This is a genomic window from Labrenzia sp. THAF82 (assembly GCF_009363435.1).
Lineage (GTDB): Bacteria > Pseudomonadota > Alphaproteobacteria > Rhizobiales > Stappiaceae > Roseibium > Roseibium porphyridii.
In genome coordinates this window covers 4,534,870-4,592,540 of sequence record NZ_CP045354.1, presented here as the reverse complement: position 1 = coordinate 4,592,540, position 57,671 = coordinate 4,534,870, and the positions used below count along the sequence as shown (strand labels likewise).

The window sequence follows — 57,671 nt, the reverse complement described above, 5'->3', positions numbered from 1 at the left end:
TCGCCGCATTGATGGGGTTTGAAGGCCTGCCTGAGTTCGAGAAAGTCTTGCTCGATCATCTGCGCAAGGTGCAGCATCACTATGCTGAACTCTTCGAAGACGAGCCCGGCTTGTCGTCAGAGCTGGGCAATCTGGTCTTCACCGGTGATGATCATGATCCCGATACGCTGGATACCCTGGCGAGGCTCGGCTTTCAGCAGCCGTCCGAGGCCGCCAACATTGTCAAATCCTGGCACTTCGGCCGCTATCCCTGCACACGGTCGACCAAGGCCCGTGAGCGCTTGACCGAAATGCATCCCTCACTGATCGGAGCGCTCGCGGCAACGGACAACGCGGATTCGGCGCTAAGAGCATTCGACAGTTTCCTGTCCAAACTCCCCGCCGGCGTGCAATTGTTTTCGCTTTTGAGATCGAACCCGCAGTTGCTGTCGTTGCTTGCAACGACCATGGGAGCTGCCCCGCGCATGGCCGAAACGGTTTCAAAGCGCGTGCATGTTCTGGATGCGGTCCTTGATCCGGCCTTCTTCGGTGCCATGCCAAGCGTACAGGAGTTTCGCGTCGGTCTTGATCGTACGCTTGCACAGTCTCGCTTTTACGAAGAAGCCTTGGACAGGGCGCGCATCTTTACTCAGGAACAGCAGTTTCTGATCGGCTTGAGGTTGATCTCAGACACGCTTTCCGCCGACCGGGTCGGGTTTGCTTTGGCCAGACTGGCCGAAGTTGTTGTCGACCGCATCCTGCGGCAGGTGATTTCTCATGTCGGTGAGAACCACGGCAGTGTTCCAGGGGGAGAAGTCGCGGTTCTTGCCATGGGTAAACTTGGCGGACGTGAGATGACCGCTGCCTCGGATCTCGATCTGATCTTGCTCTATGAAGCTCCGGAGGATGTCAAAGAGTCCGACGGACGACGGCCATTGGCGATTTCACAATACTACACCCGCCTGACGCAAAGGCTTGTCACCGCTCTGTCTGCGCCCACAGCAGAAGGCTCTCTTTATGAGGTTGACTTCAGGTTGCGTCCATCCGGCAACGCTGGCCCATTGGCAACAAATCTGGGCGGCTTCATCGCCTACCAGGAAAAGGAAGCGTGGACCTGGGAGCATATGGCTTTGACCCGAGCCAGAGTGATTGCGTCGTCGTCACCGGAGTTCAGAGCCAGGATTATCGGGAACATCTGCGAGACGCTGACCAAACCACGGGATCTTGCGCAACTTGCCAATGACGTGCGGGCCATGCGGGCGCGCATTGAAAAGGAAAAGGGAACTAAAGATGTCTGGGACCTGAAACAGGTCGCCGGTGGCTTGGTCGATATCGAATTCATTGCTCAATTCCTGCAACTGGCCAATGCCCAAAAGAGCAAAGAGATCCTGGCGCAGGGAACAGAAGAGGCGCTGGAAAAACTGCGGGACGCTGGCTTTCTGGCACTCGGCGATGCGGAGTTGTTGCTGGAGGCGCTGCGGCTCTATCACAGACTTACGCAGATCCTTCGGCTTGTGCTGTCCGGCAAGTTTGTGCCTTCGGAGGCTCCAGGTGGCGTGCTTGACCTGCTTGTTCAGGCGTCCTCGAGCCCGACATTTGTGCGACTGGAGGCGGAGCTGGCGGAACTGCAAAGTAAAGTTCGTTCAGTGTTCGTGCGATTGATTGGAAAAGTCGAGATCGAGGAATGATCGGTCTGCGCGGCGCGACTAGGCGGCTTCTGCCTCGGCAATTGGAAGCGTGAAGCTGACGGTCGTACCCTTTTTGACCTCAGATTCAATTGTCAACTTGCCGCCATGAAGTTCAACGAGTGAACGCGCGATGGCCAGTCCAAGGCCGGAGCCCTGGTGGGTCTTGGTGAACTGGTTTTCAACCTGCACGAACGGTTGCGCGAGACGTTCTATGTCGCGCTCGGATATGCCTATGCCCGTGTCTGTCACCTCGAAGCGCAGCTTGTCGCCGCGCGGGATGGCCCGCAGTGTGACTGTGCCGTTGTCCGGTGTGAATTTCACTGCATTGGCAAGCAGGTTCAGGAGGATCTGCTTCAGCGCCCGTTTGTCTGCCAGCACCTGGTAGTTGTCCGAAACGTCCTCGACCACGGTGATGTTCTTTTCGGTCGCCGCGCCAGTAACGATCCGACCCGCATCTGCCGCCGCTGCTGTCGCGCTGACAATTTCGGTTTCGATGGACATGCGCCCGGCCTCGATTTTGGACATGTCGAGGACGTCGTTGATCACATTGAGCAGGTAAGTTCCGGAGGAATAGATGTCCTTGCAATAGTCATTGTAACGATCAGTGCCGAGAGGTCCGAACATTTCTTGCGTCATGATATCGGAGAAGCCGATGATCGCATTGAGCGGTGTGCGCAGCTCATGCGAAATATTTGCAAGAAACTCTGATTTGGCCTGGTTGGCAGCTTCAGCCCGTGTCTTTTCTTCCTGGTATTTGTCGGCCATTTCCACGAGCTGGCGTGCCTGGATTTCAAGTGTCTGACGGGATTTCTGCAGATCGGAAACCGTGGCCTTCAACCGTTTCTCCGACTCCATCAGTTTTTCTTCGTGCTTTTTCAGCGCGGTAATGTCGGTGCCGACGGAAACGAAGCCACCGTCTTTGGTGCGGCGCTCGGAGATCTGCAGCCAGCGGCCGTCTTCCAGTTGAGCCTCATAGGAGCCTTCAGGCGCTCCACCACGCTGTGTCACGGTGATCGGCTTCGGTGCGACTTCCGAATTGGATGCGGCCTCCATGACAGCCTGATAGGGCGTTCCCGCCTTGATGACCGCGCTCGGCAGGCTGTGCAGTGACTGATAGTTGGAGTTGCAGATGACCAATTCGTTTTTGGCATTCCAGAGAACAAAAGCCTCCGAAATGGTCTCGATCGCGTCACGCAAACGCAGGTCAGCCATTCGGCTTTGCTCCGCTAGCTCATGCTGTTCGGTGATGTCGATGCAAATACCGATGAGATGCGGTTCTGCGCGGCCAGGTTCTGACTGGATCTCACCGCGAGCGCGAAGCCAGATCCAGCTTCCGTCTGAATGCCGCATGCGAAAAGTCTCGTCGACCAGTGTTTCGCCGCTTTCAAGCAGGTGTTCTGCAAGGCCGAGAAGGTCGATATCATCCGGGTGCGTGATGTCTGCGACATCTGCAAAGCTCAGAATATCGTCTTTCGGCTCTCGCCCGAGCAACTCGTAGAGCGAAGACGACCAGAACATCCGGCCTCTGGAAAGGTCCCAGTCAAAGAGACCGCAGCGACCGTGGGTGAGGGCGGTATCAATGCGTCCTCTTGTGGTCGCATACATTTCGTCGGCAGTTTCCGCGCGTGTTGCCTGACTGAAGAAGCCGTAGATCACGGCCAGAAGAACCAGGGACGTTCCGACGAACAGGGTTACGTTGGCCGAAAGATCGTTGCGCCAGCTCGAATAGATGTCCGTTTCCGGCTGAATAACGGCGATCATGCCAAGACGACCGGACAAATGATGGACTGTCGCGAAAACTTGCTCTTCCTGGTCGAGGCCGCCGATGTCTGCGGGAATGGACAGTACACCGGCCCGTGCGCCAAAGACTGTCAGTGGCTGTGACGGGCCGAGCAAGTCGGTGATCGGCCGGCTCTCAAGACCAGGTTGAATGGGCGCAGTTGCAACGACAGTGCCTGATTTGTCGGCGACAATGTAGATGCGTCCCTGGCTGGTTGCTCCAGCTGGCAGACTGTCTGCGAGAATGCGCTTGAGCGTTGTCCTGTAGCCGGTTTCGGGCAGGGTTGTTTCTGATGCTTCGAGACTGTTTGAAACGACAGTCGCCATCAGGCTGAGGGTTGTCTGCGCCGAGCGCTGCGTGTCTGTATATCCGTTTGCCAGTTCACCGGCTCGGAATATCGCAAGGACGATGATGAAGATGATGGCGAGGCCCGGAATAAGACGGCGCATCAGGCTGTCTGATCTCGCCAGACCTGAGGAGAGGGCAGTGAGCAGAGAGCGGAGAGACAAGCTGGTGTCGCTTGTTCTTGTTTCTCCGTTTGACTCCTTATCGCCGCGCCGCGCAGATGCGTCGCCAGCCAATGCTCGCGCCATAGGAAGTGTGCCTCAAAAACCGCCGTCTCGGGGTCGACCCCGAATCACTTCCATTTGAATCAAAACATGAGTTTTTGTCCAGACCTTACCAAGAAGAAAATGGTTAACGCGGCGCCGCTTTACCGGCTGTTGCGTTAACCTTTTCCAGTATTTCACACTATTGCAGTGTTCTGTCGACGATATCGCGACTGTCTCTTGACAGATTTTCGAATGTTGAAACCCTCAAGAGGGCAGTTTCAGCAAGGGCAGAACGTTGTGGGTCTAGTGCGCGCCACGAACGAAAACTGGTCAAAAGCCTGGAAGCAACCTGTGGATTCCGGCGATCGATCTCCAATACTGATTCGGCAACAAGCTCAAATCCAGCACCGTCACCTCGTGCAAACTGTGTCGGATTTCCTGTTGCAAAGGATTGCAGCAAAGATCGCACCCGGTTCGGGTTGCCGGCATCATAGAGCGGGTGGGTCTTGAGTGCGCGAACCTTTGCCAGAGTTTCTGCTCCAGGGGCTGTCGCCTGCGTCATGAACCATTTGTCCATGGCCAGCGAATTGCTTTCATGCCGCTTGAAATAAGCGGCGAGAGCTTCTTCTTCCTTGGCAAGGTGGTCATGGACAAGCAGTGTCAGTGCGGAGATCCTGTCGGTCATATTGTCCGCTGCGGCAAAACGTTCCCAGATCGTTTCAGCAGCCCCTGCCAGTTCAGAGACGGCGATAAAGGAAAGCGCTCGATTGGCGAGTGCGCGCTTGCCGGCGCTTGCAGCATCAGGAGAAAAGGGGCCGTTTGGCATGGCAGACTTGGCAATCGACTGAAATTCAGCCCCGTGAGCGCCTGCAATGGCCTTTCGCAGTTGCTGGCGCGCCTCGTAAACGGCATCAGGATCAACGTTCTTGCCGATCTCCTGCGCCATATCGGCTTCACTCGGCAGGACTAGAGCCTGAGCGCGCAATGCTTCATCCAGCGATGCATCGGTCAGAACATTGCCGATCACGGCAATTGTATCCGAGGACGGTGCTGCGCGGTTTCCCTGCCTCGTTTCACCGGTCAGTCGCACGAGATCTTTCATCAACAGGGTTTGAACGGCCTGCCACCTGTTGAAGGGATCGCTGTCTTTGGCGGCGAGGAACACCAGTTCGTCTTGTGACAGGCTTTGATTGAGCCTGACTGGCGCGGAAAACCCTCTGAGCAGTGACAGGACGGGACGGGATGCAATATTGTCGAAGGTGATCTTCTGATGAGCCTTGTTGAGTATGAGTACGTCGCCTTGCAGGCGTGTCCCCTCGGGAGCCCCGGTATCGAGGTCATTTCCATTTGCACCAATGAGCCCGAAACGCAGCGGAATTACTGCCGGTTTGCTGTTTTTCTGACCAGGTACAGGAGGAATTTCCTGGGAGAGCGATACAGTGAATGTCTTGGAACCCTCATCGTAGTCGGTCTCGGCTGTCACAACCGGTGTGCCAGCCTGTTCATACCAACGCGAAAACTGATCGAGATTGGTTGACGCTGCTTCGGAAAAACATGCCAGGAAGGCCTCGATTGTCGTGGCGTCGCCGTCATGTCGCTCAAAATAAAGATCAAGTCCTGCCTTGAAGGCATTATCGCCAATCAGAGTTTTTAGCATTCGGACAACTTCAGCACCCTTTTCATAAACTGTGGCGGTGTAGAAGTTGTTGATTTCATGATAAGTTCTTGGCCGGACCGGATGTGCAAGCGGGCCTGCGTCTTCAGGAAACTGGTGGGATTTGAGCAATCTGACATCTGCGATCCGCTTCACGGCGCGGGAGCGCATATCGGAAGAAAACTCCTGGTCGCGGAAAACCGTCAAGCCTTCCTTCAGGCACAACTGGAACCAGTCTCGGCAGGTGATGCGATTGCCGGTCCAGTTGTGAAAGTATTCATGTGCGATCACGGCTTCTATGTTGGCGAAATCCTGATCGGTTGCTGTCTCCGGATCGGCGAGAACATATTTGTCGTTGAAGATATTAAGGCCCTTGTTCTCCATCGCTCCCATGTTGAAGTCCGAAACGGCGACAATGTTGAAGACGTCCAGATCATATTCGAGCCCAAAGACCTCTTCGTCCCAACGCATGGAACGTATCAAGGAGTCCATAGCCCAGGCGCATCGATCTTCTTTGCCGTGTTCAACATAAATGTTGAGCGCAATTTCATTGCCGGATTGCGTGGAGAAACGGGCAGGAACCCGGGCAAGGTCACCGGCAACAAGCGCAAATAAATACGCCGGTTTGGGATGCGGATCGTGCCAGACTGCAAAATGCCGCCCGCTGTCACCAAGGAGACCTTCTTCGATAAGGTTGCCATTGGCCAAGAGAACCGGACAGGCGTCTTTTTCAGCCTCCAGTCGAGTTGTGTAGACGGATAGGACGTCGGGCCGATCGAGGAAATAAGTGATACGGCGGAACCCTTCCGCTTCGCATTGCGTGCAATAGGTCCCGGACGAACGGTACAGCCCCATGAGTTTGGTATTGGCATCCGGGTCAAGGCGGGTAACAAGCTCAAGTTCAAACGGCTCCGCCGGGGGCGTGAATAGCTCCAAACGATCCGGTGCAGCGTTGAATTCGTCTTGGCCAGGCACGCGCCCGTCAATCGTCAGGGACACCAGTGCCAAATCGTCGCCGTCAAGTTCCAGCGGGGTTCCAGGGTGTGTCCCGTCTTGCCGCGTTATGGACAGTACCGCCCTTACGATGGTTTCGCTTGGCGCAAGTTCGACGCGAAGATCTACCGTCCCAATGCGATAAGCAGGCGGTTGATAGTCTTCCAGCCGGATGGCGGGCGCCGTTTCAGAACGCATCTGGATCTCCTGAGTGACAATGGCCAAGCGTTGGCAGCGGATTGGGTTCCCGCGTTAACATGATCGCGGAACATGGCAAAGTCTAGATTCCATGGCGCGCTGTCGATCCCCAATTCCAGCACCCGGTGACAGCAATTTAAGCACAGGTTTTGACGCGGCTCCGGCCTTTGTCTATGTGAGGGGCAACGTCACTTGAAGGGACATTTTGAATGAGCCGTCTGGACAGCTTTATCCGCCGCATGACCTCGCAGAAAATCTTGCTCGAGTATCTGGTCGAAAAGGTCAATCAGGTCGATGGACCGGTCCTGGAGCTGGGGTTGGGAAACGGCCGGACCTATGACCATCTTCGGGAAATCTACCCAGAAAAGGAAATTTTCGTATTTGATTTTGCCATGAATTGCCATCCGAGCTGCGCGCCGGATGCGGACCATATGATCCTCGGTGATATACGCGACACACTGGCATTTTGCGAACCTCGTGTTGGTGCAAAGGCCTCGTTTGCCCATATTGACATCGGTTCTGCCGATCCGACCAATGACCTTGCCATCGTTCACTGGCTCGCGCCTCTTTTGAACGAACGCATGGCAGTTGGCGGTTTCGTCCTGACGGCATTGAAACTGGAGCTTTCGAATTTCGAAACGCTCGACAAACCGGAAGGCATTCATCCCGGCCGGTATCACATCTACCGTAAAGTTTCGGAAACCTGATCATTCCTGACCGTTCAAGGATATCAAGACTATGAGCGCCCCACTGGAAGGCATCAAGGTTGTTGAACTTGCCCGAATTCTGGCTGGTCCCTGGACGGGTCAGACGCTGGCAGATCTTGGCGCTGATGTTATCAAGGTCGAAAGTCCGCAAGGCGATGACACCAGAGGGTGGGGGCCACCATTTGTGGATGGCGATGCAGATGAGCGCAGTGACGCTGCTTATTTCCACGCCTGTAACAGGGGGAAACGCTCAATCACCGTCGATTTCCGGACCGAGGAAGGACAGGACATTGTTCGGCGTCTTGTCGCCGAGGCCGATATTCTGATCGAAAACTTCAAGGTTGGTGGCCTGGAGAAATACGGCCTCGACTATGACAGCCTTAGCAAGGTCAATCCGAAACTGATCTACTGTTCGATCACCGGGTTCGGTCAGGACGGGCCGTACGCTCACCGCGCTGGATATGATTTCATGATCCAGGGCATGGGCGGCATTATGGATCTGACAGGCGACCCTGACGGCGACCCTCAAAAAATCGGTGTTGCCTTTGCCGATATCTTCACGGGTCTTTACGGTGTCGTGGGAGTTTTGGCTGCCCTCAGACGTCGTGATCAGACCGGCGAGGGTGAGTGGATCGACATGGCTTTGCTGGATGCCCAGGTCGGAGTGCTCGCCAATCAAGCGCTGAACTACTTTGTGTCCGGCAACACGCCAAAACGCCTTGGCAATGCGCATCCCAACATCGTTCCCTACCAGGTGTTCCCTGTCGCCGATGGTCACCTGATCATCGCCGTCGGCAACGATGGTCAATTTGTAAGACTGTGTGACGTTTTGGGGTGCCCTGAACTGCCGAAGCGCGCCGAATTTGCTTCCAACGCTGCGCGCGTTGCCGCTCGCGATGAATTGGTGCCTCTCCTGACGGAGGCAATGGCCGGATACCGCCGAGACGACCTTCTGAGCGCGCTGGAAAAGGAAGGCGTTCCTGCCGGCCCGATCAATTCCGTTGAAGATGTCTTTAACGATGAACAGGTTCGGCACCGGGGCATGAAAGTTGATCTTCCCGCATCGCAGTCAGCGACAGGAAACGTTTCTTCAGTACGTACGCCGATTAGCTTCAAGAATGGAAATCTCGTTCTTGAAAAGGCGGCTCCTGTGCTCGGAGAACACACAGAAGAAATCCTTGAGGAGCTCGGTCTGCAATCCGACTCCTGAAAATTGGAGAATTGCGTGAAAGATACAGAGTATCTGAAGGTCAAGGGCACCAAGGTTCTGGCCAATGAATGGGGCACGCTGACCCAGTTCAAGGTTGACTATCGCCGCAAGGACGGAAGATGGCAGGAGCAGATCCGTGAAGCCTATGATCGAGGCCACGGCGTAGCCTGTCTTCTGCACGACCCGGAAACGGATTGTGTGCTGCTGACGAGACAATTCCGGCTGCCGGTCTGGTTGAGCGGCTCAGACCCGTTTTTGATCGAAGCACCCGCCGGGTTGCTTGAAGGAGCGCAGCCGGAAGAACGCATGCGTCTGGAGCTGATCGAAGAAACCGGATTTGAGGTTTCCGAACTCAATCACCTTTTCGATGCCTATATGAGCCCAGGGTCCGTCACCGAGTATCTGGCATTTTTCACTGGCACTTACCATTTGAAGAATAAGGTGGCCGTCGGCGGAGGCGCGGAAGACGAAGGGGAGGACATCGAGGTTGTTCATGTTCCCCTGCGTGACGCACTTGGCATGATGCGGTCGGGCGAGATCAGGGATGCGAAGACAATTATTTTGCTGCAGGAACTTGCACTTCGGCAGTTTTCTGTGAGCAAAGGCTGAGCTGGGGACAGCTTCGATAACACTGTTACATCTCTTAAATTGACGGCTCTTTTCAGGCTAGTAAGCTGCCAGATGCAAATCGAGGATCATGGCCAATGGCAAAAACAGCACGGAATGACCGGCGTTTGAAGCTGCGCTTGGCCACCGTCGTTGGACTTGGCTTTGGGGCATTTGTCGCAATCGCCATCGGCCTTGTGCTTGGTCTTTCCGTCGCCGCCAACTTCAAGAACACGTTCTCGCTTTTGAACGACAAGGCGATTTTGAGCACGCAGGCGCTTGAGCAACAGTTGCGCACGCATTTCGGCTCGGTACAAAGTGCGGTTGTTGGACTAAAACCCTATTTCGACGACGGCACTCTCGGCTTTGAAAACCCTGAGCGTACGCTCGAAGACCTGAAAATAGCGCTCAACTCCAACAACGATATTACGACACTTGCGGTAACGGATCCCTCAGGCAAACGCATGGGGATCTATCGCGCTCCAAATGGAAAAATGTGGCGTATCGAGAGCGATGTTCCGCCGCCCGGCATGACATCGAGGGCCTTGCCAAAACTTGATGCCGACAGCCCGCCGAGCTGGGGTCCGCTGGTGGAGCATGAAGTCGGCCTTTTTGCAAATGTCTCGGTTCCGATCGTGCAAGATGGCAAGGTCAAGGGCCTGTTGACGGCCGCCAGTTCCATGGAAGACCTAACTCATATCGTGGCCTCTCAGGACGAGGGCAGGGACAATACGGTTTTCATTCTGGATGGCGACAACCGGGTCATCATGCACTCAGATACCGGTGACTTGCAGACCGGCAGCGAAATCAAGGCGAAGCTGCCCAGTGCGCTCACAACTGCCGGGGATCCTGTGCTGGCGGGAATGTCGGACGAGGAAAAGCTGACCGAGTTCGAAAAGGCAGCGGACCTAGGTATCGAGGTTTCGTTTGTTCAGGTTGGAGACGCCGAATTCATCCTGATGAAGGCCGCGCTTTCCGGTTTCAGCCAAAAGCCATTTACAATCGGCCAGTATTTTCTAGGGGCGACGGTCTCGCGTGAAGTCGAGCGTTTGGCCGGTTCCATGTTTGTCGGATTTGGAGCGCTGGTCATCTCGGTCCTGATTGCCTTCTGGATCGGACGCAGGGTTGCACGGCCTTTGCGGACACTGGCCGTTCAGTCGGAACGTGTCGGAACACTGTCCTTGAACGAAGTCGAACCGTTGCCGCGTAGCCGGGTTGCTGAGCTTGACCAGGTTGCCCTTGCCTTCAACACCATGGTTGAAGGCCTCAAGGCGATGAACACCTATGTTCCGCGTTCATTGTTCATCAAGCTGATGCGCCTTGGAGGCGGTGAAGCTGCCGAAGCAAGAGAAGCGGAACTGACGATCCTGTTTACCGATATCGTTGGCTTCACTGCGCTTTCCGAACACATGAGTGCCGAGGAAACCGCGGGCCTCCTGAACGATCATTTCGCAATTCTTGTGGAGGCGGTTGAAGGAGAGGGTGGAACCGTCGACAAGTTTCTCGGTGACGGCATGCTGGCGTTTTGGGGCGCGCCCGATGCGCGACACGATCACGCCGAAGCTGCCGTCAGAACGGCGCGCCGGATTGCTTCGGCGTTGCGTGAGGCCAATGCCAGGGCAAAAGAGAACGGAAAGCCTGAGATGTGCCTGCGAATTGGCATCCACACAGGACCGGCCGTTGTCGGCAACGTGGGAGCCCTTGACCGGTGGAACTATACCGTTGTCGGTGACACGGTGAATGCAGCCGAGCGATTGCAGACCCTCGGCAAGGAAGTTCCGGGGCACCCGGACGTCACAATCCTGGCAAGCGCGGATACGATTGCAAGGCTGCCGGAAGAAGGAAATCAGCGGGCTGTTGGCGAGCACCACCTGCGTGGACGCAGCGGTCTGATGGAAGTTTACTGGCTCGATCCGTTCCCGGTTGGCACGGTTCAGGCCAAAAACCTTCCCGTCAGTGCGGCGGAATAGAGCCTGTTTCCGGCCACTTGGCAGGCCAAGATCATGAACCGCAATAAAAAATTTTGAGAATGTGACGAACGTCACAGTCGTTTATCACTGATTTCTGCATTGCTATCGACCGGCGAATTTGGTTGTCTTTCTGTTGCAATAAGGGCTTAGTAAGCCTCTCGCAGACAATCCTTGCCGGGGAGGAAAAGCGCAGTGAATGTTCTCTCGATTGAGGGACTGACGGTAGATTTTAATACAGCAGAAGGCCGCGTGCGTGCTGTCGATGATGTGTCGTTTGTCGTTCCCGAAAACCGGACTGTCGCGCTGGTAGGGGAATCGGGGTCCGGCAAGACCGTTATTTCGCAGACAATCATGGGGCTGTTGCCTCAGGCAGCGGAGATCTCGTCCGGCAAGGTAATTCTGGCAGATCCGACAGGCGAAGAACCACCCGTGGACATCGCGGCGCTGGAACGCAAGGGGCCGCAAATGCGGCATCTGCGCGGAAATCGTGTTGCGATTATTTTTCAAGAACCGATGACATCACTCTCGCCGCTCCACACGATCGGAGACCAGATCGGCGAAGCCGCCCTGTTGCACAGAAATGTTTCCAGGGCAGAGGCAAGTGAACTGACCAAGACCATGCTCAGTCTCGTCAAGTTTCCCGACCCTGAGAGAGCGCTCGAAACATATCCCTTTGAGTTGTCCGGTGGCTTGCGCCAACGCGCCATGATCGCGATGGCGATGATCTGCCGGCCCGCATTGTTGATCGCCGATGAGCCGACAACGGCTCTCGATGTTACGATCCAGGCGGAAATTCTGAAGTTGATCCGCGAAGTTCAATCGGAACTACGCATGTCCGTTCTGATGATCACCCACGATTTCGGTGTTGTTGCCAATATGGCTGACGAGATCGCAGTGATTTATCATGGGCGGATCATGGAGAAAGGTACTGCACAGCAGCTTTTTTCCGATCCGAAGCACGACTACCTGAAAGCGCTTTTGAACGCGGTTCCAAGCTTTCACATGGACAAGGATGAACGGCTGGTGCCGATCCGGCCCATTGTTCTGAAATCGGAAGAGCTGACGAGCAACAGGCCCCACTGCGACGTGGCGCCAGGCGAGCCACTGGTTGAAATGCGGAATGTGACCAAGCAGTTCACGCTGCGCAAGGGGTCATTCTTCGGGGCCAAGGCCAAGACCCTGACCGCTCTGGACGATATCAGCCTGACCATTCGCCGCGGAGAATGCCTTGGTCTGGTCGGCGAATCCGGATCAGGCAAGACAACAGCCGCAAAGGCCATATTGAGGGCCATAGGTATCGAGGGCGGTCAGGTTCTCTACAACCGCGGCAAAGGACTGGAAGACGTTGCCAATCTGAGTGGCGCGGATTTGATGGATTACCGTCGCCGGGTTCAATTGATATTCCAGGATCCGTTTTCCTCGCTCAACCCGCGCATGACCATCAACGACACGCTGATGGAGCCCTTGGAAGTGCATGGCGTCGGTGCGCCGAAGGAGCGCGCGGAGCGCGCGCGCAATCTCATGAACCTTGTCGGTCTCGATCCGCGGTTCCTGAGACGGTATCCGCATTCCTTTTCCGGAGGTCAAAGGCAGCGCATCGGCATTGCCAGAGCGCTGACGCTCAACCCGGAATTCATCTTGTGTGATGAGCCGACGTCGGCACTGGATGTTTCTGTTCAGGCGCAAATCCTCAATTTGCTTCAGGACCTGAAGCGAGATCTCAATCTCACTTACCTTTTTGTCAGTCACAACCTTGCCGTTGTCGATTATGTTGCCGACAGGATCGCAGTCATGTGCCGCGGCCGTTTGGTTGAAATTGGTGAGACCCGAACTGTGGTTGGCAACCCGCTTCATCCTTATACAAAAGCGCTCTTGTCCGCGGTACCGGAACCGGACCTGTCAGCGCCACTTGATTTTGCCGCCCTGGATGCGAACAACGCATCAGAGCCGCAACTTTGGCCGGAACCATTCCGCCTTGTAGACGGTCAGGAACCGTTGCTTGTGGAAATGGAACCGGATCACTTTGTCTGCGCACCTGGCCTAAAGAACACCGGGGCGCAAGAGGGGACAGCTGCATAATGCTTATGAACACCGTAAGGGCCGGTCTGTTTGTGACCGCTGCCATGTTCGCGGGGCCTTTGGCCGCGCTGGAACTGAAGGAAACGCCAGGGCTCGACCCGGCACTTCCACCTGTGGCCGAAAGGCTTCCATCCGAACCGCTTGTCGTGGATCTCGAATCCAAGGGCCGCACGGTCGGCAAACACGGCGGTGCTATCGACACACTTATTGGACGCGCCAAGGATGTGCGTCTGATCAATGTCTGGGGTTACGCACGCCTCGTTGGCTACAACGACAAGCTGGAGCTGCTGCCCGACATTCTTGAAGATGTTGAAGTGGAAGATGGACGTATTTTCACGTTTCACACCCGTGAAGGCCACAAATGGTCCGATGGACATCCTTTTGGAGCCGAAGACTTCCGTTACTATTTTGAGGACATTGTCAGCAATGAAAAGTTGACGCCCTCCGGTTTGCCGCCGTTTCTTGTTGTGAACGGCAAAGGTCCGAAGTTCGAGGTGGTGGACGAGACCACCGTTCGTTTCACGTGGGATGAGCCCAATCCGCTGTTCCTGCCGGAACTTGCTAAAGCCCGGCCTCCGTTTATCTATCGCCCGGCGCATTATCTGAAACAGTTTCATGAGAAATACGGCGATCCGGACTTCATCACCAAGGAAGCTGCCAAGGTAAAAGCGCGCAACTGGGCACCGCTTCATGCCAAAAGAGACGACATGTACAACGCCCGGAATGTCGCGCTTCCAAGCCTTCAGCCCTGGGTGCGCATGCGCGACGACAGCGATCTTCGGTTCATTCTGGAACGCAATCCATATTACCATCGGGTCGACAGCACCGGACAACAGTTGCCTTATGTCGACAACGTCATCATGACGGTGGCTGACGGCAAACTGATCCCGGCGAAAACGCAAGCCGGCGAGAGTGACCTGCAGGCCAGAAACTTGAGCTTCTCAGATATCACCGTCCTGAAAAAGGGTGAGAAGCAGAACGACTACGTGACGGCGCTGTGGTCCAATACCAAGGGCTCCGAAATTTCCATTCTTCCGAACTTCACAGTGAAGGATCCCGAGTGGCGCGCGCTGTTCCGTGACAATCGCTTTCGCCACGCATTGTCGCTCGGCATCGACCGCAATCTGATCAATCGTGTTCTGTTCTTCGGTCTTGGTACGCCAGGCAACGACACGATCCTTTCGGCAAGCCCGCTTTACAAGCCTGAGTACACGACCAAATGGGCTGAATATGACCCGGACAAGGCCAATGAGCTGCTGGATGAAATTGGTCTGACGAAACGCGACGACGAAGGTACGCGCCTTCTGCCGGATGGCAGGCCGATCGAAATCATCGTGGAGACAGCAGGCGAAGCCCAGGTGCAGGACGATGCATTGGAACTGGTGGGTGAGATGTGGGGTGAACTCGGCATCAAACTGTTCGCCAAACCGAGCCAGCGCGACAACCTGCGTGAACGGGCAATCACCGGTCAGCTGGTCATGTCGGTCTGGTGGGGTCTTGAGAACGGTATTCCAACTTCAGAAATGCCACCGGAAGACCTTGCGCCGGTTCATGGAGATGTTTTGTCGTGGCACGCCTGGGGTGACTACTACGAGACTCAGGGAGAGGGTGGCGAAAAGCCGGATTGGGCGCCTGCCGAGCGTTTGATGGAACTCTACAAGTCCTGGCTCGTCTCCAAGACACCCGAAGAGCGCACAAAGATCTGGGATGAGATGCTCCAGATCCATGCCAACGAGACAATCCGCATTGGTCTTGTCTCCGGCGTTCGCCAGCCAGTTGCGATCAAGAATGTGGAAAATGTCCCGCTTGAAGGCATCTATGGCTGGGATCCGGGCGCGCATTTTGGAATTCATCGTATGGATGAGTTCTATCTGACGAACTGAACCAGCACCTGAAAGGGATTTCCGGGACTCATACGGAGGAAATATGGCTGACCGGCTGGAGATTACCGCAGACCTTATCGACTATGTTTGCCAGCACGGGACCCGGGAATCCGCATCACTTAAAAGACTTCGCCACCACACTCAAATCCTGCCGGACGCCGATATGCGTGTCCCGCAGGAGCAGGGCCAGTTGTTGTATTTCCTGATCAAGGCCTTGAACGCCAAAAGGGTTATGGAGCTTGGTGTGTTCACCGGCTACTCCACACTATGGATGGCCTCTGCTCTGCCTGATGATGGCCGCGTTGTCGCCATCGACAAGCGCAACAATTGGCAGGAGCTGGCAGAAACCCATTGGCAGGAAGCCGGTGTTCGCCACAAGATCGATTTTCGGATCGGACGGGCGCAAGGGGTCATGCAGGACATGCTCAACGAAGGTGAAGGAAGTTCATTCGATCTGATTTTCGTCGACGCCGACAAGAAGAGTTATACCGCCTATTACGAGCTTGCCTTGAAACTGCTCAGAACCGGCGGGATTATGGTGTTCGACAACATGCTTCGTCTCGGTGACGTCATCGATCCGGAAATCAAGGATCCGGCAGTCGATGACATTCGCGCCTTGAATGCGCGATTGCGGGATGACGACCGGGTGGTGATTTCAATGTTGCCGTTTTCAGACGGCCTGACGCTTGCGCTGAAGGCGGCCTGATGCTGGGGTAATAGTTCATGTTGTCGCTGGTGCAGCGACGGCTCTTATTCAGACGCAGTTGGGGCTTAGGGGGAATAAGTGCTCTACTATATAATACGTCGGATATTGATGATGATCCCGACTTTGCTGGTGATCAGCTTTCTGACGTTTTTCATCATCGAACTTCCGACCGGAGACTATATTTCCAACCAGATTGCAGCTCTGAAGGCTTCAGGGGAGAGTTCGTCTGTTGCGAAGCTGGAGTTCCTGCGCAAGGAATTTTCGCTTGATCGGCCATTTTTCGAAAGATACCTGATCTGGGTCGGTCTGTGGCCCGGACCTCATGGGCTTGATGGGCTCATTCAAGGCAATTGGGGCTGGTCTTTCGAGTTCGACAAGCCGGTTGACCAGGTAATCGGGCCGACCTTGCCGCTCACGGTGGTTCTGAATTTTGCAACGATCCTATTTGTCTATGTGGTTGCTTTTCCGATCGGCATCTATTCCGCTACACGGCAGTATTCCTGGGGCGACTATGGCATCACCTTTGTCGGCTATATCGGATTGGCCACGCCGAATTTCCTGCTTGCCTTGATCCTTCTCTATTTCTTCAATCGCTGGTTCGGCCTCTCGGTGGGCGGACTTATGGCGCCGGAGTATATCGATCAGCCGTGGAGTTTTGATAAGGCGATGTCGGTGTTGGCGCATTTGATTGTGCCGACGATTGTGATCGGAACCTCTGGGACGGCGGCCATGATCCGTCGTCTTCGAGCCAACCTGCTGGATGAGCTTCACAAACAATATGTCACCACCGGCAGGGCAAAGGGGTTGAAGGAGAATCAGCTTCTGGTGAAATATCCGCTTCGAATGGCGATCAATCCGTTCATTGCCGATATCGGCAACCTGATCCCGTCGATGGTGTCGGGCTCGGTGATTGTGTCCGTCGTGATGAGCCTTCCAACGGTCGGACCCGTTCTGGTTTCGGCACTTCAGTCGCAGGATCAGTTCCTTTCAGGGTTCATATTGCTTTTCGTAGCTGTTCTGACCCTGATTGGCATGTTGATTTCAGACCTGCTGCTTGCGGTTCTCGATCCGCGCATCCGTCTTGGCGGGAGGGCATCGTCATGAGCTCGGATGCGAACAATGGAACGCCGGTTCGGGACGTTGAACACTACGTCGATCCAACTCCTTTCAACCCCGCTGTCGCGGAGGAAATGACGCCTGAACAAGAGCGTTTCTATCAGGCTTCGCAGTGGAAGATCATGTGGTGGAAGTTCAAACGCCACAAGGTTGCGGTCTGGTCAGGTGTCATCCTGATCCTGTTCTACCTGACGGTACCTTTTGCTGAACTGATTGCACCTTATGACGCGAATACCCGCGACAGCTTGCATCTTTATGCGCCTCCCCAACCCATCCACCTCTTCCACGAAGGATCCTTTGTCGGGCCCTTTGTCTATGGGATGACGTCCGAGATCGACATGGAGACCTTGCAATGGGTGTTCAAGGACGACACGACGCAAGTGCAGAAGCTGCGGTTCTTCTGCAGTGGGGACGACTACGAATTCTGGGGCCTGTTCGACGCGTCTTTCCATCTGGTCTGTCCGGCTGAAGGCGGCACGATGTTCCTGTTGGGAACGGACCGTCTGGGCCGGGATCAATTCTCCGGTCTTGTCTATGGCGCACGTCTGTCCCTGACTGTCGGTCTTATCGGTGTTGCCATTTCAATCGTTCTCGGCCTCTTCTTCGGCGGCATCGCCGGCTATTTCGGTGGTTTGGCCGACAGTGTGATCCAACGCGCTATCGAGATCATTCGATCCTTGCCTGAGTTGCCGCTCTGGATGGCGCTTTCCGCAGCGTTGCCTGTTACCTGGAGCCCGGTCTGGATCTATTTCGGCCTCACGATCATCCTGGGGCTGCTGGATTGGCCCGGGCTTGCCAGAGCCGTCAGGTCAAAGCTTCTGTCTCTGCGTGAGGAAGAATATGCCAAGGCTGCGGTGTTGATGGGGGCAAAGCCGAAACGGGTCATCACCCGGCATCTGTTGCCCGGTTTCACCAGCCACATCATTGCGTCTGCTTCGTTGTCGATTCCATCGATGATCCTGGGGGAAACAGCGTTGTCGTTCCTCAACCTCGGCCTCAGGCGTCCGGCGATTTCCTGGGGTGTCTTGTTGAATGAGGCACAGAACATTTCGGTGGTAACGGTTTATCCCTGGCTGATGGCTCCGGTAATCCCCATCATCATCGTTGTGCTGGCGTTCAATTTCCTTGGTGATGGTTTGCGTGACGCAGCAGATCCCTATAAGTGATGCAGCACAAATTCTGAAAAGACATGACGGGCCGTTCTGGCCCGTCTTTAGTGTTAGGAAGCGATCCATGTCGAAAAACGCCACAACTGCCGAAGGTTGGGATGAAGAATATGAAGCAGGCCGTTGGGCCTTCTTGCGTTCACTGCCGGAAAGCGGACGCTATGGCATTATCGGCATGTGGCTCAGCCTGACCGGAACCATGGACGAGGTGCTCGACATTGGTTGCGGTGAAGGCCTGCTCTACGAACGCCTGCAGCCCATGGGTATCAAGCGTTATGTGGGCATGGATCTGTCTCCAGCTTCCCTGGAAATCGCCGATGTGGATCCGGCAATTGCATCCTTGCGCGCCGGCGACATGCACACATTCGAACCGAAGGACGGAGAATCCTTTTCTGCCATCGTTTTCAATGAAGTGCTGCATTTTGCTGACGATCCCGCAGCACTTGTTGCCCGCTATGTGCCGTTCCTGAAAAAGGACGGCGTGATCGCGCTTTCCATGTATTCCCCGAAACGTCCTGAGTCGGGGGCTAACAAGCTGATCAACCGGCTCTGGGAAGCGACGGACAATGAGGCGAACTGGGAAGTTCTGGATGACTACCGCCTTGTCTCGGACAAGAAGGGCGTGACCTGGCGCATGCGTCTTGTGAAGCCGGTGAGTTGAGTTTGATGCTGGCCGCTTTTTTGTCGCTGCCCAACAAAGTCGGATGTAATGCCCAGATGGCTTAATAGTCGGAAATCGCCGAAGGTGTAGCAAAGGCCGACGGAGACAACCAGCCCTGAAATCAGGGCTGGCTCAAACATCAATCCGGCAGCATGATGATGGTCGATTTACCACCCTTGTTGCGCAGTGCATGGACCTCGGCGAGCTCCGGATCCGCGTGCCATGCTTGAGCTGCCTTCGTATCCGGAAACGAGAGCAGTGCAGTGATATTCGGAGCGTCTATGGCAGCTTCCAGCACCAACGGCTCTGGATCAGCAGCAACCACGCTTCCCCCATGTTTGGCAAGCGCATCGGCGGCTTTTTCGCGGTAGGCGCTGAGAGTTTCCTTGTCTGTGACGGTAATCATGGCAAGTGCCTGTATGGTCATCTCAAAACTCCTTTTGAAGAGATGGCGCAACACTGCATCAAGTTTTCATGCGAAAAAATATTCAAATTCGGAATGCTGGTGTGCAAAAATGCACGGCATGGACAACTGGGATGATTTGAAGTTTGTGCTCGCCATTGCGAACGCTGGCAATGTGACCAAGGCGGCAAGGGCGCTCGGGGTAACTCACTCCACTGTGTCTCGCAGATTGTCGGCACTGGAAGACCGCCTCGGGACGAGACTGTTCGACCGCCTGCCGGATGGGTTCAAGCCAACCGTTGCCGGCGAAGAAGCTGTTTCGGCAGCACGGCGCGTTGAAACGGAAGTGTTTGCGCTCGACACTAGGATCACCGCACAGGACACGGATCTTGAAGGCCCCCTTCGTGTCACCGCGGCACAGTTGCTTTTTCAGGTTCAGGTCGCAGAGATCATGCAGAAGTTCTCAGAGCGGCATCCGCGCATTGAACTTGAAATGATTGCGGCCAACGAAAAGCTCAGCCTGCATCGGCGCGAAGCGGATGTCGCAATCCGCGTGACCAACAATCCTGATGAAAATCTGTTCGGCAGGCAGGCGACGGGTCAAAACCGAACGTTCTATATGTCGAAGGAATTTGCGCGCCGCAATCGTGAGGCCATGGATGTTAGTCATGACAATGCGGACTTGCCATGTGTTGTCTTCAAATGGTGGGGGCGCAACGTTCCAAAAGAGATCCGGGCACGCTATCCCAAAGCCTATGTCAGTCTGGTGTCGGACGACATGATCGCCATGCTGGCAGCCATTAAAGCTGGAATGGGCATTGGTCGGTTGCCTTGCTTCTTGGGCGATCCCGATCCTGAGTTGGTCAGGGTGCCAGGCATGGAGCCGAGCCGGTATCTCGATATTTGGGTCCTGACTCATCCCGATCTTAAAAACGTCACCAGGATACGGACCTTTCTGCGGTTCGCAGCCGATTCATTCAAGGCGAGTAGCGATCTTTACCTCGGGCGAACCTGACCGGTCAGATCCAGCGTCGAACCCGGGCTTTGTAGGAAAGATAGTCCTTTCCGAACTTGCTCTTGAGGTGATCTTCCTCCGGCTTGATTTGAAACTCCGTCAGATACCAAATGAAGAGAGGGACGACAGCAGCAACGGTCAACGTTCCGTAGTAGGCCGCCAGCGACAAAAGAAGCAGAACATCAGCAACATACATCGGGTTTCGGCTGAACCGATAGAGCCCGTTCGTCACAAGGACATTGACCTTGTCCGGTGTTGTTGGATTGAAGGTTGTCTTTGCCATTATGAATCGAAAAAGCGCGTGACATCCGATTGCAAGACCGGATGCCAGCAGCACGATCGCGAGCGATATCTGACCAGGAAACGCCAGGCTAAAGCTCGGTATATGACGGTCGCCCAAATAAAGCAGGCCGAGGCCAATCAACACGACTACGGGTGGTGGCACCTTCAGATGCATGATGCCGTCAGCGATCAAGTTCGATCGGTTGGCCATGAGGCGTCGCCCGTGCCGCTTGGTCCCAGGCTTCCTTTAGGTGGGAAAGCTGGTCCGCTGCCGCCACGCCTTTTTTGGCCAACAGTTTTTCAAATGCATTCAGCCAATGATCGTAGTACCCCTTCGTATCGCCTGAGCCGTTACCTTCACCGGCAAGTTCAGCGCCAAGTGTGTCTGCCCACTCGCTCCACGAAAAGACGCCTGCTTCGTGGGCCTGGAGCGTCATGGCAAAGACACGCGCTTCCCAGGGAGCTGAAAAGACCGGCCCCCCATCTTCGCCAAGAGGAAGGTGCGGTGCTGAGCTCTTCTGATCAGGCCGGGTCAAGGTATGGCTCCCAAAGGTCAATTCGAAGCGTCAGCGTTGGATCGCTGTCTTCGCCCCAGATATCCGGCCCGCGAAAGACCACGCCGTAGAGCCAGCAAGGCTGTTCACCCTTCCCATGTGCATTTGCATCCGGAAAGACATGAACGCCGTGGATGGCTTCAATTTTTCCAACAACATCTCGCGCGTATCTGGGAAGGCGTGTGTGATGCTCAGGGTGCATTCTTTTGGTTCGCACAGGGTCTCCAACCTTGAACCGGGCGGCTTCCGATTGGGGACGGTCAACCGTTGCGCCTTTCGCTAGTGTGGTTGCAACGTCAGCCGACTTGAGCACTTTTTTGACCGGTTGGGCCGGAGCCTTATGGTGACCTTCCTTCAACTCGTCCTCTGTTACGAGGCCGTATCTGACGACGAGACGCTCCAGTCCCCTGGCCCAGATTTCGTAGTAGCTGGATGAAAGATAGACATCTGGCGGAAGCGACTCGCGTGAAAAGCGGGAAGCGTCGAGTGTCCATGTTCCGGTAGCGCCCATGGCAAGTGTCACTGCAAAAGCCCGCTTTTCCCAATCGGCATGAAAGTTGGGTTCGTTTTCTTCCAGCTCTATGGGGCCGAACCCCATCTGGCCCCCAAGGTCCTGTGCACCGTTCATGCGCTTTCCTTCGCCTGCTCTGGAGATGCTGCAAGTCCAGTGCCGATCATACTGTCTCGGGTGACAAGCTCCGCCAGTTGTTCAGCACTCCAGCCGTCTGTGCCCTCTGGGCGTTCCGGGACGACGAGATATCGAACTTCAGCCGTTGAATCCCACACCTTTATTTCCTTTGCCGCCGGCAAAGTTATTCCGAACTCTGCCAGAACGCCACGCGGATCACGCACCGCGCGGGAGCGATAAGGTGCGGATTTGTACCAGACAGGCGGCAGGCCGAGCACCGTCCACGGATAGCAGGAGCAAAGTGTGCAGACGACCATGTTGTGTGTGCCGGGAGTGTTCTCAACCGCCACCATGTGTTCACCTTGTCGGCCTGTGAAGCCGAGTTCTGCGATCGCTGACGTGGCATCCTCCAGCAATCGGTTTCGATAGTCCGGATCGGTCCAGACTTTTGCAACCACTTGCGCCCCGTTCTTGGGGCCGATCTTGGTTTCATAAGTCTCGATCAGCTCATCCAGGGCAGGGGGGTCGACATAACCTTTTTCCGTCAAGAGCGTTTCCAGCGCTCGAACGCGGAGTTCGATGTCGCTCAATTCTGAATGGTCGTGATCATGGTCGTGACCGGACATGGATGTCTCCTGATTTGTGCCGGCCTCATTTGAGGTCGGACCACACTGGCTGTCAATCTTGGACCGAACTCAGCGCCAGTTGCTGCAAGGATCGACGGTGTCAAACCGCCGCCGAGGCAGGGGCAGCGTGTAGAGCGCATTTTGAAAAATCTGTAAGTCATTGAAAGTGTGAAAAAATGCCCAGATCTCACTGGCTCTAAGCTCACTGTTGCAAACTCCCTTGGGGGAATCTTTGCCAAGCCATTTTGATTATTTCTCTTCAGGCGGCAAAATGGCATGCATTCGACGAAGCCTTGGAGACGTTTCTTGAAAATCGGGCTGGGCGGTGGGTGCCACTGGTGCACCGAAGCCGTCTTTCAGGCAATTGCTGGTATATCGAAGGTGGAGCAGGGATTTATCCGCTCTGATCCTCCCGAAGATGCTTGGTCGGAAGCGGTTATCGTGACCTTCGATCCAGAAGTGCTGCCTATGGACGTCTTGATCGAAATCCATCTGCGCACACATTCAAGCACTTCCCGCCACAAGATGCGGGGCAAATATCGCAGCGCTGTCTACGTGTATGATGCCGGAACAGGTGTGAAGGTCGGTCGCATCCTGCGTAAACTTCAGCAGGAGTTCGATGAACCCTTGATCACCAACGTCATGACCCTCGCCGGTTTCAAGGCGTCAGACGAACGTTTTCTGGGCTACTACGAAAAGGGTCCCGAGCGTCCTTTCTGCAAGACCTATATAGATCCGAAACTCGCGTTCCTTAGACGGGAGTTTTCGAAGGTACTGAAGGAAGATCACGTCGAAGCTGCCCAATAGGTGCGCCACCCCTTGTTACCTTGAGCCTTAGCCAAACAAGGTTTCAATGCGCGGCCATTCCGCACCCTCATGGTGGGCAGAAATGGCCAGAAACTCTTCCAGAAACTCAAAGCACTCTTCATCATGCGCCAAATGATGGGTGAGGAGGCCGACAGGTTCGCTGCCTGTGTTGCGGCGGCGCGTGAGCTGCAGATCAAAGCGTAACCGAGCACTTTCCCAGCCAATGAAACGAACCTGTTTTTTCCACTTTATGATGTCTACATGGGACTGGACTTGATGGTCGCGAGGGAAATTGTGCCATGTGAACGTGGAAAGACCTGGAAGTCCCATGCCTGGCAATCTGCGTGAAATCTCAGGTGCAATCCGGTTCCAAGGTGGCACCATGGCCTTGATGAATTTGGCCGCAAACAACTTTTCAAGCCGTAATTTACCGTCGGTAAGCTGGGCTATCAGTTCATCCGGGTCGCGCCGGGTGCCAAGCTCAGCCGCTTTTTCGCGCAGATCCTTGCGTTGAAAGTTCTTGTGCTGCCAACCATGTTGCAGCACCCATGCATGAGGCTCGTCTTGAAGTCGGGCTGCAAGGTTTTCTGTCGCATTCTTCGGAATAACAGCGAGTGCCATATCCACCCCGTGTCGATTGCAAAAAGCCAACATGCGGTCAAGCGCTGGTGTTGGTTCCACCGCGTCGTCATCCCGCCACCAGAAGCTCACTTTGCGCCCGCGTTCTGCAAACCAGTCGAGATGTGCTGCCAGTTCGTCTTTGAAACGTTGCAGATCCGTTGTCATGCGGCGCGCTCTTTAAGGTCGTTGAGGAGAATTTCAGCGCTCTTTGCTGCGCCGCCAAGCAAAACAGCATGATGACTGCGGGGAAGGGCCAGAGCGTCGTCTGCAGCTGCAGCAAGCCGTTCGGGTGTCAAACCCATTTCGGGCGTAACAATTGCCCTGCCATGGCGTGCCAATGCTTCCGCACGTTGCGTTTGCTCCGTTTCGTTTTTCTGTGCAAACGGAGCAAAGACAGCAGCGACACCGGCAGTCAGCACATCGAGCACTGTGTTGTAACCAGCCTGGCTGATGGAGAGCCGAGCACGTTTCAATAGGTCAGGAAAATCCCTGCGAGCGCGTTCGACGCTGACGCCAGTTGATGCGCGTTTCTGATAGGCGTGAAAGCTGTCTTCCGGCACGTCGTGTCCGACAAGGACCCGCCAGCGAGTGTCTCCCGCACGTCGCGACAAGGGGCGGGCATCCAGGGCTGCCGTCAGGAGACTTGCTGCGACTGCGCCGCCACCGCACGAAACGATCACTTCGTCATTGCCATCAGATCCGTCGGCAGCTCGGCGGGCATGTCCTTCGACATAACCGGTATAGCGGATCAGATGTTCGATCCGGTCTGCAAATGGGAAGCTGTCGGAAAGTTGGATGAAATCCGGGTCGGAATGGACAAGCACTCGATGATAATGGTTCAGTGCCTGATCAGCCATCCATTCTTCTTTCCAGAGTTCCTTCTTGCGCACCAGAATATCTCGAATGGATGTCGCAACAATTGGCGGATTGGGCCGTGCCTTTGCCGCGTTGAGGAGAGGACTTAGTTCAAAGTCTAGCTGGCGCCGCCCAAAGGGATAGGTCTCCGTCAAGAGCAGGTCGAATTCTTCTTCCTTAAATGCTTGAATCGATGCTTTAACGCGCGATGTTTTCCATTCATTGTCAATATCTTCATCGTCTAAAGTAACAAGTCGCTTGAACGCGGCGTCAGGGCTTTTGCAGGCGGGGAGTTCGACAATACGAAGCGGCCCGGTGTCCAGGGTTGGGGGAATTTTGTTGCCGCTGGCCAATGTCACCTCAACGCCTGAAGAGGCCAATGCTTTGCCAATTGCGGCTGCCCTGACCACATGGCCGGTACCCAGCAGGTGCTGCACGTGAATGAAGGCCTTGCGGGTCATTTTCCTTGGTCTTTCTGAGGCCGCCTATGGTTGTCGACAGCCTTGCGGGCAAAAAGGTCCAGCCGAGCAGCCCCGGCTTCGAGCGAATGGTTGGCGGATATATATGCGCTGGCTGCAATGCCCAATCGATCGGCAATGCCTGGGTTCCTGATGACGTTTTCCAGATTTGCGGCAAAGGCTTCAACATCGCCTTCTTGCGAAAGCAATCCGGTTTCTCCCTGCCGGACAATATCAGGAACTCCGAAAGTGTTACCTGCGACAACCCCGGTGCCAGCCGCTTGAGCTTCCATCAGGACCAGACCAAACGCTTCACGAATAGCAGGCCAAACAACGAGATCGTGTTGAGCATATTGCGCTGGCAAGTCTTCTGCCCCAAGAGCGCCGAGAACGGTAATCCTGTCCGCCGGGAAGAGATCAACAACCTTGGAACGGACAGGCCCGTCACCGATCAGGGTCAGATGCCAGGATAGATTCATAAGGCGATCAAGGGCTGCGGCAAGCACCTCATAGGATCGAAACTTGTCGCCTTCTCGCATCATTCCAACGGCAAGAAGTTTGAGGGGCGCAGATGCGGGCGGTTTGGAGCCGGTCACTGCTTGTCGATAAGGTGCTTCATCCAGAAAAGGCAGAAGAACGTCAAGACGGTCCGGAGGGACAACCTCGTGCAAGCACTCTGCATCTGCGTTGTGAATTGCGGCAACGGCGTCAGCCCGTTGCAGAGCCAAATCAGCTGCAGCAAAGCCGAATGCCCAGTTGCCCGTTTTGCGTTTCGGCGCGCGGCTTGCTTCGATGATCGCGTAAGGCAGATCAAATCGATCCGCCAAAGCGGGCCCAATCCAGTCGGGAGCCTTGTGATAAAGATGATATGTCAGGAACAGGTCGGGCTTGTTCCTGTCACGTTTCCAGTCGTTGGCGATGCGGCTGACTTCCTTGAGAGCTTCGGCTTTCACCTTGGACTGGAGTTCGTCGCTGCCATCCTTGCGCCAGGACCGGAACGTGCTGGCTACCTCAACCTCATGCCCCGCGGATTTGAGGGCCTTTACAATCAGGCGACCCATCGTCCTGTCGCCAGAAGGGACAGGATGATCAAGGGGTTTCATCGGGGCTGTGAAGGCGATTCTCATAGGAAGTCCTGCTGGCGGATCAAAGCACCTTACGAAACTTCTCTGCCAACCGGTCAAGGCCGGGATCAGTTGAAAACTCCTTGCGTACACGGTTTGCGGCAGCAAGCCCTAGCATGCGCCTGCGATCGGGATCTGCAATCAACCCGCTCAAGGCATCTGAAAGCTCGTCTGGGGAACCGGGTTCCACAAGAATCCCGGTCTCACCACTGACGATCAACTCCGGTATCGCCGACACACGTGTGGAAAGACAACAAAGCCCCATGGATTGAGCTTCCATCAAGACATTCGGCAATCCGTCCCGATCGCCTGACTTTGCAAGTTTCGACGGCAAGACGAACAGGTCAGCGTCTGCACAGGTCGCGATGACCTCTTCCCTTGGCTGCGCTCCGCGCCAGGTGATACGCTGTGCAACGCCAAGACGCTCAGCTTCTTGCTTCAGCACCTCTGAGAGGTCGCCACCACCAATATGCGTGAAGCGCCAGTTCAAGTCGTTGGGCAGCATTGAAAGGGCGCTCAGGAGATCGTCGTACCCCTTCTTTTCAACCGCACGTCCAACGGATACGAGCCGAACCGGCTCTTCGCTGCCATCACGCTTTGACATCTCCTTGGAGGGCTCCGGAAAGCCGGAAAAATCAAGCCCGTGATACAGTAGCTCAACCTTGTCAGGTGTATCAGCAAGTCCCTTGAGGAAGGTGGCATTGACGCTGGTGCAGGTCACCCCCCAGGCCGCGTCGTTGATCTTGGTTCTCAAATCCCACTCGGGGCTGGTCCAGATATCTTTCGCGTGAGCGGAAAACGACCATTGGCGACCGGACAAGTGCGCTGCATAGCGTGCCGTGGAACAAGGTGTATGCAGATAATGGGTGTAGATCCAGGTGATGTCTTCCGGCAACTCGTGCGCGAAAACACAGGCCTGTGACCAGCGACGTTGCCGATCCGCATTGGTTTGCCGGGCAAAGTCGGCATCAAAGAGCGCTTTGGCCTTTTCGAAAGTGGGTTGCCTTTCAGCCCATTTCTTGGCCCTGGTAACGCGCGCCGGGTCGTCTTTCACATATTCGGGAAGATAGAGAACGTCCGCAGAGATTTGTCGGTGCAGGTCGTGAATGAAGGGGTCATAGGGTTTGCGCAGCGCGACGATCAAGATGTCTATTCCCCGCCGCTCAAGGCCTAGAATCTCTTGTGCAATGAAGGTTTCGGACAGGCGTGGATAGCCTTTGACCACAACGGCAATTCGGGACATTACTACAATCTTTGAAAGGGTTGACCGTTGAGCTGTGAAACGCGAAAGCGATCAGACGATAGCCAGTTTGACTTTGCTATCTGCTGGAAGCTGCTCATCGAAGATTTCGCCGACACGACCGGAAATAACTTCCAGCCCGCCAAGCAGATTGTCGACACTGGCAGCCGAGGGCGGCGCGAGGTTTGGTAGTTCCGACAATGCCGTCGCCATGAGATCGGGATCCGGATAGCAGTCTATCGGCAAGACCTTCAAGAGGCCGCTCTTTTCCGCCCGCTCAGCGCGAATAGCTTGTTCGCGGCGCGGAACGACACGCGGCACCATCAAGGTGGGTTTGTCGAAGGACAGTATTTCGCAAAACGTATTGTAGCCCCCCATACCGACAATTGCCGTGGCATTGGCAAGATAGGGTTCGATCTGGGGTGTGAACCGGATTACCTCCACGTCGCGAAGATGTTCTGCCCGTTCGGTAAACTGTGCGGCCGAGGCGGCCGGCATAAAGGGGCCAAGCACAATCAGGGCCGGAAAAAGAGGCCGTTGGCGCGCTTCATAGGCCCGCATGACCCAATCCACCATTTCAACGCCGTCACCGCCCCCGCCAGGTGTTACCAGAATATAAGGTTCTTCGTCGAAAGGTGCTGGCGCGGGGTTTTCCAGCGCCGCACTCGGCATTTCTCTGCGCAGGTAACCCGTATATCGGAGTTTTTCCGCTACGCCTTCCGGCAGGTCCATGCCCTCAAGCGGGTCGCAGATATCTTCCGGACCATAGACCCAGATTTCGTCGTAGAGATCCTTCAGGGCAGGGAACACATTCTTGCGGTCCCATTCTTCTTTCAGAACGGTCGCATCGTCCATAACGTCCCGCAAGCCCAGGACAAGGCGGGTGTTGGTGCCTTTGAGAGCCTCCAATGTGCCAAGCACTTCGCCTCTCAGTCCAAGCGGTTCCTTGTCGACAATGAAAATGTCGGGTTCGAAAATCTCGGCCGTGTGCTCGATGATTGACGAACGGATTGCCAGCGTTTGATCGATGTTGATGTGCAGGGACAAAGGGGTGTATTCGCCGTTGCGCAGCTTGATGACACCGGGAATCCTGACAAAGTCGACCCGGGTCCTGAATTCGAAACTGCCAATGATGGGTGAGCCTGAGAGGATCAGAACGGAAAGAGTGTCAAAGTCCCCAACCAGTGACTGAGCGATTGCACGGCAGCGCCTTAAGTGGCCTAATCCGAACGAATCATGGCTGTAGATCAGTATCTTAGGCGTTCCGGAACTCATACTGCCCCTAAATTTGTAAATCTGCCCCGAGGCACTTATGTCTCAATTGACTGGAGTTTGTCACGTTCCGATCTGCCTTGACAGACATCTTTCGACAGGGAACGGTCAACTGATACTTTCAATACGGTTGTGCCAAATGCTAAACCCGGCTAGCACTTCGAATTCGGATCGTTAATATACCAAATATGATCTGCTTGCACATTTTTGATCCATTTCTGTTTGGATGAGCTGATGGAAAAAAGCCTTTTCCGCTTCATTTGGAAGTATAGTTCGCGCCAGCAGATTTTTATTTTGATGGTCACCGTCCTTACCTACCCGGTGGTCTATTTCCTGCTCGAATTGCCCAAGTTGATTGTCAACGATGCCGTTCAGGGAGACAATTTCCCGCGCGACGTCCTGGGATTTGACTTCGACCAGATCCCGTATCTCGTTCTCCTCTGCCTGACATTTTTGGGGCTCGTTGTGGTCTCCAACGGGCTCAAATTTTATCTGAACGTCTACAAGGGGCGCCTGGGCGAGCGCATGCTGCGCCGTCTTCGTTTCGAACTCTTTCAAAGGGTTCTGAGATTTCGACTGCCGCATTTCCGGAAAGTGAGCTCCGGCGAGATCATTCCCATGATCACGTCCGAAGTGGAGGATGTGGGCGGTTATATCGGTGAAGCCTTCGCTCTGCCCGCCTATCAGGGCGGTATGCTGATCGTTCAGCTGGGCTTCATCTTTATGCAGGATCCACTGCTGGGTCTGGCGGCGATCAGCTCGTACCCGATCCAGGGCTACATCATCCCGATGCTGCAGAAGAAAGTCATTCTGCTGTCTCGCAAACGGGTGAAAAACGTTCGTCTGATCGCGGACAAAGTCGGTGAGAGCATCACCGGGGTCGCAGAGATCCACGCCAATGATGCGGCGGCCTGGCACTCGGCGGACATTTCCGACCGCCTCTATGAGAACTTCAAGATCCGATACGAGATCTTTAACCGGAAGTTCCTCATCAAGTTCCTGAACAACTTCATGAACCAGCTGACGCCGTTCTTCTTCTACCTGATCGGCGGGTATCTGGTTATTCAGGGCAATCTGAGTATCGGTGCGTTGCTGGCCGTGATCGCGGCCTACAAGGATCTGGCAGGACCGTGGAAGCTGTTGCTGTCCTTCTATCAGATGACGGCTGATGTCAGCGTCAAGTATCAGACCGTTGTCGAAAACTTCGACCCGCCGGACATCTACGACACCGAGCGCCTGACCGATGACGACCAGGTTGAACTGTCGGGTGACGTGAAGTTTGAAAGCGTCAGTTTTTCTGGTGGTGCCGCCGGTCAGGAAGTCATGGATATCTCGCTGAAGGTCCCGGCGAACACCACATGCGCGATTGTCGGGCCCGACGGATCGGGTCGTTCGGAAGTGCTGCAACTCGCCGCCGGTCTGGTGTCGGCGTCCTCGGGCAAGGTCTGTATTGGAGAGCACGATCTCGACAAACTGACCGATTCCACCCTTGGCCGAGAAATCGCTTATGTCGGTGGGGCTGTTCACGTGTGGACCGGCACGATCCGGGACAACCTTTACTATGGCCTGCGCCACCGTCCTCTCGTGCCGCCCGAGCGGGAAGGGGACGACCTCAAGAATTACAAGCGCAGGGTCAATGAAGCCAACCAGACACGCAATCCGGTCTACGACCTTGCTGCAGACTGGGATGACCTGTCGGCAGCGGGTGTTGATGATGAGGAGCAACTCGACACCAAGGCGCTGCAGTTGCTGGAAGCGGTCAAACTCGACAAGGATATTTATCGGCTGGGCCTGCAGTCGCGCTTCGACCCATCCATGAACGACGCCTTCGCCGACAAGATCCTGAATGTTCGCAAAAACCTGGCTGGCCGCATTGCGAGTGAACCCGCCTTGGGTGGTTTGGTCGAGCTTTGGCACAAGGACCGTTTCAATGCCAGTGCAAGCCTGGCCGACAACCTGTTCTTTGCTGTCCCTTCAGATCCTGAAATCACCATGGACGAGGTACCGGACCTTGAAGAGGTGAAAACGTTCCTGTCCGACACCGGGTTTGATGTCAAACTGCAGCAGATTGGCTTGAAGATCGCAGAAACCATGCTGGAACTCTTCTCCAACGTTTCCGGCGACAGCGGGCTTCTGGGGTCCTATTCCTTCATCAATCAGGATGATCTGCCCGAGTTTGAACGGATTGTAAGGATTGCGAAGTCAGGGCACCAGCGACCGGGTCTGACGGAAGCGGACAAGTCACGCCTGACCGGACTGGCGTTCAAGCTCGTCCCCGCCAGGCATCGTCTGGGCGTTATGGACGATAGCTTGAAGGATGAGGTCGTGGCGGCCCGCAAGCGGTTCCTTGAGGGTGTCGTGAAGAACAGCGATGGCTTCGTTGCGTTCGATCCTGACGTTTATCTGCCGCCGCTTACAATTGAAGACAACTTGCTGTTCGGCCGTGCCAGGGTCGACCGCAGGGACGCCCGGCGGCGCATCGACGACGTGATTCGTGCCATTGTGGAAGAGACCGGACTGCGTCATCCGATCATCTTTGCCGGCTTTGGCTACCATGTTGGCGTTTCGGGTTCGCGCTTGTCTGCCGGCCAGCGCAGGCGCATCGCATTGGTAAGAGGTCTACTGAAGAACGCAAAAATCACCATATTGGATGATATTGCTACAGGTATGACAGAAGACGACAAAGAATTGCGTAATGGTTTGCGGGGAATACTAGCCGGGAAAACGTTCTTGTTCGGTACATCGAACATGGATATTGCCGGTGAATTTGATCAGCGCTTCGTTTTGGATCAGGGACGTATTGCAGACAAAGGGTAGGACAATGGCGGAAAACACGGTAAGGCCGCGAAGCAGCGGCCCAAAATGCCGGGGAGGAGAACATGACACTAGAAACTGAAGTCGAAGCCCTTCGTAAGGTTCCGCTATTCCACGGTATTGACGAGACCAAGCTGCGTCTCCTTGCCTTCATCAGCGATCGGACCGAGTATCCGGAAGGAGAGCGTCTTTGTTCCCAGGGTGAAGAAGGTGACTGTGCCTTTATCATCCTGTCCGGCGACGCGAATGTCCTGGTCCAGACACCGGAAGGCGAGAAGAAAGTCGCCCAGGTGTCGGAAAATTCCATTGTCGGTGAAATTGCCATTTTGTGCGACGTTCCCAGAACAGCGACACTTGTCGCTGCCAACAACATGGACGTTCTGACTGTTTCAAAAGATGATTTCTTGAAACTCTTGCAAGAATTTCCGGATATATCGCTGGAAGTGATGCGGACGCTTGCGCTTCGTCTTGAACGCACGACCCGTGACCTTGCGGATGCGCGCAGGGGGTCCTCCGGTGGTTAGGGAGTAACACGTGGCTGAGGAATTTTCGCTTCGATGCTGGGGAGTCAGAGGCTCAACTCCGACGCCGGGTTCGAGCACTCTCCGGTATGGCGGCGAGACGTCGTCGTTCGAAATCCATGCAGGGGACGCACTCGTCCTCGTTGATTGCGGATCAGGCGCACGAAACCTTGGCATGGAGCTTCTAAAAGGTAAGCATCGCCGTTTCGATCTTTTGTTCACGCACACGCATCTCGACCACATATGCGGTCTGCCGTTTTTCAAACCTGCCTACGATCCGAGCTTTGAAGTGACTGCCTGGGCCGGTCATTTTCAGGATGAAACCAGCCTCGTCGACATCGTCAGCAGGATCATGTCGCCGCCGATCTTTCCGGTCGCGGCCAAAACGTTAAAAGCCGTGGAATTCAAATCCTTCACTGCAGGCGACAACATCCCGCGTGAAGACGACCTGGTCATTCGAACCACCAAACTGAACCATCCGGGCGGTGCCTGCGGCTATCGGTTTGACTACCATGGCAAGTCGATCTGCATCATTACGGACCACGAACATGGCGACCCGGAAATCGACGCGGCCTTGCCTGACTTCGTGCGCGGCGCTGACATCATGATCTATGATGCCATGTTTACCGACAGCGAATACGTTTCCTTCAAGGGCTGGGGGCACTCTACGTGGGAAAAAGCTGTTCAGCTGGCCAAGGATGGAGATGTGAAGACACCTGTGCTGTTCCACCACGATCCGCGCCGTTCAGATGATGAACTCGATGAAATCGGGCTTGCGGCACAAAACAGCTACCCGGGTATGTTGGTTGCAAGTGAAGGCATGGTGTTGCGACCTTAACGAGCCGCGACGGGGCCATAAATTAAAAACGGGCCTCTAAATTAAAAAAGGCGGCCCAAACGGCCGCCAAAAAAATAATACACGCTAAACTATTGATCGCCTGCCGACTGCAGGAGTGCGGGAATTCCTTGGTTGCACCCGGAACTCAGACGCTCTCAACTTCCAAACACGTAGAGAACGAATGACCTTTGCGATCAAAAGTTGTTTACAGGGTGTATACATTAAGTGCATGGTCCATTTGGGCTAAACGTGTCGAAATCTTTTTCAGAACGCACGTGAGAAATGCCGAATTGACGTCGCGTATGTGAGAACCTTGGGGGGCAAGGGTGGTCATTTCTGCGGAAAAATTCCTGCATTTGTCCAATCTTGCAGTGGCCGCTGCGATGGACCCGCTTTGCTGGCAACCGTTTCTCGACGAATTGGGAAAGGTGCAGGGTACCCACATCTGCACGCAGTTGATCGGCTTCGACCAGCTCACCAAGGTTGCACCGCTGGCATTTGCCTCTGGCTATGATCCGGGGATCCTTGAATTATACGAAGCGCACTATGCCGATAAGAACCCATATGCGGCTCATTTCACCAAATGCCCGGTTGGAGACACCATCTCCTCTGACGAGATGATTGTCCCTGGCGAACTCAAGAGAACATCCTTTTATGCGGATCTTCTGCTGCCTATGGAAGACATCTGGGGTGGTGGGGGCGCCATGTTGGCCAACGACGCGGATCGCATGTTTCTGATCGGAGGCAACATAAGGGAAAGAGACCGGGCAAAATTTGAAGGCGACTGGCTTCAGCTCTGCAAGGATCTGGCTCCCATCATTCGGCAGTCGCTTGAAATAAATCGCACGATCGCAGGGCTGTCGTTTGAAAAGTGGGCCGCCGAACAACACAGGCTCGGTTCACGGACTGCGATACTGCTTGTTGATGCCGGCAGAAGGATCCACTACGCGAGCAGCGAGGCCCAGGAACTGCTTGCGGAAGGCAGTGTCATCGAGGCAGCATTTGGCGAGCGTATCCGGTTTTGCTCAGATGCCATCCAATTTGAATTCAGTCATATGGCCCAACTTCAAGGCAATGGCCGACGAGCACCATTTGGCAACTGGAATTTCAAGGACCAGAAAGGCCAGGGCTGGACCTGTCACGCGATGTCCGTCCGCCTGGATGAATTGGACAGAACGCCGTTCAGGGCATTTGTTTCCAAGAACAACCCGGCGCTTCTGGTTGCAATCAAACCTGAAGCTGACATGGAAACACTGCAACAACAGGTTCAGGACTGTTTTGATCTCAGTAAGACGGAAGCCACCGCAGCCGTGATGCTGGCAAACGGCCAATCGATCAACCAGATTGCCATAAACCGAAGCGTCAGCGTTCATACCGTGCGCAATCAGATCAAAGCAGCCTTGTCGAAGTCAGGGTGCCATCGACAGAGCGAACTTGTCTGCAAGATCGAGCAGTTGCGCCTGAGTGGCGGTCGGTGACCGGACTGCAACTCTTCACTTTGACTCACATTCCCGAAGGTCTTATTGCGCGTCGCAGCATATATGTGGAAACTCCGAGGCCTTGAAATGAAGGGTCAACATGAGCTCACTTTCGGACAAAATGCGATACATATTGCGCGGCGGACCGCCGGAAGCCGGCATTCCTGACCGTGTGCGCGCCGAAATCCGCGCTCGTGAGGCCTCTTCGGAACGTCTGATCAGTTGGGTTCAACTGGCGCTCGTGCTGTTTTTCTCGACGCTTTACATCATTGCGCCACGCGCGGAGGGGTCAGCCGGGTTCAATTTTGTGCCCTTTGCGCTCGGGGCGTATTTCCTCTTCACGATCTTTCGCTTGCTACTGTCCTACCGTTTCGAACTCCCGCAATGGTATCTGCTGATTTCTATCGGCGTCGACATGGCACTGCTGGTCGGGCTCATTTTTTCATTTCACATTCAATATGATCAGCATCCGGCGTTTTATCTCAAGACGCCAACACTCATGTATGTGTTCATATTCATCGGTTTGAGAGCTCTTCGTTTCGACCCGCGGTTTGTATTGACCACGGGTCTTGTCGCTGTCGCCGGCTGGCTTGGCCTGGTGTTTTATGCCGCCTTTGCCGACATGGACTCCATGCGAGTCACCCGAAACTATGTGGAATACCTGACCGGAAATTCGATCTTGGTGGGGGCAGAGCTGGACAAGACCATGGTGATCTTCGCAGTCACCGTGATCCTGTCGGTCGCGCTCTATCGGGGACGCTCAATGCTTTTCGAAGCAACACGCGATCATGCAGCGGCCATGGACTTACGGCGCTTCTTCGCGCCAGAAGTTGCTGCGTCTATTACCGATGCCAATACCGAACTTCAGGCAGGTGAAGGCAACCTGCGTGAGGCAGCCATCCTTTATGCGGATATTCGCGGGTTTACCTCAGTGTCCTCGTCGCTTCCTCCTGAAGTCGTTCTGAAGGTGCTTGCCGAGTATCAGAACCTGGCGGTTGAAGTGATCAATCAGGCCGGTGGTCGGGTCGACAAGTTCCTGGGTGACGGCATTCTGGCGACCTTTGGAGCGGTTCAACCTTCGGAAAGTTTTGCCGCCGATGCACTTGAAGCTGCGACCACGCTCGTGGAAAGCGTCAGGTCGGATCAACAGCGCTTTCGCTTGGCCGGCTGGCCGGGAACTTTGACGATTGGAACGGCGGTTGCTGCAGGACCGGTAACGGTCGGTGTCATCGGCTCAAAGAACCGGCTGGAATTCACCGTTATCGGCGATGCCGTCAACCGTGCTGCAAAAATGGAAGACGCCAACAAGGCGCAATTGACAAAGGCGCTGACGGACAAAAGCACTTGGGAACTGGCGCAAAGCCAGGGGTATCTGGGTCCGGATGTCGAAATCCGTTGTGATACGGTCGTATCAGGCGTCCTGAAGCCGTTGGATCTCGTTGTCTTGGCGCGGTGAACCAGAGCGCAACGTTACAACCTCCTTCACACTGTTTTCCTCGGAAAGCTTGACCGCAGGGCATTTCTCGGTCACTTTGGCGCGTAAATTGACTATATCGTCAATAGAGAGAATTAAATTCATTGATTTCAATGAATTATGTGTTCAGGGAGAGCGATGTGAAATTGGATTCCTCACTGGCTGCCATTGTTACTGGTGGTGCATCCGGGCTCGGTGCGGCGACGGCGCGCATGCTTGCAGCTGAAGGCGTCAAAGTAACCCTCTTCGATCGCAACTCCGAGCAGGGCGAGGATATGGCCGCGGACGTTGGCGGCTTGTTCGTTAGCGTCGATGTGACGGATCAGGCGAGTGTGGAACAGGGATTTAACACGGCCCGTGCTGCACACGGGCAGGAACGCATACTTGTCAATTGCGCCGGTATTGCCCCTGTTGCCAAGACCACGTCTCGCGGTGAGCCGCACCCCATCGACATGTTTGAAAAGGTGGTGGGCGTCAATCTGATCGGTTCTTTCCGCTGTTTGTCTCTGGCGGCCACCGGGATGGCAGATCTTGAGCCCGTGACACCTGATGGTGGCCGCGGCGTGATTGTTTCTACTGCTTCGGTTGCCGCTTTTGACGGTCAGATAGGTCAGGTTGCCTATGCCGCGTCGAAAGCCGGTGTCGCAGGCATGACGCTCCCTGTGGCGCGCGATCTGTCAAAGTCCGGCATTCGTGTGATGACTATCGCTCCCGGGATATTTGAAACGCCTATGCTCCTCGGACTATCTCAGGAGGTTCAGGACAGCTTAGGCCAGCAAGTGCCGTTTCCTTCGCGGCTCGGCAAGGCGTCGGAATACGCCCAGCTTGTGAAATCAATCTGCGAGAACGACATGCTCAATGGCGAGACCATTCGTCTGGATGGTGCTATCCGTATGGCGCCGCGTTAGGGTACAGACCTGTCAATCTTTACAATCCTGCCAATGACCTGATCGGTGGAAGCGGGCCATGTTGCAGCTTTCCACTGCAAGATCTTCAGTTGACTTGTTTTTTTTAACACGGCCGGTTCAGTTTCCTTTTTAATGTGACGCAGCGTTGCCGGATTTTTCCCGGCGCCCTGGTACGCACGGGAGAAACCAATGGCCGAAAACGCGCATGAATTAGCGCCCCATCATCTACCATATTTTATTCCAGCTGCCGACGGTAGCGACCAGATGATGACGAGTGTCCTCATCGGACTGATCGTCATCGTCGTGCTCCTTGGCACGTTTTACCTGTATTTGCATTCATTGCCTGAACGCCTGGCACACAAGCATGGCCGCATTCAATTCGAACTTGTTGCTGTGCTTGGGCTGTTGGCGCTGTTCACCCATAACCAGATTTTCTGGGTCGCAGCACTCGTTCTGGCATTCGTGCAACTGCCGGACTTCATGTCCCCCTTGGAATCGATAGCCAACTCGATGAGCAAACTCGCAAATCGTTCCGGGGATGATGCATATGAGCCCGCGCAGGCGAATGAGGGCTCTCCTGAAGGAGCCGCTGCGTCCGAGGTGCCGCCTTCTCAACCGGCAGAAGATCCCGGATCGGTAGCGGCAACACAAGCAGTTGGTGAAGCTCCTGTTGTTCAGGCTGAAAAGCGGGAGGACACCTAATGTTCGAGACGCTTTTCAGTGCAATGATCACAATTCTTCCTGACTATTTGTTTCGCAGATACGTACAGGGCAAACGAATTGGTCACGAAATCACACTCTATTCGGTCTGGTATGAGCTTAGGTTCGGCATTGTGACGTGCCTGATGCTCACAATCACATTGATCACCCTGATTTTTTATTATCACCCAACGGCAACAAGCGCGGTGTCCACATTCCGCACAATTCCCATCCTCCCGGAAGCATCCGGTAGGGTGGAAGAAATATTCGTTCCCAACGAACTTGAGACAGAGATCAAGGCGGGAGCGCCAATCTTCAAGTTGGACAGCAGTCGGCAGGAAGCTGATGTCGTAACCGCGAAGCAGCAAGTTGAGGAAATCAAGGGTGAAATTGCGCTCGCAGAGGGCGAACTTGCGGTCGCGTCTGCACAGGTTGACCAGGCTGAAGCTTCATTGAAACAGGCCCAGGACGAACTTGATACACGGCAGGAATTGTTTGAACGCAATGCGAATGTCGTCAGTGAGCGCGACCTGGAAAAACTTCAAAACACGGTCGATTCCCGCACGGGAGCACTCGAGGCTGCGAAAGCAAACAAGAACCTGGTTGAAACCAAGATCAACGTTGCGTTGCCCACAAAGCTGTCCAGTGCAGAGGCAAAGCTTGAAGAGGCCGAAGTCGAATTGGGGAAGATGACCGTATATGCCGGCGTCGACGGCATGGTCACGCAATTCGTGCTGCGTCCCGGCGAGATCGTCAACCCGTTGATGCGCCCGGCAGGGATACTCATTCCTCATGATTCAGTGCAAGAGCGGATAGTAGCCGGTTTCGGACAGGTCGAGGCGCAGGTGATCAAACGGGGAATGATTGCAGAAGCGTTTTGTCCTGCCGTTCCATTCACCATCATCCCGCTGGTCGTGGCCGATGTTCAGTCCGAAATTGCCGCTGGTCAGGTCAGCACAGGGAGCCAGCTTGTGGATGCGACCAAGGCGTCGGAAACATCGACTGTAACTGCGATCCTGGAGCCTTTGTATGAAGGCGGGCTCGACAAGCTGCCACCGGGTGCGAGTTGTGAGGTGAACGCCTATACCAGCAATCACGACAGGTTGTTGGAAGATAAGGACTTGACGACAGCGCAGTATGTTTTCCTGCATGTGATCGACACTGTTGGCCTGGTGCATGCAATTATTTTGCGCAGTCAGGCCATTCAGTACCCGATCAGAACACTTGTGCTGTCTGGGCACTGAGTTGCCGGTCCGGATCGGGCGGCTTTTTCCGCCCGATCCCGGTCCTGGGTGTCAGCTTGAATAGCTGACGACTTCAATTTCAATGCCGTCATCATCGTCGAAATAGAATCGGCGACCCGGTTCATAGTCACCGTGATTGTGGGTCTTGTAACCACCGGCCTTTATGCGCTCTTCCGTGGCGTCCAGATCGTCCACCACAACGGCAATGTGGTTGAGGCCACCGTGGCGGGAATAGCTGCTTTCCTTCACCGCTTCCGTTTTGTGCGCAGGTGTATAGGCCGCCACATAACTGGTTTCGTTGCCGATGTGATACGTGGTGCCACCGTCCTTTGCTGCACCTTTCCAGCGAACCTTCCATCCGAACCACGTTTCCAGCCGCTTTGCGGTCGCTTCCGGGTCGCTGACGGTGACGTTCACATGTTCCAAAAAGGGGGCGCTCATCTGGTGTCCTTTCTCAGATTGACTTGATCGGGACACTGGAGATAATTCCTCAAGTTAAGTTGAGGTCAAGAGGGAAAAGGGAAAAAATTGAATAGGGTTATGCGAGGGAGTGATCTTCTCAGTATTGGTGAACTGGCGAGCAGAACCGGTCTTTCAGTGTCGGCGATCCGTTTTTACGAGGAAAAGGGTCTGGTGCATCCCGTGAGAAACGAAGGCGGTCAAAGGCGATTCCTGCGCGCGGATATCCGAAGACTGTCTTTTGTTCTGGTTGCACAGGAATTCGGGTTTTCAATTGGAGAAATCGCCGGACAGCTGAAACAGCTACCAGAGGGTAGAGCGCCGACAAAGGCAGACTGGACCCGCATCGGAAGGGACTTTCGCCGGCATCTGGATGATAGGATTGAGCGCATGACGACATTAAGGGACAAGTTAGATGCGTGTATCGGATGCGGGTGTCTGTCGATGAAGTCCTGCCAGCTTTATAATGCTGGCGACGCCGCGTCCCGTCATGGCCGGGGTCCACGTTATCTGCTAGGAGACTTGCCGGATCCCGATGTCATTGAAAAAGCCGCCCGTTTGAACAGGCCTCGTCGTTAGAAAAAACAATCTGCTGCATTGCGTCAATGGCGTGAGTGAAGAAATTTCACGCTATTTATCAGAGTCTTGAAGTGTAATTGCCTTCAATCCTTCATATCCAGTTCTGCGTTTTAATCCATCTGTCATCTACCCGTCATCGCTCTGTCACGTGGACCCATTTAATGCGTGGTGTGCGCAACAATGCGTTTCACCTCAGCCATCCGATGGAGAGCCACTATGGATCATATCAACAAGGACGATCTTTCTTGGGACGAATGGGACGAAATGGTCCGTCCCACTTCTGAAACGACAGATTTCGATAAAATTGTCGAATCCGGCCTTTCTCGGCGTGGTTTTCTCGGAGGCCTGGTGGCATTCGGATCCGGTGCGGCTGTCATGGGCCTCGGCACTGGAGCGAGCCTCCTGAGTTCCACTTCCGCCAGGGCGCAGGATGCTGGCCGCTTTGCATTCAGCCCGGTTGGCGTTGCGACCGACAGCACGGTTCATGTTCCGGAAGGCTACACATGGGACATTTTGGTGAAATGGGGCGATAAACTCGTTTCCGACGCGCATGATTTCTCGCATGAAGCCGGTGTGCCGATCAGTTCTTCCGACAAGGTCTTCGGTGAAAACACGGATGGCATGGAACTTTTTGCCATTGGTGACAAGCAGGTCATCGCGGTGAACAGTGAATATGTGAACCCCAAGATAAATCTGCCGCATACTGAAGATGGAACCCCACAGACGGCTGATGATGTCCGTATGCTTCAAAACTTCCAGGGCGTTACCGTCATGGAAGTGGAGGAGGGCGAAGATGGTTGGCGCGTGGTTGTCGACAGCCCGTTCAACCGCCGCATCACGCACAACACGGAAATGGCGATTTCCGGTCCGGCTGCAGGTCATGATCTGTTGAAGACTGAGGCAGATCCAACAGGAACACGGTCTCTGGGCACCTTCAACAATTGCGGCGCCGGCAAGACGCCATGGGGCACATATCTGACCTGCGAGGAAAACTTCAACGGTTACTTCGGCTCCACGGATCCGGCAATCGAGCTTCCCGAAGACTTCAAGCGTTATGGCATAGCTGCAGAAAGCCGCTATTCCTACGAGAAGTTCGATGATCGTTTCGACATCTCCAAAAACATCAACGAGCCACGCCGCGCTGGCTATATCGTCGAGATCGACCCCTCTGATCCAGCATCGACGCCCGTAAAGAGGTCCGCGCTTGGTCGTTTCAAGCACGAAAACGCTGCTTGCGCGTTGGCACCCAACGGTCAGGTCATCGTCTACATGGGAGATGATGAGCGAGGTGAGTTTCTTTACAAGTTTGTCTCGAGCGGCACCTACACTCCGGGCGCATCGACAGACGGCCTTTTGGACAACGGTACTCTGTACGTCGCCAAGTTTGCAGATGACGGAACTGGCGAATGGACGGCCTTGACCCCGGAAACGACTGGCATGAGCCTGGAGGAAATCTCGATCTTCACGCGCATGGCTGCTTCAAAAGTAGAGGCAACAACAATGGATCGTCCGGAATGGGTTGCGGTCAATCCAGTTGCCGTCGAAGCGTACTGCGCGCTGACCAACAATAAGAATCGAGGAGTGAAACCGAATGCCGGTGGTGACGACACCGCGGTGAACGGTCCTAATCCGCGTGAGAAGAACAATTACGGCCAGATCGTCCGTTGGTATCCCGAAAACGATGATCATGCAGATACCAAATTCAAATGGGATCTTTATGTCATGGCCGGGAATCCGGATGTCCATTCTGGAACCCCTTATGCGGGTTCGGACAATGTACATGCGGGCAACATGTTCAACTCGCCTGACGGCATGATGTTCGATACTTCCGGTCTCTTGTGGATCCAGACTGACGGAAACTACAAGAATGAGGGTGATTTTACGGGCATGGGCAACAACCAGATGCTGGTTGGTGATCCCGTTACAGGCCAGATCGAACGCTTCATGACTGTTCCTTATGGATCTGAAGTCACCGGCATTACGTGGTCGGCCGATCGACGCACGCTATTTGTCGGCATACAGCATCCTGCTGCACCATTCCCCGACGGCGAGGGCAAATTGGCGCGTTCGTCCGTGATTGCGGTAAAGCGCGCCGACAATGCCCTGATCGGCTAGCGTCGGACAAACTCGGTTTGAAGAAAAAGCGCGCCGGAACCCGGCGCGCTTTTGTTCCTTGTGCCAGAAGCACTTTTTTATCGATTGTCCAATTGTGAGCGGACACGCATCAAACCCAGCTGAGTAATGCGATATGGCCCGCTGTTTTTGGACGCGATAAGGCGCTTGTACTTGAGTTTACGGAACAGTCGTAAAGAGCAGCCGCCCCAATACCAACCGTCCCGTGTAACCGTTTCCTGTTTGAGAATATGGCCGTGCTCGTCCTTTTCCACGAGAATACAGCCACCTTGAGCCAGCAGGTGTAAAACCCGCTGCTCGGCTTTCGAAATGTCCATTGATGTGAGAAGCCTGAATTTTGATGCAGTTAATCAGCCACTGCCGCAAAACGCTTGCAGTGCTGGTGTGCATGACCCCGGCAAAAATCAGCCGGGGATTACCGGGACTCTGACAATCCGCGCATAAAACCTCTCAATTGGAAGCTTGCGCCTAACATGCCATGCCACGCAACACAATCACGAGCTTATGCTGGAGCTACAAAAGGGGCTGGATTTGATGCAACTGTTGCAATTCAGCAATCAGATCAGCTGCTTTCCGCTGGCCAAAAGCCGCTTTCAGGGTCTCTGGAAACGACAACTGCGTTGACCTCAGTCGACCCGCATTTGGCGCAAGTCAGGCCGCTGCTGACGTCGGACACTTTTTGAGAACCGGAAAATTTTGAAATCTTCAAGTAGCGAAAACGGCCGCAATAGTCGCACCGTATGGCGAGCCGCCGATCAGTTTGAGCCAAGGTGTCCATCGTGGGATCGTCGACGTCGACGGTTGCGCGCAATGCCATTGTAACAAACTTGTCTAGCTGAAAATCTGCATGGGATCGGTAAAAATCCGGATCTTCAAGGTAGCACACGGTTTCAATTAATAAAAGTTATATATAAGTATGATTAGAATTTCTTTTTCTTAGATGAATGAAAATACCCTTAAGTAAAAATGATGAATTAATGTGCAAGTGGCGGTTGATCTAACCTCCTGCAGGTTTTTTAAAGTGCTTTGTTGAAAAACGATCCTCTTTCGGCATGGAAAGCCTCTCGCTTTTTTTGACCGGCGGCAGTAAGAGGAGCGCATGACAATGCTATCAGATACTTGGTTCGACCTGCTCGGTCTGTCAGGCCTGCTCAATCCATTTGCACTTCTGATTGGAGGGTATCTTGGATGGCGGGCCGATCGCACTGGCAAATTGTGGATCGCTGGCTTTGCCGCAGCAGCACTCTCTTTGATACTCGAGGCCGCAGTCGGAATGCTTCAGATCCCGCTACCGGTTTCGCAGGATGCTGGGGCACTGGCCATGTTTCCATTTCGCTTTGTCGGTGGTGCCCTAGCCGGCGCACTCACCTACTGGATTGGCAGACACCGTCAAAGAACCTAAGCGGAGCTCAGTCGTCCAGCCAGCTGTTAAAAAGTTGCGCATTCGGACATTCGGACAAGGCCTTGTCAGCGCCATCAGCGTGCTTATCCAGCCAGTTTTTGCATTTCTCGGTTTCCGAGCAATTGATACACCGGAATGCAGCAGACCGGATCGCAATTTCGCTCGGCGGTCCTGCCGGGATTTTTTTCATAGCGCCGATGGTTTCCAGCATTCTTCCCATCAGATCAGCGCGTTCGTTCAAACGGTCCATCCAGTTCACGCTCTTGTCTCCTTCTGCCGGGACGAGTAGCGGACATTTGCCGCTTAGTGTTTTGTGGAGCCGGACAGTGGCAGGCGCAGACCGGCAAGTCTGCACACACTGCCTGATCGCAGTCACACAAGCCTTGATCCGTATCAAGGCTGTGCAGGCAACCTGTTTACGGCCATAATCAGATCTTGAGAATCTTTTCGGCACACGACACCAGGAGATGGTGTGATGGTTGAAACGGTGAGCGCGCAGACGCTCCCACAAGGCGCTAGCGGTTCATCCACTGCCAAAGGGCTGGAACCCGGCATCGTACTGAAAGCCAAGGTCGAGCAGAACTTGCCTGGGGGCGTTGTTCGTTTGACAACGGCTGAAACGAAACTGGACCTTCGTGTACCGGCTCCACTTCCTGTTGGCGCAGATGTGACAGTCACGGTATCCGGCAGCCGTCAGCAACCTGCGATCCAGATTACGACGCTTCCTGGAAGCGGGCAGGTTGCGAATTCCACAGGACAACAGTCGACGACTTCCGGCAATAGCGCTTCTGCGCCCCCGACAGCACAAGGGGCGGGCGTATTAAGCGGGCCAGCGCCGCGACCTGCTCCGTCAATGGCTCATGTGTTGCAATCGGTTGCGCCACCGTCGCCACAAGCTGGCGCTGGTTCCGAAACGTTGAGACCTGGAACACCACCATCAGGACAGAGCGCCGCGACACAAATTCGTCAGCCAATCCCTTTGCCGCTTCAAACGCAGCCTTTGGCTAGCGGGGCGCAACTGCCAACTCCAGCAACAGGGTCGGTTCCAAATGCGGGAGCAAACACCACCACTTCCACGCAATTTGCTCCTACACAATCAGGCCTGCCAAATCAGCCATCGCCTCAGGTTCCGAACACCGCTCAATCGGCAGTGACACAAAGTTCGGGGAACACTCCAACACCCAGCGCTAGTGCGCCAAACTCAGCACCGATTGGCGGCAGATCCGGTGTTCCGATTTCCGCTCAGGTAAGTGGTCCGGCAAGTGGGCAGTTGGCAACGGTCCCTCCGCCAACCACATCGACGACACCAGTGACCAGCAGTGGTCAGGGGCTGGCGCAGGCAACTGGCGCTGAACAGGCTTCGGGTGCGCCGCGACAGTCTGTAAGCGTGCCTCAGGCAACAGTTCAACAGTCCGCCAATCCCCCGCCACTTCAGACCACGGGCTCAGGTCAAGGTGGGGCGGGGACACAGTTGACATCGGCACAACCTGTTGCCCCCAGCACTCAAAGAGTGCCTACCCCCAATGCAACAGACATACGCCAAACACCGCCGAGACAAACGCTCCAAACTCAATCTGTTCCTACTGCGGCAAATGCGGGCCAGTCGTCCGTCCCGAAAGCGGGCGCCGGGCTGATACCTGGTTCCCCACTACCGAGCAACACGCCTCAATCCGGGCAGACTGGCTCAACCGTGCCTGCGGGCACGCAATCCACCTCCGTTCCGGTCTCAGGAGCACGTGCGCCGAGCATTGCGCCCGCAGTCCCGTCGCACGTGTCGGCAGTTGCCAGCCTAGGAACAAGTTTTGAAACAGCATCGTCGCGTGCGCCCGTATCTCAAGCCTACGCTGCCAAGACCGGCGGACTGTCGGAAGGGCAGAGTGCAGTCACTCAACAAAAGGGTTTTCAACAGCCTGTGGTTCAAGCCGCAGCTCAGCTGCAAAAGCCGCTGACCGAACAACAGGCCAGTTACAGTGCGCTGTTTGCGCAAATTGGCAGTCTCACAACGGCTCAATCGGCAGGCAAGGTTTCCATGCCGGATGCTGTCGTCAAGGCAATGCAACAGATCCTGGGTCTGCGCTTGAATGTCGGTCAACCGCTGAGTGCGCAATCGCTGCAGCAGGCTGTGAGCCAGTCCGGACAGTTTCGTGAAGCCGGTTTGACCAGATCTGGCGGTGGGAATCTGCCGCCTCCTGATTTGAAATCGGTGCTTTTGTCCTTCAAGTCGCTCTTGCGATCTCTTGGAACAGAGGAGCAAGTTACCAGGCCCGCCGGACAAGCGGCTCCGCCTTCGCGGCATGGTTCTCCGCAAGGACAGGCGCCGCAAGCTGCAAGCGGTTTTTGGGCTGGCGCAGCTGCGCAGAACTTGCAGGCATTGTTGAAGGATACCGATGCATCGCTCGCACGGATAAGGCTCAACCAGTTGGTCAATTCGGGTCTTGCGGGCGAGGAGGGGCCAAGGGCTGCGTCGCGCCCGATGGACATTGTGCTGGAACTGCCGCTCGCATTAGGACAGGAAACGGCCATCATGCAGATGCAAATCGGCAGGGATGGAAATGGTTCGCAACAGGAAGAAGACGGTGAGCCGGCATGGCGGCTGCGATTTGCGTTGGACTTGACCGCAACCGGACCTTTGGAGGCTGCGATCAGTCTGCGCGGTGGTGGCACCTATGCCAGTTTGTGGGTTGACCGCAAGGAAACCTTCGACAATCTGAATTCGTTGCGGGAGACCATGGAAGCTGCATTTGCCGATGCCGGGCTCGATCTCCAGGAGTTCCGGCTTGTCCGCGGGCTGCCACCAGGAACTGCCGCCCGTTACGGCGCATTGATTGATCGTCAATCTTGAGGACGGCTGCCTGATGACTGATCAGAAAAAAGACAAGAAACTGGCAATTGCCCTTCAATACGAAAACGAGGGGGCGCCCATTGTTACTGCCAAGGGCGCCGGAACCGTTGCAGAGCAAATTGAACAGATCGCACGGGAAGCAGGCATCCCCATTGAGGAAAACCCGATGATGGCAGAGGCCCTCTCGCAGATCGAAATCGACCAGGAAATTCCGATAGAACTTTATCAGGCGGTTGCCGTCATGATTGGCTTCATCATGCGTACCGGGCAAGCGCAGACCCCCCCTGTTGAACCCGGACCGTCCTGAAGTCGTCCCGGTTTCCCCGACAGCTTGTTACCGACTGTGCGAAAGCGCATGGCTGGAGCAAGGAAAACCTTGCAGCAGAAGCAATTCCCGACTAGGTCAACAGACAGCTACAAATTCGCGCCGCAACATAGTCTTCCGGGCTGCCTTTCAATAGGCGCAACCTAAAAACAGGACTCTTGACGAAAATGACGATTGTCGACGTACGCACACCCGATCCGAAGAAATTCATCAAGGGCGCGACCGGCGACTGGGAAATTGTGATCGGCATGGAAGTCCATGCCCAGGTCACGTCCGAAGCCAAGCTCTTTTCCGGTGCCTCTACTGAATTCGGCAAGGATCCCAATAACAACGTCAGCCTCGTAGATGCGGCCATGCCAGGCATGTTGCCGGTCATCAACGAAGAGTGCGTAAGGCAGGCGGTCCGCACTGGTCTTGGTTTGAAAGCCGAGATCAATCTGAAATCGGTTTTTGATCGCAAAAACTATTTCTATCCGGATCTGCCGCAAGGCTATCAGATCTCACAGTTCAAGCAGCCGATCGTGGGCGAAGGCCAAATCCTGCTCGACATGCCGGACGAGCAGGTCGAGATCGGTGTTGAGCGTCTTCATCTGGAACAGGATGCCGGCAAGTCGCTGCACGATCAGCATCCTTCCATGTCCTTCGTCGACCTGAACCGGTCTGGCGTTGCATTGATGGAGATCGTGTCCAAACCTGACCTGCGCTCTTCTGATGAAGCCAAGGCCTATCTGACCAAGCTGCGTACGATCTTGAGATATCTTGGCACCTGCGACGGCAACATGGACCAGGGTTCCATGCGCGCAGACGTCAACGTATCTGTTCGCCGTCCTGGCGGTGAATTTGGTACACGCTGCGAAATCAAGAACGTCAACTCGATCCGATTTGTCGGTCAGGCCATTGAATATGAAGCGCGCCGTCAGGTCGCGATCCTGGAAGACGGCGGCGAGATCGACCAGGAAACACGCCTGTTCGACGCCGTGAAGGGTGAGACGCGATCCATGCGTTCCAAAGAGGAAGCACATGACTATCGCTATTTCCCGGATCCGGACCTGCTGCCTCTGGAATTCACCCAGGGCTTTGTCGATGAATTGGCAGACCACCTTCCCGAATTGCCGGATGACAAAAAGAGCCGCTTCGTAGCCGACTACGGGCTCACGGCCTATGATGCCGACATACTTGTCGTTGAGAAGGCATCTGCAGATTTCTTCGAGGACGTTGCCAAGGGACGGGATGCGAAACTGTCCGCGAACTGGGTGATCAACGAGCTATTCGGCCGCCTGAATAAGGAAGGCAAGGATCTAGCCGATAGCCCCGTTTCTGCCGCGCAGCTTGGCGGGATTGTCGATCTGATCAAGGCCGGGACGATTTCGGGCAAGATCGCCAAGGACCTGTTCGAAATCGTGTGGACAGAAGGCGGTGATCCCGCACAGATCGTTGAAGACCGGGGCATGAAGCAGGTCACCGATCTTGGCGCGATCGAAGCGATTGTCGACGAAATCCTCGCCGCGAACCCGGACAAGGTCGAACAGGCCAAGGAAAAACCGAACCTCGTGGGATGGTTTGTCGGCCAGGTCATGAAAGCCTCAAAAGGCAAGGCCAACCCGCAGGCAGTGAACGATCTTCTGAAGCAGAAGATCGGTCTGGACTAAGCCATGTCCGCAAATGCACCGCAAGCGAATGTGGCATTGCCGATTACCGGTTCATGCCACTGCGGTGCAGTCTCGTTTGAAATGAATGCAGTTCCTCGATACGCGGTTGAATGCAATTGTTCGATTTGCAGAAGTCTTGGAACAGTTTGGGGACACGGGCAGGCGGCTGATATCACCATTCACGCCGCCCCTGAAGCGACAATCAGCTATTCTCGTGGCGAGAAAGAACTGGCTTTCCACACATGCAGGACGTGCGGTTCAACCACACATTGGGAAGCCGTAAAGGGTGACGCCGTGGGCCGACTGGCCGTCAACCTGCGCCTTGCAGAACCTGGAACTATCGAAGCCATCGGACACCGCTATTTCGATGGGGCGGAAACCTGGACGTTTCTGGATTGAGATTTGAGGATTTCACCTGATATCGTGAGACTTCGGAATTCGAGACAGGACTGCTCCGTTCTGTCGGTTATCGCTATCACCAGGACCAGGACCAGGACCAGGAGCTTTGATGAACGCGGATCTTTCAAGCCTGTTGCTGGCACTGGGCATATTTGCCGTCGGATTTGTTAGCATTGGTCCCAATATTCTCGCCATTATCGGCACCTCCATGGAACGTGGACGCCAGTCGGGTGCCAGGTTAGCGCTGGGCGTTGGTCTGGGGTCCGGCATCTGGGCAACTCTCACCGTTGCCGGTCTTACCGCGCTGATTGCCGCTTTTGCCTATGCAATCACTGTTTTGAAAATATTGGGGGCTGCCTATTTGATCTGGCTTGCTTTCAAAGCCTTCCGTTCCGCTGCCAGTCGAAACGGTCACATCGCTGTCAAAGCAGCCAGAGGTGATCGGCTCCTTTTGCAAGGACTGGCCATTCAGATGACCAATCCGAAAGCAGCCCTGCACTGGATCGCGATAGTTGGCGTCGGTCTGGGACCGAACGCGCCACTGTGGGTTGGGCTCGCGCTCATCATCAGCTGCACGATCATGTCTGTTCTGGCTCATCTTGCATATGCCGTCACATTTTCCACGCAGCCTGTCGTCACGCTTTATCGTCGCTCACGCCGTCTGATTGAAGCAGGGCTCGGCGTGTTTTTCACCTTTGCTGCCTTCAAGCTTGCAACCTATCGCAGCTGACCGCTAGGCAACAAAGTCTCGATAGGCTAAACGGCTGACAGTCTTGATCAAACCGCTGAGCCGCATGACCGCTAGTTTCGACACCAGCTCTTCGAAAGCGCCATTTTACGCCACGCCTGTTGGTGTATGGGCTATCGTGGCTTTCTGGGGTCTGTCGCACCTGCTGCTGCGCGCCTTGTCGACACCGGTTCTCGGCACGGACGATATGTTCGAGAACGTGTTGGTTCAAACCCTTGAACCCGGATACATGCTGCGTCAACCGCCACTTTACGAATGGCTTTTGTGGTCGGCGCAGCAGGTTTTTGGACCGACAGTCTGGGCAGCGCTTTTCGTCAAATACGGACTGATTTCACTAGCAGCCCTGTTCTTGTTCCTGATCGCACGCAAGGCGATTCTTGATCCGAGATTGGCCGCGCTCTGTGCGTTTTCCTATTCGCTTTTTTATCAGTTTGGCTGGAACCTTCATGAGGGTGTGACCCACACCGTCGTCCTGACAACAGCTTGCGCCGCTAGCGCCTTCTTTTTTCTGAAGGCATTGGAAACTGAAAAGCTGGTCTTTTACCTGCTGTTCGGGGCAGTTGCCGGTGCAGGGCTTTTGGGCAAGCATTCCTATCCACTCTTTGCACTTGCCCTTGTTCTTGCCGCGTTGAGCGACGCCCACTGGCGCGAACGGTTCCGTTGGACTGGTCTATTGCTGGTGCCGCTCGCTGCGGTGTGTGTCTACAGCCCTTACGCGATCTGGATCCTGAGCGAAGGTTTGAAACTGCTCGCCTCCGTATCCGATACCATGGGCGTAACCGCGCAGACGCCGCATGTTCTCAGGGCTGGCGAAGGGCTGGGGAAACTCGCATTCGGACTTCTTGGATTTTCCGTGCCGCTTGTTCCGCTTCTGCTTTTGCTATTTTGGCCGAGATATCTGCGGCGTCTCCAGCCGGATCGAGCTTCGGTCAATGCAGTTGCGCGCCTCTGTGGACGGACGGTGCTGGTGATGATCGTCCTGACAGCCTTGCTGATCCTGATAACCGGGGCGACCTATGTCAAAGAGCGGCACATGCATCCGCTGTTGCTGCTGTTGCCGGTCTATCTGTTTGCCGATTTGGAGCGTTTTGAAGCCAAGGCCCGTTGGCGTTGGCTGGCGGTCGTCGTGTTTGCTGTGGTGGCTGTGGCGTTTCTGGCCCGTGTTCCGGGCCTTATCGCGCCAGACAAGTTTTGGTGCGGCGGCAAGTGCCGCCACATGAAGCCATACGCCGATCTGCAGATGCCGCTCTCTGAATTGGGTGGAGAAAACGCCACCCTGATTGCGGACGACGGCTATACGGGCGGCAATCTGAGAGTGCTTTTCCCTGACGCGAGGATTGTCACCAAGGCTATACCCGCTCGCGTGCCCCCTCGCGGAAAGTGTTTCTACATCTGGGAGGAAGGCGACCGGGAGCCGGAGCTCCCGGCCCAAGACCGTTTCAGCAAAAACGCCTATTGGGACGCGGCGGATCCGAAGTCAGCGCGCTATTTGACCGGAAGTTGGCCTCATCTTTGGAAAGATCAAGATTGGAGGACAACCTGGTGGGGCGTTGCTGAACTGGACCCGGATGAGCCGATTTGCAGATAGTGATCTGCTTAGACCAATCGAAATATGCCCTGGACAGGGAAAACAGCATGAGCACCACGATCCTAATTGAAAAAGCGTCTCCTGATCACTTGATGGAGATTGTCGAGATCATCAACGCCGGGGCAACATCCGTTCGCAAGAACAAGGAATATGACAACTGGCAAGACTATCGCCCCGCCTTTGATGCTCTAAGAACCGCCCCTGAGTGTGACATCTACGTGGCTCTGGATGAAACCGGTGCGGTTGTCGGAACATATCAAATCCATTTCCTGAAGGGCATTGCCTTCATGGGACGGCCGCGCGTGGAGTTGGAAAGCGTTCACGTACGCGCCGACCAGCGCGGAAAAGGCATTGGCCGTACCATGATGGAACATGCGGAAGCACTGGCGCGTTCGGTAAACGCTTGCATCATTCAGCTGACCTCAAACAAGGAGCGTGAAGGCTCTCATCATTTCTACCGTCAGCTTGGTTACGACCAGAGCCACCTCGGTTACAAGAAGATGATGATGTGAGGCAGCCCACATTGGTGTTCGATGCTTAGGTCGCAATCGTCGGCAGCCGGGCTTGCCAGAACAAACCCGACTTGCTTCACTGCGCTGACTTTCCCCAGGCACGTCGCCGTCAAACTGGAAATTCCATGACCCAAATGCAGGAAAAACCGATCGAGCTCTATTTCTGGCCAACGCCGAACGGCTGGAAGGCAAGCATTATGCTTGAAGAGCTTGGGGTTCCCTATAACCTGAACTTGGTCAATATCGGCAAGGGCGATCAGTTCGAACCCGAATTCCTCGCGATTTCACCCAATAACCGGATGCCGGCCATTCTTGACCCTGAGGGACCCGGCGGCGCACCGATATCCGTTTTTGAGTCCGGTGCAATTCTTCAATATCTCGGTCGAAAATTTCAGAAATTTTATCCTGAAGACGAACGCAAGCGCGTGGAGACGGAAGAGTGGCTGATGTGGCAGATGGGCGGATTTGGGCCGATGCTCGGGCAAAACCATCATTTCCGCCATTACGCCCCGGAAAAAGTGCCTTACGCGATTGAGCGATATTCAAATGAGACCCACAGGCTTTATGGCGTTCTGAACAGGCGGCTGGAAGGACGGGCCTACATTGCGGCTGATGAATATACGATTGCGGATATTGCAACATTTGGCTGGGCGCAGCGCTGGCAACGACAGAATATCGATCTGGAAGAGTTTCCCAATGTCAGAGACTGGCGATTGCGGCTGGAGGCGCGTGGGGCTGTTCAGCGCGGTCTTGCTGTCGGCGCAGATCAGCAGAAAACACTGGTGATTGAGAAGGACAAGGCAGCCCAAAGCGTCTTGTTCGGGCAAAAGGCGCGGTAACGCTCTCAGACTGAATAAACGTGGGCCTGCACACTACTCAATTGACTTTGCGCCAGACTTCCTTTTCGCAAACATTGAACACCACCCGGACACAGCCTTGAACTTCGAGCGCTGAACCACCCTTTTTTCGTATGGTCGCGTTGGCGCTGAAGCCCCTGCGTGGATCATAAACCCGCCCCTTCCAGGCGTTGGACTGCGATTTCATCCGCCAGAGCACCTTGAGACCCAGGATCTTGCGGCCGCGTTTGCTGGCATCCCTGTTCTTAAGATCCGGCGTGTTTTTCATCGTGTAGCCCTTGGGCGGCGTGAAGCGCACGATTTTCCCGCAGGGTGCACTGCCACACGTGCTGATGTTGATGATGGCCCCTGCCGGTGTTTTCCAGTTGCCGGATATGTCGGGAGCAGCAGTTGCAGGAGGAGCTGCCAGGAGAAGCAAAACCGGGATTGCGATCCCGAAGGCGGCTCTGCATGGAAACCGGAGCAAATTGAAGAATAAAAAAGATGTCACAAAAATACCCCGCCGCGATGCCGATGAAGATTGCGCCACAATTTTTTATCAGCAAATGCGACGGGGCAATGGCCAAATCACAACGATTTGGCAAACAGCACAGTTTTCTAGTTGGCGCGGGTCCAGGTTTCACCCTTGCAGATCAAACCACCCATGACACAACCTTCCAGCTTAAGCTTGTCTACGGAGGTCAGTTCAATGAAACCGGTGTAGGTCTTGCCGTCTTCGGCGTTGTAAACCTTGCCCTTCCACTGGTTGGATTTGGCCGTGGGTTTCATCGACTTGACGATCCGTGCACCGAGCAAGGGTTGTTCACGTAAGGAAGCGTCGGGATTGTTGGTGTCGTTGCGTGGTGTTTTCAGCCAGATCAGTTTGCCACAAAGAGCAGCGCCGCACGAACTTATGCGGATTTTTGAGGCCCCGTTCGGGCGCACCCAGTCTCCCTTCGCGTCTGCGGCAAGAGACAGCGTTGAAGACGCGGTGACAAAACCAGCGGCCAAGGCAGCCGCCGCGATCATGGATTTCAGCATTATGTCCTCCCAAAGCGGAAAAGCTTCCGTTTACGGAAACGGAATGTATACGCATTGAAAGCCTGCTGAAAACCCGTGTCCCAACGTCACATGGCGGATTTTTTCTATTCGCCTGCGAATTGTGACCTCAAACCCGATTCAGGTTCTCAATCCATTTCAAGGTTTTGGCGGCGATGTCTTCCCAGCCATCTTCAAGCTGCATGTAGTGGCAGCGTCCTTCAATCAGTTCGAAGGTTGCCTGGCTCCCATATCGGTTGGCCATGGTGACGGCGGTGGAGGGGGGAACGACTTTGTCTTCGCTTCCGGACAAAAACAGCAATGGCGCTTTCGCCTTGGCAAAGTCGACCTTGGTGGTCTGGTTGACATCGTACATCCAGAAAAACAGCTCGAAGAGCACGGCTCCGGACTCCGTGCCCAACCGATCACAGATTTCGTGCTGTTGTCGTTCCGGCATGGTGTTGAGACCATAAGCGGCCAGCAACTCGAAATCCTGCCCAGGCACCATTTCCCAAAAACGCCCTGCTGACATGAACATCTTGCCGAGAGCCCGCTCCATTTCGGTCGTGGGCAGAGTGCCGTGAATAATGCTGCTGTTGATCAGAACGCCGGCCTCAATAAGGTCGAGTGGGGATAACAGCTGAGCAATCAGCCCCCCGAGAGAGTGACCAATGACAATGGGCCTTCGGTCCATCTCTTTAACGTAGTGAGCAATGTCCTCAACATAGTCTGCAATGCTGGCTCCCGTCAGCGCATCAATCCTGGCGTCTCCTTCGGGTAGGTCATGCCAACGATAGCTCGGCGTATGGCACTCAAATCCTGCACCCTCAAAAAAAATCTTGAACGTTTCCATGGTCCAAGGCTGTGCATTTGTGCCGTGCAGGAGAACGATAGGCGGGTTTGGCATTTTCTTTCACTCCGAAGTTGGGACGGTTCTCCCAAAAATTTCAGCCAAGACTGCACTGAATTTCTTGTTTGGTGAACAGAACGTTGAAAGGTCCTTTCAAATTTTGTGAGAATGTCACTGATTTTAAAGCGGAATTCGCAACTGCATGCTTACCGGCAAGTAAATTTCAGAGATATTTAAATTTTTGTTCGCATTACGTTAAACCTGTATTTTAACTGGCCATTTAACTGCTCCTGCTGAAGTACACCTCAAGAAACGACGGGGAAAGATTTGCGAAATCTTGCGTTTCTTCGGTCGGAATAAAGGCGCGTTTTCGCTCCTGACCGATCAGCAAACAGGGGGAAGCAACTGGTGTTCATCAGAACGCAGAGACGCTTCTGGAAAGACAGAGTAGGAAAGGGGAGCATCATGGCTCGTTTTGAAATTCATTCGGCTGATATGGCCATCATGGGCGGCAAGCCCGTTACGGCTGACATTCTGTTTCAGATGGGTCTGGACAGCGCATGCGGCCGCAACGGTGCAACTGATCTGGTCACGGCACATAAATGGTTCAACATTGCGGCTCTTAAAGGCAATCAGGATGCAGTCCGGTACCGGAAGGAAATTTCCGGTGAAATGAGCTCATCTGAAATTGCTGAAGCTCAGCGCTCCGCCCGTGAATGGCTGTCAATGCATTGAGCCGGTCGAAGGCTGCCGGCCATACGGCACCTCAACCGCAAACACTCATCTGACGCGGCAGTAGATTTCAGTCTGCCGCGTCCGACCCATGATCGAGATTGCAGTCCGCTCGATCAGCATAAGGTCAGTGAACTGGCGCTAGCCCGTGTTCATCCCAGAGCGTCCTCGCGATTTCCGCGCCGAGTGCATATTCAAAGCCGACAATTTTTTGGCTGCCCGGTTCAAGACGGCATCTATAAGCAATTTCGTACCAGACACGATTGCTTCTGATGGCACCTGCCGTGACATGGAGCGTGCTTCCCTTTGAAAATCCGTTCCTGAAAGCATGCGGCGCAAGCCGTGTCGGCCGAAAGTCCGGCCTGTCTTGACGGAGCTGTTCCATGGCTTCAAGTGCGCAAACCTGTTCGTGTTCGTCAGCCCCCGTCAACGAGGCAAGGGCCACACGTGCCTGCTGGGACCGAGGGTCTTTTAGGACGTCCGCAGCCAGGAAAGATTTGGCGGAAATCCAGCTTTTAACCAATGGATCGACCGGTTCCGCTCGAGGCGCTTCAGGCACGCCAACGTTTGCTTCACCCGTCAAGTCACGTCCCCTTGGAAGGCTCGCGTCGTCCAAGCTCTTTCTGGCTATTACCGATGCTCGCACAAGTTCCACTTCCACAGTCTCCTGGCCAGAGGTCTGTTGGTGTGGCCAGTAGCCGGCTCCGGTCAGAAAACTAATCACAGCAAGGTGCAAGAGTACTGCGCAGACCCAGTCGAACCGGGTTGCGATGAGTTGTGAAAGTGCAGCAGGGGCAGGTGGACTATAAATGTCACGCTCCGAACCTGACCAAAAATGAGCTATCAAGGTGACCAAGGAGTGCGGCTGAAGTGTGAAAGTAGGGAAGCCTTGCAACCGTTGCCTGTGCAAAAGGGGAGCCTTTGAGAGAAAGGAGCGCGCGCCTCATTCATAATACTGCTCGTCGCTTGCCTTGCTTAAAGGACGAGGACCAAACCTTATTGACGCATGTTGCTCAGCCGCGTCATTCAACCTGCAAGCCTATGGCGGCCAATGGGGAAAACAAAAGGGCGTTCAAAAAAACGCCTTGAACTCCGAGGTTTTTGTTCGTACACGGAGCTTACCGGAGAGGTGGCCGAGTGGCTGAAGGCGCTCCCCTGCTAAGGGAGTATACCGGGAACGGTATCGAGGGTTCGAATCCCTTCCTCTCCGCCATTCTCCCTTAGAACCATCTGACCTTATCGGTATCTGTGAAAGCTTAACCGTAGATCTTGTCCAGAGCTCTGAACTTCTTGGGCGAGTAGCCGGTGTAGTGCTTGAATTCCCGCGACATATGAGACGAGCTGCTGAAGCCAAGGTCCTCAGCCAGGATCGACAACGGCAGATCTGAAGAGTGCAACTCGTTCTTGACCAGAGTGATCCGCTTTTTCCGGACGTAGTCTTGCGGAGAGACCTCGAACGTTGCCTGAAATTTCCGGACAAAATGTGAGCGGCTCATGCCTGCAAGATGGTGTAGTTCCGAGATTTTCACACCTGTGCGGAGATTGTCTGCGATGTGTCTGAGAACCGGCGCCATGCGCCGGACATCGCGTTGACGCTTGAGATCCCTGTGTTTCGCGCGTGTTTTAAAATGAGGAGAGAGAAGGGATAGAATCTGGCTTCGAACGAGGATTTGATCTGCAAAGAATTCGCTGGTGAGATGCTCGTCGATCAGTGTCATCGATCGGAATGTCTCTGACACTGACTGCGCCTGAATTTCGAAGCACCAGGGATAGAGGTCGAGCACATCAATGCCGCCCTGAACAGTCATCTTAAAACAAACATTTAGCAACCTGAGATGCGACGGGCAGGAATAGTCGAAGCGTCGCGTTGTCGGAAAGAGATATGTCCGTCCCTCCTCAAGCTGGCAATGGTGACCATCGTAAGTCACTTCGGCAGAGCCCCCGGCGATGAAATAGAGCCGGTGATAATCGTCATTCAGACGGGTCCCGTTCCACTCGGTGAGGTAATCCGAGTTGTCGGAGTGAAACAGCACGATTTCAAGCCCGCTGATTTCCAAAGATCTGCTCACATTTGGAATAAAAGACATCACATCAGTGAATGATAATTGGCGATAAATAAAGCTTCTTTTCCAGAAATGGGAAATAAGTGCAAAAAAATGAAACACTGATGCATAGACAGTGAGGTATCTCGCAGGCTGTATTTTCCAAGCCATTGAAGGCATCGACGCTCTGGGAGGACCGATGAGGATCGAGAAATTCGAGACTTGGATATGCAAGCGCGGGCACGGGGTATTCGATGAAGCCCGAGAAGGTGCAGCGCCAATGCCTTGGGACTATGGTGTCGGAAAAATTGTGACAAGTGACGGTGTCGAGGGTCTCGCAACCTTCTGGGCCGCACGCTCCGGCGCTGTTACCGACGCCTACCTGCAGGACGTAATCGCTCCGGTCATTCTCGGTCGCGACATTTCAGACCGCGAACGTATCTGGCACGACTTCTGGAACATCGACCGGCACGGCGCTTTTTTTCCTGTCTTCCTGCCAGGTCCCATCGATGTCGCTCTCTGGGATGCGGCGGCAAAGACCGCAGAACTCCCGCTGCACAGATTTATCGGCAGTTACAGACAGAAACTTCCTGTCTATGCCAGCAGCCTGTGGCTTGATTCAGTGCAGGCTTACGTGGATGAAGCGCTGAAGTACAAATCGAAAGGCTTCAAGGCTTACAAGGTCCATCCTTGCGGCCCGTCCGAAATGGACATGGAAATTCACGCAGC

The 57,671-nt window shown here is 54.8% G+C and carries 54 protein-coding genes and 1 tRNA gene (2 of these 55 only partly in view); 35 read left to right on the top strand and 20 right to left on the bottom strand.

The window, feature by feature from the left end:
* Positions 1-1,667, top strand: partial view of a bifunctional [glutamine synthetase] adenylyltransferase/[glutamine synthetase]-adenylyl-L-tyrosine phosphorylase gene (locus tag FIV00_RS21135; RefSeq protein WP_152502613.1) — the 3' portion only. Its footprint begins 1,324 nt before the window's first position; the window shows 1,667 of its 2,991 coding nt (coding positions 1,325-2,991); its start codon lies off the left edge, out of view; the stop codon is at positions 1,665-1,667.
* Between the two features lie 18 nt (positions 1,668-1,685).
* Here the strand turns inward: FIV00_RS21135 and FIV00_RS21130 are convergent, their stop codons facing one another.
* Together FIV00_RS21130 and pepN are read right to left on the bottom strand one after the other, a co-directional pair.
* Complete coding sequence (locus FIV00_RS21130; RefSeq protein ID WP_371419542.1) at positions 1,686-3,896, bottom strand: ATP-binding protein; 2,211 nt, start codon at positions 3,894-3,896, stop codon at positions 1,686-1,688.
* 301 nt (positions 3,897-4,197) lie between these two features.
* Positions 4,198-6,843 carry an aminopeptidase N gene (pepN, locus tag FIV00_RS21125; protein ID WP_152502611.1) on the bottom strand — a complete coding sequence of 882 codons (2,646 nt, stop codon included), beginning with the start codon at positions 6,841-6,843 and terminating at the stop codon, positions 4,198-4,200.
* A 209-nt stretch (positions 6,844-7,052) separates the two neighbouring features.
* Here pepN and FIV00_RS21120 point away from each other — a divergent pair, with 209 nt between their 5' ends.
* From FIV00_RS21120 to FIV00_RS21075, 10 genes are all read left to right on the top strand, one after another.
* A complete protein-coding gene (locus FIV00_RS21120) occupies positions 7,053-7,550 on the top strand; it encodes a class I SAM-dependent methyltransferase (RefSeq protein ID WP_152502610.1) in 498 nt (165 codons plus the stop codon).
* 31 nt (positions 7,551-7,581) lie between these two features.
* Positions 7,582-8,760: a CaiB/BaiF CoA-transferase family protein gene (locus FIV00_RS21115; protein ID WP_152502609.1), complete on the top strand. Its 1,179-nt coding sequence runs from the start codon at positions 7,582-7,584 to the stop codon at positions 8,758-8,760.
* 15 nt (positions 8,761-8,775) lie between these two features.
* A complete protein-coding gene (locus tag FIV00_RS21110; protein ID WP_152502608.1) occupies positions 8,776-9,369 on the top strand; it encodes an NUDIX domain-containing protein in 594 nt (197 codons plus the stop codon).
* 95 nt (positions 9,370-9,464) lie between these two features.
* On the top strand, positions 9,465-11,336 hold the full coding sequence (locus tag FIV00_RS21105; RefSeq protein WP_152502607.1) for an adenylate/guanylate cyclase domain-containing protein: 1,872 nt from the start codon (positions 9,465-9,467) through the stop codon (positions 11,334-11,336).
* 192 nt (positions 11,337-11,528) lie between these two features.
* On the top strand, positions 11,529-13,415 hold the full coding sequence (locus FIV00_RS21100; protein WP_152502606.1) for an ABC transporter ATP-binding protein: 1,887 nt from the start codon (positions 11,529-11,531) through the stop codon (positions 13,413-13,415).
* A complete protein-coding gene (locus tag FIV00_RS21095; protein WP_209006645.1) occupies positions 13,415-15,298 on the top strand; it encodes an ABC transporter substrate-binding protein in 1,884 nt (627 codons plus the stop codon). The genes FIV00_RS21100 and FIV00_RS21095 overlap by 1 nt, the downstream gene beginning before the upstream one ends.
* A gap of 43 nt (positions 15,299-15,341) precedes the next feature.
* Positions 15,342-16,004, top strand: a complete 663-nt coding sequence (locus tag FIV00_RS21090) for an O-methyltransferase (protein WP_152502605.1) — start codon at positions 15,342-15,344, stop codon at positions 16,002-16,004.
* A gap of 78 nt (positions 16,005-16,082) precedes the next feature.
* Positions 16,083-17,108, top strand: coding sequence for an ABC transporter permease (locus FIV00_RS21085; protein WP_152502604.1), 1,026 nt, complete (start codon positions 16,083-16,085; stop codon positions 17,106-17,108).
* A complete protein-coding gene (locus FIV00_RS21080) occupies positions 17,105-18,286 on the top strand; it encodes an ABC transporter permease (RefSeq protein WP_152502603.1) in 1,182 nt (393 codons plus the stop codon). The genes FIV00_RS21085 and FIV00_RS21080 overlap by 4 nt, the downstream gene beginning before the upstream one ends.
* Positions 18,287-18,353: 67 nt before the next feature.
* Positions 18,354-18,947, top strand: coding sequence for a trans-aconitate 2-methyltransferase (locus tag FIV00_RS21075; RefSeq protein ID WP_152502602.1), 594 nt, complete (start codon positions 18,354-18,356; stop codon positions 18,945-18,947).
* Positions 18,948-19,086: 139 nt separating this feature from the next.
* Here the strand turns inward: FIV00_RS21075 and FIV00_RS21070 are convergent, their stop codons facing one another.
* On the bottom strand, positions 19,087-19,374 hold the full coding sequence (locus FIV00_RS21070) for a DUF1330 domain-containing protein (RefSeq protein ID WP_152502601.1): 288 nt from the start codon (positions 19,372-19,374) through the stop codon (positions 19,087-19,089).
* A gap of 88 nt (positions 19,375-19,462) precedes the next feature.
* On the opposite strand from FIV00_RS21070, the gene FIV00_RS21065 reads away from it, so the two are divergent.
* Positions 19,463-20,365 carry a LysR family transcriptional regulator gene (locus FIV00_RS21065; protein ID WP_209006644.1) on the top strand — a complete coding sequence of 301 codons (903 nt, stop codon included), beginning with the start codon at positions 19,463-19,465 and terminating at the stop codon, positions 20,363-20,365.
* Between the two features lie 4 nt (positions 20,366-20,369).
* On the opposite strand, the gene FIV00_RS21060 is transcribed toward FIV00_RS21065, so the two are convergent.
* The 4 genes from FIV00_RS21060 to nthA are packed head-to-tail and all read right to left on the bottom strand — an operon-like array spanning position 20,370 to position 22,455.
* Positions 20,370-20,858 (bottom strand): isoprenylcysteine carboxylmethyltransferase family protein, encoded by a 489-nt coding sequence (locus FIV00_RS21060; RefSeq protein WP_209006643.1) that lies wholly within the window; start codon positions 20,856-20,858, stop codon positions 20,370-20,372.
* Complete coding sequence (locus tag FIV00_RS21055) at positions 20,830-21,183, bottom strand: nitrile hydratase accessory protein (protein WP_152502600.1); 354 nt, start codon at positions 21,181-21,183, stop codon at positions 20,830-20,832. Before FIV00_RS21055 ends, FIV00_RS21060 begins: the two co-directional genes overlap by 29 nt.
* Positions 21,170-21,829 carry a nitrile hydratase subunit beta gene (gene nthB / locus FIV00_RS21050; protein ID WP_152502599.1) on the bottom strand — a complete coding sequence of 220 codons (660 nt, stop codon included), beginning with the start codon at positions 21,827-21,829 and terminating at the stop codon, positions 21,170-21,172. Before nthB ends, FIV00_RS21055 begins: the two co-directional genes overlap by 14 nt.
* Positions 21,826-22,455 (bottom strand): nitrile hydratase subunit alpha, encoded by a 630-nt coding sequence (gene nthA, locus FIV00_RS21045; protein ID WP_152502598.1) that lies wholly within the window; start codon positions 22,453-22,455, stop codon positions 21,826-21,828. The genes nthB and nthA overlap by 4 nt, the downstream gene beginning before the upstream one ends.
* Before the next feature lie 306 nt (positions 22,456-22,761).
* Between nthA and FIV00_RS21040 the strand changes: the two genes are divergently transcribed.
* Positions 22,762-23,262 carry a peptide-methionine (S)-S-oxide reductase gene (locus FIV00_RS21040; protein ID WP_209006642.1) on the top strand — a complete coding sequence of 167 codons (501 nt, stop codon included), beginning with the start codon at positions 22,762-22,764 and terminating at the stop codon, positions 23,260-23,262.
* A 27-nt stretch (positions 23,263-23,289) separates the two neighbouring features.
* On the opposite strand, the gene FIV00_RS21035 is transcribed toward FIV00_RS21040, so the two are convergent.
* From FIV00_RS21035 to FIV00_RS21015, 5 genes are read right to left on the bottom strand one after another with little or no spacing between them, the layout of a single operon-like run.
* Entirely contained in the window at positions 23,290-24,048 is a 759-nt protein-coding gene (locus tag FIV00_RS21035) for a polysaccharide deacetylase family protein (RefSeq protein WP_152502596.1), read from the bottom strand.
* A complete protein-coding gene (locus FIV00_RS21030; RefSeq protein ID WP_152502595.1) occupies positions 24,045-25,199 on the bottom strand; it encodes a glycosyltransferase family protein in 1,155 nt (384 codons plus the stop codon). Before FIV00_RS21030 ends, FIV00_RS21035 begins: the two co-directional genes overlap by 4 nt.
* The gene (locus tag FIV00_RS21025) at positions 25,196-26,323 is read right to left on the bottom strand and encodes a glycosyltransferase family 4 protein (RefSeq protein WP_152502594.1); all 1,128 of its coding nucleotides are present in this window, start codon (positions 26,321-26,323) and stop codon (positions 25,196-25,198) included. Before FIV00_RS21025 ends, FIV00_RS21030 begins: the two co-directional genes overlap by 4 nt.
* Positions 26,324-26,342: 19 nt before the next feature.
* Positions 26,343-27,563, bottom strand: a complete 1,221-nt coding sequence (locus FIV00_RS21020) for a glycosyltransferase family 4 protein (protein ID WP_152502593.1) — start codon at positions 27,561-27,563, stop codon at positions 26,343-26,345.
* 51 nt (positions 27,564-27,614) lie between these two features.
* The gene (locus tag FIV00_RS21015) at positions 27,615-28,835 is read right to left on the bottom strand and encodes a glycosyltransferase family protein (protein WP_152502592.1); all 1,221 of its coding nucleotides are present in this window, start codon (positions 28,833-28,835) and stop codon (positions 27,615-27,617) included.
* A 231-nt stretch (positions 28,836-29,066) separates the two neighbouring features.
* Between FIV00_RS21015 and FIV00_RS21010 the strand changes: the two genes are divergently transcribed.
* From FIV00_RS21010 to FIV00_RS20975, 8 genes are all read left to right on the top strand, one after another.
* Positions 29,067-31,649 carry an ABC transporter ATP-binding protein gene (locus FIV00_RS21010; protein WP_152502591.1) on the top strand — a complete coding sequence of 861 codons (2,583 nt, stop codon included), beginning with the start codon at positions 29,067-29,069 and terminating at the stop codon, positions 31,647-31,649.
* Positions 31,650-31,711: 62 nt separating this feature from the next.
* Positions 31,712-32,170: a cyclic nucleotide-binding domain-containing protein gene (locus FIV00_RS21005; RefSeq protein ID WP_152502590.1), complete on the top strand. Its 459-nt coding sequence runs from the start codon at positions 31,712-31,714 to the stop codon at positions 32,168-32,170.
* A 10-nt stretch (positions 32,171-32,180) separates the two neighbouring features.
* Complete coding sequence (locus FIV00_RS21000) at positions 32,181-33,005, top strand: MBL fold metallo-hydrolase (RefSeq protein ID WP_152502589.1); 825 nt, start codon at positions 32,181-32,183, stop codon at positions 33,003-33,005.
* Between the two features lie 326 nt (positions 33,006-33,331).
* A complete protein-coding gene (locus tag FIV00_RS20995) occupies positions 33,332-34,483 on the top strand; it encodes a helix-turn-helix transcriptional regulator (RefSeq protein WP_152502588.1) in 1,152 nt (383 codons plus the stop codon).
* A gap of 100 nt (positions 34,484-34,583) precedes the next feature.
* The gene (locus FIV00_RS20990) at positions 34,584-35,939 is read left to right on the top strand and encodes an adenylate/guanylate cyclase domain-containing protein (protein WP_152502587.1); all 1,356 of its coding nucleotides are present in this window, start codon (positions 34,584-34,586) and stop codon (positions 35,937-35,939) included.
* Between the two features lie 158 nt (positions 35,940-36,097).
* Complete coding sequence (locus tag FIV00_RS20985; protein WP_152502586.1) at positions 36,098-36,865, top strand: SDR family NAD(P)-dependent oxidoreductase; 768 nt, start codon at positions 36,098-36,100, stop codon at positions 36,863-36,865.
* A 189-nt stretch (positions 36,866-37,054) separates the two neighbouring features.
* Positions 37,055-37,567, top strand: a complete 513-nt coding sequence (locus FIV00_RS20980) for a hypothetical protein (protein WP_152502585.1) — start codon at positions 37,055-37,057, stop codon at positions 37,565-37,567.
* Entirely contained in the window at positions 37,567-38,808 is a 1,242-nt protein-coding gene (locus tag FIV00_RS20975) for an HlyD family secretion protein (protein WP_152502584.1), read from the top strand. The genes FIV00_RS20980 and FIV00_RS20975 overlap by 1 nt, the downstream gene beginning before the upstream one ends.
* A gap of 51 nt (positions 38,809-38,859) precedes the next feature.
* Here FIV00_RS20975 and FIV00_RS20970 read toward each other — a convergent pair whose 3' ends face one another.
* A complete protein-coding gene (locus tag FIV00_RS20970) occupies positions 38,860-39,249 on the bottom strand; it encodes a VOC family protein (protein WP_152502583.1) in 390 nt (129 codons plus the stop codon).
* Between the two features lie 99 nt (positions 39,250-39,348).
* On the opposite strand from FIV00_RS20970, the gene soxR reads away from it, so the two are divergent.
* Positions 39,349-39,846, top strand: coding sequence for a redox-sensitive transcriptional activator SoxR (soxR, locus tag FIV00_RS20965; RefSeq protein WP_152502582.1), 498 nt, complete (start codon positions 39,349-39,351; stop codon positions 39,844-39,846).
* A 216-nt stretch (positions 39,847-40,062) separates the two neighbouring features.
* Entirely contained in the window at positions 40,063-41,961 is a 1,899-nt protein-coding gene (locus tag FIV00_RS20960) for a PhoX family phosphatase (RefSeq protein WP_152502581.1), read from the top strand.
* A 77-nt stretch (positions 41,962-42,038) separates the two neighbouring features.
* Here FIV00_RS20960 and FIV00_RS20955 read toward each other — a convergent pair whose 3' ends face one another.
* Positions 42,039-42,296: a YjhX family toxin gene (locus tag FIV00_RS20955; RefSeq protein ID WP_152502580.1), complete on the bottom strand. Its 258-nt coding sequence runs from the start codon at positions 42,294-42,296 to the stop codon at positions 42,039-42,041.
* 782 nt (positions 42,297-43,078) lie between these two features.
* On the opposite strand from FIV00_RS20955, the gene FIV00_RS20950 reads away from it, so the two are divergent.
* Positions 43,079-43,381, top strand: a complete 303-nt coding sequence (locus FIV00_RS20950; protein ID WP_152502579.1) for a phosphatidylglycerophosphatase — start codon at positions 43,079-43,081, stop codon at positions 43,379-43,381.
* Between the two features lie 7 nt (positions 43,382-43,388).
* Here FIV00_RS20950 and FIV00_RS20945 read toward each other — a convergent pair whose 3' ends face one another.
* Positions 43,389-43,631: a DUF6455 family protein gene (locus tag FIV00_RS20945; RefSeq protein ID WP_152504363.1), complete on the bottom strand. Its 243-nt coding sequence runs from the start codon at positions 43,629-43,631 to the stop codon at positions 43,389-43,391.
* A gap of 225 nt (positions 43,632-43,856) precedes the next feature.
* Between FIV00_RS20945 and FIV00_RS20940 the strand changes: the two genes are divergently transcribed.
* From FIV00_RS20940 to FIV00_RS20905, 8 genes are all read left to right on the top strand, one after another.
* A complete protein-coding gene (locus FIV00_RS20940) occupies positions 43,857-46,223 on the top strand; it encodes a flagellar hook-length control protein FliK (protein ID WP_152502578.1) in 2,367 nt (788 codons plus the stop codon).
* A gap of 13 nt (positions 46,224-46,236) precedes the next feature.
* Positions 46,237-46,530, top strand: a complete 294-nt coding sequence (locus tag FIV00_RS20935; protein ID WP_152502577.1) for an EscU/YscU/HrcU family type III secretion system export apparatus switch protein — start codon at positions 46,237-46,239, stop codon at positions 46,528-46,530.
* A 185-nt stretch (positions 46,531-46,715) separates the two neighbouring features.
* Positions 46,716-48,197 carry an Asp-tRNA(Asn)/Glu-tRNA(Gln) amidotransferase subunit GatB gene (gene gatB, locus FIV00_RS20930; RefSeq protein WP_152502576.1) on the top strand — a complete coding sequence of 494 codons (1,482 nt, stop codon included), beginning with the start codon at positions 46,716-46,718 and terminating at the stop codon, positions 48,195-48,197.
* Between the two features lie 3 nt (positions 48,198-48,200).
* On the top strand, positions 48,201-48,596 hold the full coding sequence (locus tag FIV00_RS20925; RefSeq protein WP_152502575.1) for a GFA family protein: 396 nt from the start codon (positions 48,201-48,203) through the stop codon (positions 48,594-48,596).
* Positions 48,597-48,705: 109 nt separating this feature from the next.
* Positions 48,706-49,326, top strand: coding sequence for a LysE family translocator (locus tag FIV00_RS20920; RefSeq protein ID WP_152502574.1), 621 nt, complete (start codon positions 48,706-48,708; stop codon positions 49,324-49,326).
* A gap of 64 nt (positions 49,327-49,390) precedes the next feature.
* Positions 49,391-50,932: a glycosyltransferase family 39 protein gene (locus FIV00_RS20915; protein ID WP_152502573.1), complete on the top strand. Its 1,542-nt coding sequence runs from the start codon at positions 49,391-49,393 to the stop codon at positions 50,930-50,932.
* A 47-nt stretch (positions 50,933-50,979) separates the two neighbouring features.
* Positions 50,980-51,444 carry a GNAT family N-acetyltransferase gene (locus tag FIV00_RS20910; protein ID WP_152502572.1) on the top strand — a complete coding sequence of 155 codons (465 nt, stop codon included), beginning with the start codon at positions 50,980-50,982 and terminating at the stop codon, positions 51,442-51,444.
* A 125-nt stretch (positions 51,445-51,569) separates the two neighbouring features.
* Positions 51,570-52,283, top strand: coding sequence for a glutathione S-transferase N-terminal domain-containing protein (locus tag FIV00_RS20905; RefSeq protein ID WP_152502571.1), 714 nt, complete (start codon positions 51,570-51,572; stop codon positions 52,281-52,283).
* Between the two features lie 37 nt (positions 52,284-52,320).
* On the opposite strand, the gene FIV00_RS20900 is transcribed toward FIV00_RS20905, so the two are convergent.
* The 3 genes from FIV00_RS20900 to FIV00_RS20890 all read right to left on the bottom strand — a co-directional run bounded on the left by FIV00_RS20900 (position 52,321) and on the right by FIV00_RS20890 (position 54,225).
* Complete coding sequence (locus FIV00_RS20900; protein ID WP_152502570.1) at positions 52,321-52,791, bottom strand: DUF2147 domain-containing protein; 471 nt, start codon at positions 52,789-52,791, stop codon at positions 52,321-52,323.
* 107 nt (positions 52,792-52,898) lie between these two features.
* On the bottom strand, positions 52,899-53,321 hold the full coding sequence (locus FIV00_RS20895; RefSeq protein WP_152502569.1) for a DUF2147 domain-containing protein: 423 nt from the start codon (positions 53,319-53,321) through the stop codon (positions 52,899-52,901).
* A gap of 127 nt (positions 53,322-53,448) precedes the next feature.
* Positions 53,449-54,225: an alpha/beta hydrolase gene (locus FIV00_RS20890; RefSeq protein ID WP_152502568.1), complete on the bottom strand. Its 777-nt coding sequence runs from the start codon at positions 54,223-54,225 to the stop codon at positions 53,449-53,451.
* A 438-nt stretch (positions 54,226-54,663) separates the two neighbouring features.
* Here FIV00_RS20890 and FIV00_RS20885 point away from each other — a divergent pair, with 438 nt between their 5' ends.
* Positions 54,664-54,903, top strand: a complete 240-nt coding sequence (locus FIV00_RS20885) for a hypothetical protein (protein ID WP_152504362.1) — start codon at positions 54,664-54,666, stop codon at positions 54,901-54,903.
* A 124-nt stretch (positions 54,904-55,027) separates the two neighbouring features.
* Here the strand turns inward: FIV00_RS20885 and FIV00_RS20880 are convergent, their stop codons facing one another.
* Positions 55,028-55,555, bottom strand: a complete 528-nt coding sequence (locus FIV00_RS20880; RefSeq protein ID WP_173006085.1) for a DUF930 domain-containing protein — start codon at positions 55,553-55,555, stop codon at positions 55,028-55,030.
* Between the two features lie 468 nt (positions 55,556-56,023).
* Here FIV00_RS20880 and FIV00_RS20875 point away from each other — a divergent pair.
* Positions 56,024-56,113: transfer RNA gene (locus FIV00_RS20875), tRNA-Ser, on the top strand.
* A gap of 43 nt (positions 56,114-56,156) precedes the next feature.
* On the opposite strand, the gene FIV00_RS20870 is transcribed toward FIV00_RS20875, so the two are convergent.
* Positions 56,157-56,987: an AraC family transcriptional regulator gene (locus FIV00_RS20870; protein WP_173006084.1), complete on the bottom strand. Its 831-nt coding sequence runs from the start codon at positions 56,985-56,987 to the stop codon at positions 56,157-56,159.
* A 154-nt stretch (positions 56,988-57,141) separates the two neighbouring features.
* Between FIV00_RS20870 and FIV00_RS20865 the strand changes: the two genes are divergently transcribed.
* Positions 57,142-57,671 carry the 5' portion of an enolase C-terminal domain-like protein gene (locus tag FIV00_RS20865; protein ID WP_152502565.1) on the top strand. It continues 595 nt past the right edge of the window, so the window shows 530 of its 1,125 coding nt (coding positions 1-530); the start codon lies at positions 57,142-57,144; the stop codon falls past the right edge of the window.

Bases quoted from the DNA above. Each gene is read 5' to 3' on its own strand.
- FIV00_RS21130 (WP_371419542.1), bottom strand. From the start codon at position 3,896: ATGCGCCGTCTTATTCCGGGCCTCGCCATCATCTTCATCATCGTCCTT.
- pepN (WP_152502611.1), bottom strand. From the start codon at position 6,843: ATGCGTTCTGAAACGGCGCCCGCCATCCGGCTGGAAGACTATCAACCG.
- FIV00_RS21120 (WP_152502610.1), top strand. From the start codon at position 7,053: ATGAGCCGTCTGGACAGCTTTATCCGCCGCATGACCTCGCAGAAAATC.
- FIV00_RS21115 (WP_152502609.1), top strand. From the start codon at position 7,582: ATGAGCGCCCCACTGGAAGGCATCAAGGTTGTTGAACTTGCCCGAATT.
- FIV00_RS21105 (WP_152502607.1), top strand. From the start codon at position 9,465: ATGGCAAAAACAGCACGGAATGACCGGCGTTTGAAGCTGCGCTTGGCC.
- FIV00_RS21095 (WP_209006645.1), top strand. From the start codon at position 13,415: ATGCTTATGAACACCGTAAGGGCCGGTCTGTTTGTGACCGCTGCCATG.
- FIV00_RS21090 (WP_152502605.1), top strand. From the start codon at position 15,342: ATGGCTGACCGGCTGGAGATTACCGCAGACCTTATCGACTATGTTTGC.
- FIV00_RS21080 (WP_152502603.1), top strand. From the start codon at position 17,105: ATGAGCTCGGATGCGAACAATGGAACGCCGGTTCGGGACGTTGAACAC.
- FIV00_RS21075 (WP_152502602.1), top strand. From the start codon at position 18,354: ATGTCGAAAAACGCCACAACTGCCGAAGGTTGGGATGAAGAATATGAA.
- FIV00_RS21070 (WP_152502601.1), bottom strand. From the start codon at position 19,374: ATGACCATACAGGCACTTGCCATGATTACCGTCACAGACAAGGAAACT.
- FIV00_RS21065 (WP_209006644.1), top strand. From the start codon at position 19,463: ATGCACGGCATGGACAACTGGGATGATTTGAAGTTTGTGCTCGCCATT.
- FIV00_RS21060 (WP_209006643.1), bottom strand. From the start codon at position 20,858: ATGGCCAACCGATCGAACTTGATCGCTGACGGCATCATGCATCTGAAG.
- nthB (WP_152502599.1), bottom strand. From the start codon at position 21,829: ATGAACGGTGCACAGGACCTTGGGGGCCAGATGGGGTTCGGCCCCATA.
- nthA (WP_152502598.1), bottom strand. From the start codon at position 22,455: ATGTCCGGTCACGACCATGATCACGACCATTCAGAATTGAGCGACATC.
- FIV00_RS21035 (WP_152502596.1), bottom strand. From the start codon at position 24,048: ATGACAACGGATCTGCAACGTTTCAAAGACGAACTGGCAGCACATCTC.
- FIV00_RS21030 (WP_152502595.1), bottom strand. From the start codon at position 25,199: ATGACCCGCAAGGCCTTCATTCACGTGCAGCACCTGCTGGGTACCGGC.
- FIV00_RS21025 (WP_152502594.1), bottom strand. From the start codon at position 26,323: ATGAGAATCGCCTTCACAGCCCCGATGAAACCCCTTGATCATCCTGTC.
- FIV00_RS21020 (WP_152502593.1), bottom strand. From the start codon at position 27,563: ATGTCCCGAATTGCCGTTGTGGTCAAAGGCTATCCACGCCTGTCCGAA.
- FIV00_RS21015 (WP_152502592.1), bottom strand. From the start codon at position 28,835: ATGAGTTCCGGAACGCCTAAGATACTGATCTACAGCCATGATTCGTTC.
- FIV00_RS21010 (WP_152502591.1), top strand. From the start codon at position 29,067: ATGGAAAAAAGCCTTTTCCGCTTCATTTGGAAGTATAGTTCGCGCCAG.
- FIV00_RS21005 (WP_152502590.1), top strand. From the start codon at position 31,712: ATGACACTAGAAACTGAAGTCGAAGCCCTTCGTAAGGTTCCGCTATTC.
- FIV00_RS20990 (WP_152502587.1), top strand. From the start codon at position 34,584: ATGAGCTCACTTTCGGACAAAATGCGATACATATTGCGCGGCGGACCG.
- FIV00_RS20980 (WP_152502585.1), top strand. From the start codon at position 37,055: ATGGCCGAAAACGCGCATGAATTAGCGCCCCATCATCTACCATATTTT.
- FIV00_RS20975 (WP_152502584.1), top strand. From the start codon at position 37,567: ATGTTCGAGACGCTTTTCAGTGCAATGATCACAATTCTTCCTGACTAT.
- FIV00_RS20970 (WP_152502583.1), bottom strand. From the start codon at position 39,249: ATGAGCGCCCCCTTTTTGGAACATGTGAACGTCACCGTCAGCGACCCG.
- soxR (WP_152502582.1), top strand. From the start codon at position 39,349: ATGCGAGGGAGTGATCTTCTCAGTATTGGTGAACTGGCGAGCAGAACC.
- FIV00_RS20960 (WP_152502581.1), top strand. From the start codon at position 40,063: ATGGATCATATCAACAAGGACGATCTTTCTTGGGACGAATGGGACGAA.
- FIV00_RS20955 (WP_152502580.1), bottom strand. From the start codon at position 42,296: ATGGACATTTCGAAAGCCGAGCAGCGGGTTTTACACCTGCTGGCTCAA.
- FIV00_RS20950 (WP_152502579.1), top strand. From the start codon at position 43,079: ATGACAATGCTATCAGATACTTGGTTCGACCTGCTCGGTCTGTCAGGC.
- FIV00_RS20945 (WP_152504363.1), bottom strand. From the start codon at position 43,631: ATGGACCGTTTGAACGAACGCGCTGATCTGATGGGAAGAATGCTGGAA.
- FIV00_RS20940 (WP_152502578.1), top strand. From the start codon at position 43,857: ATGGTTGAAACGGTGAGCGCGCAGACGCTCCCACAAGGCGCTAGCGGT.
- FIV00_RS20935 (WP_152502577.1), top strand. From the start codon at position 46,237: ATGACTGATCAGAAAAAAGACAAGAAACTGGCAATTGCCCTTCAATAC.
- gatB (WP_152502576.1), top strand. From the start codon at position 46,716: ATGACGATTGTCGACGTACGCACACCCGATCCGAAGAAATTCATCAAG.
- FIV00_RS20925 (WP_152502575.1), top strand. From the start codon at position 48,201: ATGTCCGCAAATGCACCGCAAGCGAATGTGGCATTGCCGATTACCGGT.
- FIV00_RS20920 (WP_152502574.1), top strand. From the start codon at position 48,706: ATGAACGCGGATCTTTCAAGCCTGTTGCTGGCACTGGGCATATTTGCC.
- FIV00_RS20915 (WP_152502573.1), top strand. From the start codon at position 49,391: ATGACCGCTAGTTTCGACACCAGCTCTTCGAAAGCGCCATTTTACGCC.
- FIV00_RS20910 (WP_152502572.1), top strand. From the start codon at position 50,980: ATGAGCACCACGATCCTAATTGAAAAAGCGTCTCCTGATCACTTGATG.
- FIV00_RS20905 (WP_152502571.1), top strand. From the start codon at position 51,570: ATGACCCAAATGCAGGAAAAACCGATCGAGCTCTATTTCTGGCCAACG.
- FIV00_RS20895 (WP_152502569.1), bottom strand. From the start codon at position 53,321: ATGCTGAAATCCATGATCGCGGCGGCTGCCTTGGCCGCTGGTTTTGTC.
- FIV00_RS20890 (WP_152502568.1), bottom strand. From the start codon at position 54,225: ATGCCAAACCCGCCTATCGTTCTCCTGCACGGCACAAATGCACAGCCT.
- FIV00_RS20885 (WP_152504362.1), top strand. From the start codon at position 54,664: ATGGCCATCATGGGCGGCAAGCCCGTTACGGCTGACATTCTGTTTCAG.
- FIV00_RS20870 (WP_173006084.1), bottom strand. From the start codon at position 56,987: ATGTCTTTTATTCCAAATGTGAGCAGATCTTTGGAAATCAGCGGGCTT.